General features: G+C 69.1%; 50 protein-coding genes and 1 riboswitch (2 of these 51 running past the window's edge). Of the genes, 30 read left to right on the forward strand and 20 right to left on the reverse strand.

Going from position 1 to position 56358, the window contains the following annotated elements; genetic code table 11:
* The 6 genes from AC07RV_RS15270 to dnaA form a co-directional block, all read right to left on the reverse strand.
* Positions 1-157, reverse strand: the 5' end (the start) of a protein-coding gene (locus AC07RV_RS15270; protein WP_296788345.1) for a metallophosphoesterase. Its footprint begins 1091 nt before the window's first position; 157 of the gene's 1248 nt are visible here — the first part of the coding sequence; its start codon is at positions 155-157; its stop codon lies beyond the left edge, outside the window.
* Between the two features lie 119 nt (positions 158-276).
* Positions 277-765, reverse strand: coding sequence for a hypothetical protein (locus AC07RV_RS15275; protein ID WP_093343599.1), 489 nt, complete (start codon positions 763-765; stop codon positions 277-279).
* A gap of 127 nt (positions 766-892) precedes the next feature.
* Positions 893-1414 carry a hypothetical protein gene (locus AC07RV_RS15280; RefSeq protein WP_093344147.1) on the reverse strand — a complete coding sequence of 174 codons (522 nt, stop codon included), beginning with the start codon at positions 1412-1414 and terminating at the stop codon, positions 893-895.
* A 347-nt stretch (positions 1415-1761) separates the two neighbouring features.
* Positions 1762-4383, reverse strand: a complete 2622-nt coding sequence (gyrB, locus tag AC07RV_RS15285; RefSeq protein WP_093343598.1) for a DNA topoisomerase (ATP-hydrolyzing) subunit B — start codon at positions 4381-4383, stop codon at positions 1762-1764.
* 141 nt (positions 4384-4524) lie between these two features.
* Positions 4525-5631: a DNA polymerase III subunit beta gene (dnaN, locus tag AC07RV_RS15290; protein WP_093343596.1), complete on the reverse strand. Its 1107-nt coding sequence runs from the start codon at positions 5629-5631 to the stop codon at positions 4525-4527.
* 121 nt (positions 5632-5752) lie between these two features.
* Entirely contained in the window at positions 5753-7132 is a 1380-nt protein-coding gene (gene dnaA / locus AC07RV_RS15295; RefSeq protein WP_093343595.1) for a chromosomal replication initiator protein DnaA, read from the reverse strand.
* 375 nt (positions 7133-7507) lie between these two features.
* Between dnaA and rpmH the strand changes: the two genes are divergently transcribed.
* From rpmH to AC07RV_RS15330, 7 genes are all read left to right on the forward strand, one after another.
* Positions 7508-7642 (forward strand): 50S ribosomal protein L34, encoded by a 135-nt coding sequence (gene rpmH / locus AC07RV_RS15300; RefSeq protein ID WP_007834827.1) that lies wholly within the window; start codon positions 7508-7510, stop codon positions 7640-7642.
* Positions 7643-7728: 86 nt separating this feature from the next.
* A complete protein-coding gene (locus AC07RV_RS15305; RefSeq protein WP_093343593.1) occupies positions 7729-8151 on the forward strand; it encodes a ribonuclease P protein component in 423 nt (140 codons plus the stop codon).
* Entirely contained in the window at positions 8148-8435 is a 288-nt protein-coding gene (gene yidD, locus AC07RV_RS15310; protein WP_093343592.1) for a membrane protein insertion efficiency factor YidD, read from the forward strand. The genes AC07RV_RS15305 and yidD overlap by 4 nt, the downstream gene beginning before the upstream one ends.
* Entirely contained in the window at positions 8432-10120 is a 1689-nt protein-coding gene (gene yidC / locus AC07RV_RS15315) for a membrane protein insertase YidC (protein WP_296775589.1), read from the forward strand. Before yidD ends, yidC begins: the two co-directional genes overlap by 4 nt.
* Positions 10121-10196: 76 nt before the next feature.
* The gene (mnmE, locus tag AC07RV_RS15320) at positions 10197-11615 is read left to right on the forward strand and encodes a tRNA uridine-5-carboxymethylaminomethyl(34) synthesis GTPase MnmE (protein WP_296775592.1); all 1419 of its coding nucleotides are present in this window, start codon (positions 10197-10199) and stop codon (positions 11613-11615) included.
* 106 nt (positions 11616-11721) lie between these two features.
* Complete coding sequence (locus AC07RV_RS15325; protein ID WP_296775593.1) at positions 11722-12183, forward strand: Crp/Fnr family transcriptional regulator; 462 nt, start codon at positions 11722-11724, stop codon at positions 12181-12183.
* Positions 12184-12259: 76 nt separating this feature from the next.
* The gene (locus AC07RV_RS15330) at positions 12260-13213 is read left to right on the forward strand and encodes a zinc-ribbon domain-containing protein (protein WP_296775595.1); all 954 of its coding nucleotides are present in this window, start codon (positions 12260-12262) and stop codon (positions 13211-13213) included.
* 12 nt (positions 13214-13225) lie between these two features.
* On the opposite strand, the gene AC07RV_RS15335 is transcribed toward AC07RV_RS15330, so the two are convergent.
* Entirely contained in the window at positions 13226-15211 is a 1986-nt protein-coding gene (locus AC07RV_RS15335; RefSeq protein ID WP_296775597.1) for a monovalent cation:proton antiporter family protein, read from the reverse strand.
* Between the two features lie 166 nt (positions 15212-15377).
* Here AC07RV_RS15335 and AC07RV_RS15340 point away from each other — a divergent pair, with 166 nt between their 5' ends.
* From AC07RV_RS15340 to AC07RV_RS15355, 4 genes are read left to right on the forward strand one after another with little or no spacing between them, the layout of a single operon-like run.
* Complete coding sequence (locus AC07RV_RS15340) at positions 15378-16379, forward strand: KpsF/GutQ family sugar-phosphate isomerase (protein ID WP_296775602.1); 1002 nt, start codon at positions 15378-15380, stop codon at positions 16377-16379.
* Positions 16379-16927 (forward strand): KdsC family phosphatase, encoded by a 549-nt coding sequence (locus AC07RV_RS15345; protein WP_093343582.1) that lies wholly within the window; start codon positions 16379-16381, stop codon positions 16925-16927. The genes AC07RV_RS15340 and AC07RV_RS15345 overlap by 1 nt, the downstream gene beginning before the upstream one ends.
* Positions 16924-17571: an LPS export ABC transporter periplasmic protein LptC gene (gene lptC, locus AC07RV_RS15350; protein WP_093343580.1), complete on the forward strand. Its 648-nt coding sequence runs from the start codon at positions 16924-16926 to the stop codon at positions 17569-17571. The genes AC07RV_RS15345 and lptC overlap by 4 nt, the downstream gene beginning before the upstream one ends.
* A 10-nt stretch (positions 17572-17581) precedes the next feature.
* Positions 17582-18370, forward strand: coding sequence for an SDR family oxidoreductase (locus tag AC07RV_RS15355; protein ID WP_093343579.1), 789 nt, complete (start codon positions 17582-17584; stop codon positions 18368-18370).
* 71 nt (positions 18371-18441) lie between these two features.
* Here the strand turns inward: AC07RV_RS15355 and rbp are convergent, their stop codons facing one another.
* Positions 18442-18975: an RNA-binding regulator gene (gene rbp, locus AC07RV_RS15360; RefSeq protein WP_093343577.1), complete on the reverse strand. Its 534-nt coding sequence runs from the start codon at positions 18973-18975 to the stop codon at positions 18442-18444.
* 266 nt (positions 18976-19241) lie between these two features.
* Positions 19242-19349: riboswitch (yybP-ykoY riboswitch) on the forward strand.
* Positions 19350-19439: 90 nt separating this feature from the next.
* Between rbp and AC07RV_RS15365 the strand changes: the two genes are divergently transcribed.
* The 4 genes from AC07RV_RS15365 (at position 19440) to AC07RV_RS15380 (ending at position 22508) form a co-directional block, all read left to right on the forward strand.
* On the forward strand, positions 19440-20003 hold the full coding sequence (locus AC07RV_RS15365) for a TMEM165/GDT1 family protein (protein ID WP_057597363.1): 564 nt from the start codon (positions 19440-19442) through the stop codon (positions 20001-20003).
* 156 nt (positions 20004-20159) lie between these two features.
* Positions 20160-21320, forward strand: a complete 1161-nt coding sequence (gene metX / locus AC07RV_RS15370) for a homoserine O-succinyltransferase MetX (RefSeq protein WP_296775606.1) — start codon at positions 20160-20162, stop codon at positions 21318-21320.
* Complete coding sequence (gene metW / locus AC07RV_RS15375) at positions 21317-21904, forward strand: methionine biosynthesis protein MetW (RefSeq protein ID WP_057597361.1); 588 nt, start codon at positions 21317-21319, stop codon at positions 21902-21904. The genes metX and metW overlap by 4 nt, the downstream gene beginning before the upstream one ends.
* A gap of 16 nt (positions 21905-21920) precedes the next feature.
* A complete protein-coding gene (locus AC07RV_RS15380) occupies positions 21921-22508 on the forward strand; it encodes an IMPACT family protein (protein ID WP_296775609.1) in 588 nt (195 codons plus the stop codon).
* Here AC07RV_RS15380 and AC07RV_RS15385 read toward each other — a convergent pair.
* On the reverse strand, positions 22453-23406 hold the full coding sequence (locus AC07RV_RS15385) for an ion transporter (RefSeq protein WP_296775612.1): 954 nt from the start codon (positions 23404-23406) through the stop codon (positions 22453-22455). The two genes, AC07RV_RS15380 and AC07RV_RS15385, sit on opposite strands and share 56 nt — an antisense overlap.
* Positions 23407-23671: 265 nt before the next feature.
* On the opposite strand from AC07RV_RS15385, the gene AC07RV_RS15390 reads away from it, so the two are divergent.
* Positions 23672-24193, forward strand: coding sequence for a bactofilin family protein (locus tag AC07RV_RS15390; RefSeq protein WP_256222563.1), 522 nt, complete (start codon positions 23672-23674; stop codon positions 24191-24193).
* A 31-nt stretch (positions 24194-24224) separates the two neighbouring features.
* On the opposite strand, the gene AC07RV_RS15395 is transcribed toward AC07RV_RS15390, so the two are convergent.
* A complete protein-coding gene (locus tag AC07RV_RS15395) occupies positions 24225-25127 on the reverse strand; it encodes a DUF72 domain-containing protein (protein ID WP_296775614.1) in 903 nt (300 codons plus the stop codon).
* A 95-nt stretch (positions 25128-25222) separates the two neighbouring features.
* Here AC07RV_RS15395 and AC07RV_RS15400 point away from each other — a divergent pair, with 95 nt between their 5' ends.
* Both AC07RV_RS15400 and AC07RV_RS15405 read left to right on the forward strand, forming a co-directional pair.
* Positions 25223-26734: a M20 family metallopeptidase gene (locus AC07RV_RS15400; protein WP_296775616.1), complete on the forward strand. Its 1512-nt coding sequence runs from the start codon at positions 25223-25225 to the stop codon at positions 26732-26734.
* The gene (locus tag AC07RV_RS15405) at positions 26731-27594 is read left to right on the forward strand and encodes an alpha/beta hydrolase (protein WP_296775619.1); all 864 of its coding nucleotides are present in this window, start codon (positions 26731-26733) and stop codon (positions 27592-27594) included. The genes AC07RV_RS15400 and AC07RV_RS15405 overlap by 4 nt, the downstream gene beginning before the upstream one ends.
* Positions 27595-27604: 10 nt before the next feature.
* On the opposite strand, the gene AC07RV_RS15410 is transcribed toward AC07RV_RS15405, so the two are convergent.
* The 6 genes from AC07RV_RS15410 to AC07RV_RS15435 form a co-directional block, all read right to left on the reverse strand.
* Entirely contained in the window at positions 27605-30541 is a 2937-nt protein-coding gene (locus AC07RV_RS15410; protein ID WP_296775622.1) for a DUF4132 domain-containing protein, read from the reverse strand.
* A 54-nt stretch (positions 30542-30595) separates the two neighbouring features.
* Complete coding sequence (locus tag AC07RV_RS15415; RefSeq protein WP_296775624.1) at positions 30596-31765, reverse strand: MFS transporter; 1170 nt, start codon at positions 31763-31765, stop codon at positions 30596-30598.
* A 132-nt stretch (positions 31766-31897) separates the two neighbouring features.
* Entirely contained in the window at positions 31898-32359 is a 462-nt protein-coding gene (locus AC07RV_RS15420; protein ID WP_093343565.1) for a YidB family protein, read from the reverse strand.
* Positions 32360-32458: 99 nt separating this feature from the next.
* Positions 32459-33826: a M20/M25/M40 family metallo-hydrolase gene (locus tag AC07RV_RS15425; RefSeq protein WP_492714075.1), complete on the reverse strand. Its 1368-nt coding sequence runs from the start codon at positions 33824-33826 to the stop codon at positions 32459-32461.
* 109 nt (positions 33827-33935) lie between these two features.
* On the reverse strand, positions 33936-34670 hold the full coding sequence (locus AC07RV_RS15430; RefSeq protein WP_296774713.1) for a 16S rRNA (uracil(1498)-N(3))-methyltransferase: 735 nt from the start codon (positions 34668-34670) through the stop codon (positions 33936-33938).
* Between the two features lie 87 nt (positions 34671-34757).
* Complete coding sequence (locus AC07RV_RS15435; protein WP_296774715.1) at positions 34758-35876, reverse strand: aminoglycoside phosphotransferase family protein; 1119 nt, start codon at positions 35874-35876, stop codon at positions 34758-34760.
* Between the two features lie 235 nt (positions 35877-36111).
* On the opposite strand from AC07RV_RS15435, the gene AC07RV_RS15440 reads away from it, so the two are divergent.
* From AC07RV_RS15440 to rsmA, 3 genes are read left to right on the forward strand one after another with little or no spacing between them, the layout of a single operon-like run.
* Positions 36112-38727 carry an LPS-assembly protein LptD gene (locus tag AC07RV_RS15440; protein ID WP_208513835.1) on the forward strand — a complete coding sequence of 872 codons (2616 nt, stop codon included), beginning with the start codon at positions 36112-36114 and terminating at the stop codon, positions 38725-38727.
* Between the two features lie 21 nt (positions 38728-38748).
* Positions 38749-40161, forward strand: a complete 1413-nt coding sequence (locus tag AC07RV_RS15445; protein WP_093343557.1) for a peptidylprolyl isomerase — start codon at positions 38749-38751, stop codon at positions 40159-40161.
* 10 nt (positions 40162-40171) lie between these two features.
* Positions 40172-40939, forward strand: coding sequence for a 16S rRNA (adenine(1518)-N(6)/adenine(1519)-N(6))-dimethyltransferase RsmA (gene rsmA, locus AC07RV_RS15450; RefSeq protein WP_296774718.1), 768 nt, complete (start codon positions 40172-40174; stop codon positions 40937-40939).
* Positions 40940-41047: 108 nt separating this feature from the next.
* Here the strand turns inward: rsmA and AC07RV_RS15455 are convergent, their stop codons facing one another.
* From AC07RV_RS15455 to AC07RV_RS15470, 4 genes are all read right to left on the reverse strand, one after another.
* Positions 41048-41305: a hypothetical protein gene (locus tag AC07RV_RS15455; RefSeq protein WP_143129161.1), complete on the reverse strand. Its 258-nt coding sequence runs from the start codon at positions 41303-41305 to the stop codon at positions 41048-41050.
* Positions 41284-41709 carry a barstar family protein gene (locus AC07RV_RS15460; RefSeq protein ID WP_093344142.1) on the reverse strand — a complete coding sequence of 142 codons (426 nt, stop codon included), beginning with the start codon at positions 41707-41709 and terminating at the stop codon, positions 41284-41286. The genes AC07RV_RS15455 and AC07RV_RS15460 overlap by 22 nt, the downstream gene beginning before the upstream one ends.
* 50 nt (positions 41710-41759) lie before the next feature.
* Complete coding sequence (locus AC07RV_RS15465) at positions 41760-42176, reverse strand: guanyl-specific ribonuclease (RefSeq protein ID WP_296775086.1); 417 nt, start codon at positions 42174-42176, stop codon at positions 41760-41762.
* A gap of 201 nt (positions 42177-42377) precedes the next feature.
* Entirely contained in the window at positions 42378-44726 is a 2349-nt protein-coding gene (locus AC07RV_RS15470; protein WP_093343554.1) for an NADP-dependent malic enzyme, read from the reverse strand.
* A gap of 180 nt (positions 44727-44906) precedes the next feature.
* On the opposite strand from AC07RV_RS15470, the gene AC07RV_RS15475 reads away from it, so the two are divergent.
* The 9 genes from AC07RV_RS15475 to AC07RV_RS15515 all read left to right on the forward strand — a co-directional run.
* A complete protein-coding gene (locus tag AC07RV_RS15475; RefSeq protein WP_296774719.1) occupies positions 44907-45956 on the forward strand; it encodes an SPFH domain-containing protein in 1050 nt (349 codons plus the stop codon).
* A 103-nt stretch (positions 45957-46059) separates the two neighbouring features.
* Positions 46060-47553, forward strand: coding sequence for a DUF4178 domain-containing protein (locus AC07RV_RS15480; protein WP_296774721.1), 1494 nt, complete (start codon positions 46060-46062; stop codon positions 47551-47553).
* A gap of 57 nt (positions 47554-47610) precedes the next feature.
* On the forward strand, positions 47611-47829 hold the full coding sequence (locus AC07RV_RS15485) for a DUF350 domain-containing protein (protein WP_019653703.1): 219 nt from the start codon (positions 47611-47613) through the stop codon (positions 47827-47829).
* Positions 47826-49391: a polyamine aminopropyltransferase gene (locus AC07RV_RS15490; protein WP_444814398.1), complete on the forward strand. Its 1566-nt coding sequence runs from the start codon at positions 47826-47828 to the stop codon at positions 49389-49391. The genes AC07RV_RS15485 and AC07RV_RS15490 overlap by 4 nt, the downstream gene beginning before the upstream one ends.
* Positions 49392-49410: 19 nt before the next feature.
* Positions 49411-51042 carry an FAD-dependent oxidoreductase gene (locus tag AC07RV_RS15495; RefSeq protein WP_296774723.1) on the forward strand — a complete coding sequence of 544 codons (1632 nt, stop codon included), beginning with the start codon at positions 49411-49413 and terminating at the stop codon, positions 51040-51042.
* Entirely contained in the window at positions 51039-52157 is a 1119-nt protein-coding gene (locus AC07RV_RS15500) for a saccharopine dehydrogenase family protein (protein ID WP_296774724.1), read from the forward strand. Before AC07RV_RS15495 ends, AC07RV_RS15500 begins: the two co-directional genes overlap by 4 nt.
* Positions 52154-52531: a DoxX-like family protein gene (locus AC07RV_RS15505; protein WP_296774725.1), complete on the forward strand. Its 378-nt coding sequence runs from the start codon at positions 52154-52156 to the stop codon at positions 52529-52531. Before AC07RV_RS15500 ends, AC07RV_RS15505 begins: the two co-directional genes overlap by 4 nt.
* Positions 52528-53004: a DUF2269 family protein gene (locus AC07RV_RS15510; RefSeq protein WP_208513843.1), complete on the forward strand. Its 477-nt coding sequence runs from the start codon at positions 52528-52530 to the stop codon at positions 53002-53004. The genes AC07RV_RS15505 and AC07RV_RS15510 overlap by 4 nt, the downstream gene beginning before the upstream one ends.
* Before the next feature lie 115 nt (positions 53005-53119).
* Positions 53120-56358, forward strand: partial view of an alpha-2-macroglobulin gene (locus AC07RV_RS15515; RefSeq protein WP_296774726.1) — the 5' portion only. 2785 nt of this gene lie beyond the right edge of the window; the window shows 3239 of its 6024 coding nt (coding positions 1-3239); the start codon lies at positions 53120-53122; its stop codon lies beyond the right edge, outside the window.

Genomic DNA, 56358 nt, shown 5'->3' on the forward strand with positions numbered 1-56358 from the left:
GCCAGGCCGGCGTGAGCCCCGCGGCCGCGGGCAGCAGACGCAGGGCGATGTAGGCATGCAGGAGCGCGGTCAACACGCTCAGGGGACGGATCGGCATCGGGGCAATGGGTTCGGGCACTGCCCGGGACACGTCATCTGCAAGGCGCATGCCGTGCATTCAAGTCGCCGCCACGCTATTTTTTCAGTAGCGCAGCATGCCGGGATGACGGGTGCCGGGGTGCGGACGGCGACGTGAGCGCCTGCACCCGGCATCCGTGCCGCCGTGCCTTCGTGCGCTTACTGCACCGCGCGCGTGCCGGCGGCGGCCATGTCGGTGCCCGCCGGCCAGAGGAAGGTGGCCTTGGTGGGCGTGCCGAACACCACCTGCAGCGGCTGCTTGAGCGTCTGGCCGCGCAGCGTGGCCTCGACCTGGTAGCTGCCGGGCTCGAGGCGCGCCACCATGAACGGTCCGCCCGCCACCACGTTGTCGAGCAGCGCCACGCCGCGGCCATCGCGCACCGTCACGTGCACGTCGGCCGCGAAGTCCGCGCCCTGGTGGTCCTTGATCGCGAATTCGAAGCTCGCCGGCCAGCGCGGCAGGACCGTTTCCATCAGCTTCGCCTCGTCGCTGCCGATGCCGCCGCTCATGTATTCGATGCCGTGCGACATGCGGATCGGCGGGTTGAACGCGGCTTGCGCGGAGGTGGCGAGCGCGCCGAACGCGAGGGCGCCGCACAGCAGGGCGGCGGCCAGCGGCCGCGCGCGCGGTGAAATCCGGGGGGTCATGATCAGTCCTTTCTTTCCATGCTCTCGTGGCGGAAAACCACGGCGCCACTGTGCGGCGCACGGCTTAGACAGGACTTAACGAAACGGCGCGGCGGGTGGCCGCCGGCCGTGGAGGCGGCTCGGCGCCTCAGCGCGCGGCGCTGGTCTGCGCCATCGCCTGCGTTTCGGGCTGCGGCGGCAGCACCGAGGCCATGTCGAAGTTCGACGGCCACATGAAGGTCGCCTTCGACGGGATGCCCGCGAACACCACCAGCGGCTGCGTCAGCGTGAGGCCGCCGAGCGTGACGTTGACGTCGTAGGCGCCCGGGTCGAGCCGCGCGAGCATGTACGGGCCCTGCGACAGCGCTTCCATGATCGCTCGGCCGGTGTAGCGCTCGCGCACCTCGACCTTGGCGCGGGCCGGGAAGCTCGCGCGCTGCGCGGGGCTGCCGTTGATGCCCAGTTCGATCGTGGCGGCCCAGCGCGGCGCGACCATCTGCATGAATGCAGCTTCGTCCTTGTTGGTGCCGCCGCACATGTATTCGACGCCCTGGGCGGTCTGGATGGGCGGATTCGGGGCAGCGTGGGCCGGAAGGGTCGCGCCGAGGATGGCGGCCGTGCCGCACGTTGCAAGGACGGCCAGGGACCGGCGGAAACGCATGGATTTCATTGCTTCGATGTCCTCGATCAGGGTGACGCGGAATTCGTCGAGGATTTTGCTTAGCAAGACTCGGGCTAGATATAGCGTTTACGAGGAACGATCCTCGCCGAGGCTTTGAACGCTATTGTTTTAATAGCTGGTGACGGGCTTGTGACAAGCGTTTACAGCCTGTGTGGCGATCTACCCTCAGACAAACCCTTGGGTCCCGCCGCGAGCGGCCTGCGTTGCGTGCGCGCACTCCGCCGCGAGGCGGCATGGGAATGGTGCGAAGGGGCCGGGCGCGGCGATCGGGCGCCCCATGAAAAACGCCGCCGGGTGCGAACCACGGCGGCGTGACGGTGAGGGCGGAAATCGACTCAGACGTCGATGTTCGCCGCCCGCAGCGCGTTCTGCTCGATGAACTCGCGGCGCGGCTCCACCTCGTCGCCCATCAGCATCGTGAACACGCGGTCGGCTTCGATCGCGTCGTCGATCTGCACGCGCAGCAGGCGCCGCACGGTCGGGTCCATGGTGGTCTCCCACAGCTGCTCGGGGTTCATCTCGCCCAGGCCCTTGTAGCGCTGGCGCGCGGTGGCGCGCTCGGCCTCGCCGATCAGCCACAGCATGGCCTGGCGGAAATCGAACACCTTCTCTTCCTTGGCGCGCTCGCCCTCGCCGCGGCGCACCACGGCGCCCTCGGGGCTCAGCAGGTTGCGGAAGGTGTCGGCGGCGCCGGACAGCGCGGCGTAGTCGGCGCCGTGCACGAAGTCCTGCGTGATCACGCTGCTCTTGATGTTGCCGTGGTGGCGGCGGCTGATGCGCAGCAGCGGCTTGTCGGTGCGGGCGTCGAACTCGTTGCTGACCTCGGCCGGCACGCCGGTGGTGTTGAGCTCGCGCAGCTTGGCCTGCAGTGCCACGGCCGAGGCCTCGGCCGCGGGCGTGGTGTCGAGGTCGAGCGCCACGCCGTCGGCGATGGCGCGCAGGGCCTCGGCGTCCATGAAGTTGCGCAGCCGGTGGATCACGGCCTCGGCCACCTGGTGCTTGCGCGCCAGCTCTGCCAGCGTGTCGCCGCTGAGCGTGTGGGAGGTGGCGCCGCCGGTCTCGATGCTGGCGTCCTTCAGCGCGACCTTGAGCAGGAAGGCGTCGAGCGCATTGCCGTCCTTCAGGTACTGCTCTTCCTTGCCGACCTTGACCTTGTACAGCGGCGGCTGCGCGATGTAGATGTGGCCGCGCTCGACCAGCTCGGGCATCTGGCGGTAGAAGAAGGTCAGCAGCAGCGTGCGGATGTGGGCGCCGTCCACGTCGGCGTCGGTCATGATGATGATGCGGTGGTAGCGCAGCTTGGCGACGTTGAAGTCGTCGGCGCCGCCGCCCGCGGTGGTCGCGCCGGCACGGCCGATGCCGGTGCCCAGGGCGGTGATCATCGTGAGGATTTCGTTGCTGGTCAGCAGCTTCTCGTAGCGCGCCTTCTCGACGTTCAGGATCTTGCCGCGCAGCGGCAGGATGGCCTGGAACTTCCGGTCGCGGCCCTGCTTGGCGGAACCGCCGGCGGAGTCGCCCTCCACCAGGTAGACCTCGCACAGCGCCGGGTCCTTCTCCTGGCAGTCGGCCAGCTTGCCCGGCAGGCCCATGCCGTCGAGCACGCCCTTGCGGCGCGTCATCTCGCGCGCCTTGCGCGCGGCTTCGCGGGCACGGGCAGCCTCGACGATCTTGCCGCAGATGATCTTGGCGTCGTTCGGGCGTTCCTGCAGGTAGTCGGTCAGCAGGCGGCCGACGATGTCCTCCACCGGCGCGCGCACTTCGCTGGACACCAGCTTGTCCTTGGTCTGGCTCGAGAACTTGGGCTCGGGCACCTTCACGCTCAGCACGCAGCACAGGCCTTCGCGCATGTCGTCACCGGTGACCTCGACCTTGGCCTTCTTTGCGAACTCGTTCTCTTCGATGTACTTGTTGATGACGCGGGTCATCGCGGCGCGCAGGCCCGTGAGGTGGGTGCCGCCGTCGCGCTGCGGGATGTTGTTGGTGAAGCAGAGCACCTGCTCGTTGTAGCCGCTGTTCCACTGCATCGCGACCTCGACGCCGATGTGCGTGCCGGGGATGCCGCCGTAGGTGTCGGCCGGCTTCTCGCCCTCGGCGTAGAACGAGTTCGGGTGCAGGACGGTCTTGCCCTTGTTGATGAACTCGACGAAGCCGCGCACGCCGCCGGCGCCCGAGAAGTCGTCTTCCTTGCCGCTGCGCTCGTCCTTCAGGCGGATGCGCACGCCGTTGTTCAGGAAGCTCAGCTCGCGCAGGCGCTTGGAGAGGATCTCGTAGTGGAAATCGTTGTTCTCCTTGAAGATTTCCGTGTCGGGCAGGAAATGGACCTCGGTGCCGCGCTTGTCGGTGTCGCCGATGATCTTCATCGGCGAGACCTCGAAGCCGTTCACGGTTTCGAGCAGGCGGTTCTGCACGAAGCCGCGGCTGAACTCGAGCTCGTGGATCTTGCCTTCGCGCCGTACCACCAGGCGCAGCATCACGCTCAGCGCGTTCACGCAACTCACGCCCACGCCGTGCAGGCCGCCCGAGACCTTGTAGCTGTTCTGGTTGAACTTGCCGCCCGCGTGCAGCTCGGTCAGCGCGATCTCGGCGGCCGAGCGCTTGGGCTCGTGCTTGTCGTCCATCTTCACGCCGGTCGGGATGCCGCGGCCGTTGTCGGTCACCGAGATCGAGTTGTCGGAATGGATGGTGACGACGATGTCGTCGCAGTGGCCGGCGAGCGCTTCGTCGATGGAGTTGTCGACGACTTCGAACACCAGGTGGTGCAGGCCGGTGCCGTCGGAGGTGTCGCCGATGTACATGCCGGGGCGCTTGCGAACGGCCTCGAGGCCTTCGAGGATCGTGATCGAGCCTTCGCCATAGGAGGTGTCGGGCGTGACTTCGATCGGCACCGCGTTGTCGATCTCGGGTGTGTAGACCGGTTCGGTGTGCGGCACTTCCGGCTTGTTCTCTTCTGCGCTCATTCGGATATTCCTCTATCTCTCACGGATTCACGGGGTCCACGGACTCGCGGGCACCCGGTTTTTCAGGCCTCTTGAAAGCGCAAACCCGCGGGGGCGAACCGCGGGTTGTGTGCGCCAGGGCGCTGCGACGATGCGGGGTGACTAGATCCGCATCGGCATCACGACGTACTTGAAGGACGCGTTGTCGGGGATGGTCAACAGCGCGGAGCTGTTGGAATCGGCCAGGTCCAGCTTCACCATGTCCTGGCCCATGTTGGCCAGCGCGTCGATCAGGTAGGTGACGTTGAAGCCGATCTCGATGGCGTCGCCGCCGTAGTCGATGTCGAGCTCGTCCTGCGCTTCTTCCTGTTCGGCGTTGTTCGAGGCGATGCGCAAGGTGCCCGGCTCGATGTTCAGGCGCACGCCCTTGAACTTCTCGCTGGTCAGGATCGCGGTGCGCTGCAGGCTGGCCAAGAGCGGCGCGCGGCCCAGCGTGACCGAGTTCTTGTGGTTCTTCGGGATCACGCGGTTGTAGTCGGGGAACTTGCCCTCGACCAGCTTGGTGACGAACTCCATGCCGCCGAAGCTGAACTTGGCCTGGTTGTTGGCGAACTGCATCTCGATCGCGCCTTCGGCGTCGGACAGCAGGCGCTGCATCTCGAGCACGGTCTTGCGCGGCAGGATCACTTCCTGGCGCGGCACTTCCACGTCGAGCGTGGCCGAGGAGAACGCCAGGCGGTGGCCGTCGGTGGCAACCAGGCTCAGCTGCTTGCCTTCGGCGACGAACAGGATGCCGTTGAGGTAGTAGCGGATGTCGTGCACGGCCATCGCGAACGAGACCTGCGAGAGCAGGTCCTTCAGCGTCTTCTGCGGCACGCTGAACACCGGGCCGAAGTTGGCGGCTTCCTGCACCAGCGGGAAGTCTTCCGCGGGCAGCGACTGCAGTGTGAAGCGGCTCTTGCCGCCCTTGAGCACCAGCTTGCTCGCGCTCGACTCGAGGCTCACGGTCTGGTCGGACGGCATGGTGCGCAGGATGTCGATCAGCTTGCGCGCGCCGATGGTGGTGGTGAAGTTGCCTTCGTCGCCGCCGAGCTCGGCGGTGGTGCGGATCTGGATCTCGAGGTCGCTGGTGGTCAGCTGGATCTGGCCACCGGTCTTGCGGATCAGCACGTTGGCGAGGATCGGCAGGGTATGTCGCCGTTCCACGATGCCCGCCACCGACTGCAGCGCGGCGAGGACTTTGTCTTGTGTTGCCTTCAGGACGATCATGTCTTCTACCTCTTCTCTTATCTCTTTGAATCAGCTTGGTCGATCAGGGCCCCACCGCCCCGCACAGACCGCCATTCTCCGCTGTCGCGGCGTCCGGCCTGGTTGACTTTGGTTTTCAGTTTCAACCCTTGAGCGTCTGCTCGAGCACGTGAAGCTGCTGGTTGAGCTCGGTGAGCTGCTGGCGCTCGCCCGAAATCTTGCGCACCGCGTGCAGCACGGTCGTGTGGTCGCGTCCGCCGAACAGCTCCCCGATCTCGGGCAGGCTCTTCTGCGTCAGCTCCTTGGCCAGGTACATCGCGATCTGCCGCGGCCGCGCGATCGAGGCCGGGCGCTTCTTGCTGTACATGTCGGCGACCTTGATCTTGTAGTAGTCGGCCACCGTCTTCTGGATGTTTTCCACCGAGATCTGCCGGTTCTGGATCGACAGCAGGTCGCGCAGCGCCTCGCGCGCCAGGGCGATCGAGATCTCCTTCTGGTTGAAGCGCGAATAGGCCAGGATCTTGCGCAGCGCGCCCTCGAGCTCGCGCACGTTGGAGCGCACGTTCTTGGCCACGAAGAAGGCGACTTCCTCGGGCATCTCGGCGCCCTCGACGCGGGCCTTGTTGATCAGGATCGCCACGCGCATCTCGAGCTCGGGCGGCTCGATCGCCACCGTGAGGCCCGAATCGAAGCGTGAGACCAGCCGCTCGTGGATGTCCGCGAGACCCTTGGGATAGGTGTCGCTGGTCATCACGATGTGCGACTTCTTGGCCAGCAGGGCTTCGAAGGCGTTGAAGAATTCTTCCTGCGTGCGGTCCTTGTTGGCGAAGAACTGCACGTCGTCGATCAGCAGCAGATCGAGCGAGTGGTAACGCTCCTTGAACTCGTCGAAGGTCTTGCGCTGATAGGCCTTGACCACATCCGAGACGAACTGCTCGGCGTGGATGTAGAGAACTTTGGAATCGACCCGGTCGGCCAGCAGCCGGTTGCCCACCGCGTGCATCAGGTGGGTCTTGCCCAGCCCCACGCCGCCGTAGATGAAAAGCGGGTTGTACAGATGGCCCGGCATGCCGGCCACGTGCATCGCCGCGGCGCGCGCCATGCGGTTGGCCGTGCCCTCGACCAGGGTGTCGAAGGTGAGGCCCGAATTGAGGCGGTTCTTGAAGCCGGCGGCCGGCGGTTCCTCGCCCGGGCCGGCCACGTCGCGCGGCACGTCGGTTTCGGTCATGACCGCCACGGGTGCAGCACGCACGGGGATTTCCCGAGGAGCAAGCGCTAACTCGACAACCACGGGCTGGCCATAGATTTTCTCGGCCATGCCGGCGATCTTGCCGGCGTACTGGGCCCGGATCCAGTCGAGCTTGAAGCGGTTGGCGACGAACACCGTCATGCGCGAGAGGTCGTCGGCGACCTCGGCGGTGAGGGGCTTGATCCAGGTGTTGAACTGTTGCTCGGACAGCTCCTGCGCGAGCTGATCGACGCAGGCCTGCCAGAGGCTTTCGCCGACGCCGTCAGTCGACATGGGTGCTCGGATTTTGGATGGTTCCCTCTGCCATTTTTTGCTTGTTTGTATTGTGGATATTCTCTGCTGGAAGGCGCCGCGCATTCTAACTTGTCAAAACCTTATCCACATACCCCGGGCGGCCGGCGAAAGGCCCGCAAAGTCGCTCGAAGATTGTTGTGCGGCCGAATGTTTGCGATAATTTCGGGTTTCCCTGAAAACCTCTTTGCGTCTTTCGGGGTCCGACCGAAATCACCGGCCCAGCCAACAACGAAGCCGGAACCAACCGCACCCAGCGCCTTTCGCGCATTCCTCGCCCGTCGAGCCCATGGATTCCCCATGGCCCGGTGACCGCGCGGAAATGCCGAAGAAACAGGGGAATCAGGAAATCTCATCATGAAACGCACCTACCAAGCATCCAAAGTCCGCCGCGCCCGTACCCACGGCTTCCTGGTCCGCATGAAGACCCGTGGCGGCCGTGCCGTCATCAACGCACGCCGCGCCAAGGGCCGCAAGCGCCTGGCCGTCTGACGCCCGACCCACGGCAGTTGCCAGCAGCAGGAACGCCGGGGCCAGCTTCGACGGCTCGCGCCAGCGGCGTGTCCAGTCCGGCTCCCATGCAGCGGCTCAAGACCCGCGCGCAATTCCAGGCCGTTCTCGCAGGTGCCACCGTGGCCCGCACTGCCCATTTCGCATTGCATCGCTGCGCGCTCGATTCCGAATCGAGCGCGCAGCTTTTTGCGTCCGACGACGTCTGGCTGGGTGCCATGGTGCCCAAGCGCTGGGCGCGCCGCGCGGTCACGCGCAATGCGATCAAGCGCCAGATCTACAGCGTGAGCGCCCTGCCCCACGCGGGATTGCCGCGCGCGGCGCACGTGGTTCGCCTGAAAGCCGCCTTCGACCGCAAGGAATTCGTGAGTGCCTCGTCCGAGCGGCTCAAGCGAGCCGTGCGGGCCGAACTCGAACTGTTGCTGGAGCGCGCCGCGCGCCCGGCACCGGCGCGCGCGCCTGCCGCGCCACCCGCACGGTCTTCTCCATGAAACGCCTGCTGATCGGCCTCGTCAAAGGCTATCGCCTGCTGCTGAGCCCCTGGCTCGGGCAGTCGTGCCGTTTCGAGCCGACCTGTTCGGTCTATTCGATCGAGGCGCTCGAGGTGCACGGCGCACTCAAGGGCAGCTACCTCACGCTGCACCGCATCGCGCGCTGCCAGCCCTGGTGCCAGGGCGGGCACGATCCGGTCCCACCGAAATCACAGCGTCGCACGAACCGGTCAGGCTCGCTGTTTTCGTCTCTTCTCTCCTCCGACAAGAAGTCTTCGTCATGAACGATATCCGCCGCACGATCCTGTGGGTGATTTTTGGGTTCTCGCTGGTGCTGCTGTGGGACCAATGGCAGGTCTTCAACGGCAACAAGCCGACCTTCCTGCCCTCGACCAAGCCCGCCGTCACGGCGCCCGCGCCCACCACCGGCGCCGCCGGCAGCAGCGTGCCGAGCGCCAGTGCCGCACCGGGCGCCAGCGCCGGTGCCGTGCCCACGCAGGCCGCGGCCGCCGCGCCGAAGGAACAGGTCACGGTCACCACCGACCTGTTCAAGGCGACCATCGACAGCGAAGGCGGCACGGTCAACTACCTCGAGCTGCTCAAGTACGACGAGAACGATCGCACCAAGCACGTGGTGCTGTTCGAGAACGGCTCGCCCGCCACGCGCTACCTCGCGCAGACCGGCCTGCTGAACCAGGTCGACACCGGCGAGCGCTTCCCGAACCACCTGACGCCGATGGCGCCCAAGGCTGGTCCGCGCGAAATGGCCGCCGGCCAGAACACCCTCGAGGTCGGCTTCGAGAGCGCCCCCGTCGGCGGCCTCAAGTACGTCAAGACCTATGTGTTCCACCGCGGCGACTACGCCATCGGCGTGCGCCATGAGGTCGTGAACGTGAGCGACCAGCCGCGCGACGCGCAGCTCTACATGCAGCTGCTGCGCCACGGTACCGTGGCCGCCAGCACCATGTTCGGCACCAACACCTTCACCGGTCCGGCCGCCTACACGAACGAGAAGAAGTTCCACAAGCTCGACTTCAAGGACATCACCAAGGGCAAGGTCGAGCCCCCGCCGGCCGCCAACGACGGCTGGATCGCGATGGTCCAGCATTACTTCGTGTCGGCCTGGCTGCTGCGCGGCGACCCGGCCAGCGAAGGCCTGAAGCGCGAATTCCGCGTGAAGGACCTGGGCGACAACCTCTACACCATCGCCATGGTGGCCACGCTGCCGAAGATCGCCCCGGGCGCGACCCAGGTGGTCAACAGCACGCTGTTCGCCGGCCCCGAGGAAGAGAAGAAGCTCGAAGCCATCGCGCCGGGACTCGACCTGGTCAAGGACTACGGCATCTTCGCGATCATCTCGAAGCCGCTGTACTGGCTGCTCAACCAGCTGCACGGCCTGATCGGCAACTGGGGCTGGTCGATCGTGGCGCTGGTGGTGCTGCTGAAGGCCGCCTTCTACTGGCTCAACGCCAAGGCCTACGCGAGCATGGCCAAGATGAAGGCCATCAACCCGAAGATCATGGAAATGCGCGAGCGGCTGAAGGACAAGCCGCAGGAAATGCAGCAGGAGATGATGCGGATCTACAAGACCGAGAAGGTCAATCCGATGGGCGGCTGCTTCCCGATCGTGATCCAGATCCCGGTGTTCATCGCGCTGTACTGGGTGCTGCTGTCGTCGGTCGAGATGCGCCACGCGCCCTGGATCGGCTGGATCACCGACCTGTCGGCACCCGACCCCTGGTACATCCTGCCGATCGTGATGACGGCCACCTCGCTGCTGCAGACCTGGCTGAACCCGACGCCGCCCGATCCGATGCAGGCCAAGCTGATGTGGATCATGCCGCTGGCCTTCAGCGTGATGTTCATTTTCTTCCCGGCCGGCCTGGTGCTGTACTGGATCACGAACAACATCCTGTCGATCGCCCAGCAGTGGGTGATCAACAAGCGGCTCGGCGTGCTCGGCAAGTAGGCCGGCGCAGCGTCACCGTTTTCCCCGAGGGGCCGCGCGAGCGGCCCTTTGTCGTTTTTGCTGAAAGAATCCGCCCATGCTCGCCCGCGCCTCCGATCCCATCGTCGCCATCGCCACCGCTTCCGGCCGCGGCGCGGTCGGCATCGTGCGGGTGTCGGGCGCGCGGCTCGCGCCGCTGATCGAGGCGCTGTGCGCGCGGCCGCTCAAGCCGCGCGAGGCCACCTACCTGCCCTTTCGCGATGCCGCGGGCGAGGCGGTCGACCACGGGCTGGCGATCCATTTCCCCGCGCCCCATTCGTTCACGGGCGAGGACGTGCTCGAGCTCCAGGCCCATGGCGGCGCGGTCGTGCTGCAGCTGCTGCTGGCGCGCTGCCTCGAGGCCGCGGCCGAGCCCGATGCCGTCACCGGCCGCCCGCGGCTGCCGGGCCTGCGCGTGGCCGAGCCCGGCGAGTTCAGCCAGCGTGCCTTCCTCAACGGCAAGATCGACCTGGCCCAGGCCGAGGCCATCGCCGACCTGATCGACGCCAGCACCGAGGCCGCGGCGCGCAGCGCCGGGCGCTCGCTGTCGGGCGCCTTCTCGCGCGAGATCCACACGCTGCGCGATGCGCTGATCCACCTGCGCATGCTGGTCGAGGCCACGCTCGACTTTCCCGAGGAGGAGATCGACTTCCTGCAGAAGGCCGATGCCGCGGGCCAGCTGGCGCGGCTGCAGGCGCAACTTGCGGCCGTGCAGCAGCGCGCGCGCCAGGGCGCCCTGCTGCGCGAGGGCATCAAGGTGGTGATCGCGGGCCAGCCCAATGCCGGCAAGAGCTCGCTGCTCAACGCGCTGGCCGGTGCCGAGCTCGCGATCGTGAGCGCCGTGGCCGGCACCACGCGCGACGTGGTGTCGCAGACCATCCAGATCCACGGCGTGCCGCTGCACGTGGCCGACACCGCCGGCCTGCGCGAGAGCAGCGACGAGGTCGAGCAGATCGGCGTGGCGCGCGCCTGGGGCCAGATCGAGAGCGCCGACGCGGTGCTGTTCCTGCACGACCTGACGCGCGCCGCCGCGCCCGACTACGCCGCGGCCGACGCCGAGATCCTGCGCGGCCTGCGCGAGAAGCTGCCTGCGGGCGTGCCGGTGCTCGACGTCTGGAACAAGCTGGACGCGGCCGGCGCGGCCGGCTCGGCGCCCGCGCCGGCCGAAGGCATCGCGCTGTCGGCCAAGACCGGCGCCGGCATCGAGGCGCTGCGCGAGCAGCTCTTGGCCATGGCCGGCTGGCAGGCCGTGCCCGAGGGCGTGTACCTGGCGCGCGCGCGCCATGTGCAGGCGCTGGGCCAGGTCGAGATGCACCTGGCGCTGGCGGCCGAGCACCTGGCGGCCCATGCCCAGTCGCTCGACCTGCTGGCCGAGGAACTGCGGCTGGCGCAGAACGCGCTCAACGAGATCACCGGCGAGTTCGGCGCCGACGACCTGCTGGGTGTCATCTTTTCGCGTTTCTGTATCGGCAAATAGCGACACTCGGCGCGGCCGGCGCCGTCATTGCGTAAACATTTGTAGCCGAAATGTGGGCCGTTCGCGGATACTCCGGCTGAACTGCCCGGGGGCAAGTGAGAGCAGCATGTCCATCCAGAACCTGAGCCGCGCGATCGCGGACAACACCAGCAACGATGCCTTTGCGCTGATCCTCAATGTTCAGCAGTGGGACACGCTGGCCGGGTATCTGCAGCCGCAGGACGTCAGCGTCGGCGACGTGCTGATCGCCCAGGGCGCGCAGGACCGTTCGGTTTTCTTCCTCGAGAGCGGCGCGATCAGCGTGCACCGCGTGAGCAGCAAGGAGCAGATGCGCCTGGCGGTGCTCACCGCGGGCTCGGTGGTCGGCGAAGGCTCGTTCTTCTCGCGCCAGCCGCACGCGGCCAACGTGGTGGTCACCGGTGCCGGACGGGTCTGGCGCCTCACGACCACCCGCTTCTCGGAAATGTCGAACCGCCAGCCGAACCTCGCGCTCGAGCTCACGATGGCGCTCGGCGCGGTCATCGCCAAGCGCATGGCGCACCGCTCCAAGCGGGTCGCGGTGACCTGAGGCGCCGCCACCAGACGACGAGCCCCATGCGGCCCCTGCCAGCCAGCATGCCTTTCCTCGATTGCCTCACTTCGCCATGGCCTTGATCTGTCCCGTCTGCAGCGCGGAGAACCGCGAGGGCGCGAACTTCTGCATGCGCTGCGGCGAGCGGCTGACGCCGGCTTCCGCGCCGCCGGTTCCGCCCGCGCCCACGCCCAATCCGAGCACGCGCTTCGAGCGCGAGTGGGCCGCGACCGCGCCCGCGCAGCTGCGCGCTCCGACCATTCCCGGCGAGCTCTACGACGCGGCCGCCGTCACGCCCGGCGGCGGCAAGGGCCAGCCGCGGGACGGCGATGCCGACCGGACCGTGCTGGTCGGCAGCGGCAAGCCGAAGCGCGCGCCGAAGCCGGAAGCCTCGTCCGACGAATCCGCCGAGGCCCGGCGTGCCCGCCGCCGCGAGCGCGCGCAGGCCCAGGCAGCCCAGCCGGCGGTTGGCCGCAGCGGTATGTGGCTCTGGGTCGGCCTGCTGGTGCTGGGCGTGGCGATGATCGCGGCGGGCTGGTATGGCTTCGGCAGCCGCGGTGCCGCGCCTGCGGCGCCCACGCCGGCTGTCGTGGCGCCCGCGCCGCAACCGGTGCCGGCACCGCCGCCCGCGCCCGTCGAGCCGGCTCCTGCTCCGGCGGCGGAAGCGCCCCCGGCCCCAGTGGCACTCGCCGCGCCGGCCGTGGAGGAATCCCCCGCGCCCGTAACCAAGCCCACCGCGGCCGCCCCGCCGAAGGCCGCGCGCAAGGCGGCGACGCCCGCAGCAGCGCCGGCTGCTGCCGAAGCACCCGCGGCAGCGCCACCACCCGCGGCGGCTCCCGCGCCAGCACCGGTGGCCGCGCCGGCCGATCCGCAATCGCAGTGCGGCGACCGCAACTTCATCGCCAAGGCCCAGTGCATGGCCGCGCAATGCGCCAAGGCCGAGTTCCGCGGCCACGCGCAGTGCGAGGCGGTGCGGCGCCAGCAGCAGCTCGACGAAGAGAAGCGCAACCCGACGCTGGTCAACTGAACCCGGGCAGGCTCAGCCCTTCTGCAGCCGCTCGATCGCCATCGCCAGCGCGGCCGGCTTGCCCGACAGCACCAGCGTGTCGCCGTCCGACAGCACGGTGTCCTCGGCCGGCACGCGCGGCTGGCCGTCCTGGCGCCGCAGGCTCGCCACCCGCACCCCCAGGCCCTGCAGCGACAGCCGCTCCAGCGTCTGGCCGATGGCGCGCGCGCCCGGCGTGAGCGTGAAGGTGTTGAGGCGTTCGTGGTCGAGCTCGTCGGCGTTGTCGTCGTCGGCGCCGTGGAAGTAGCCGCGCAGCAGGTTGTAGCGCGCGTCGCGCTGGTCCTGCACCACGCGGATCACGCGCCGCATCGGCACGCCGACCAGCGCCAGCGCATGGCTGGCGAGCATCAGCGAGCCCTCGATGGCCTCGGGCACCACCTCGGTCGCACCGGCGGCCTGCAGCTTCTCGAGGTCGTGGTCGTCCTGGGTGCGCACGATCACCGGCACCTGCGGCGCATGGGCGCGCGTGTTGGCCAGCACCTTCATCGCGCCGGGCACGTCGAGGTAGGTCACGACCACCGCGCTGGCGCGCGCCAGGCCCGCGGCCATCAGCGCCTGCAGCCGCGCCGCATCGCCGAACACCACCGAGTCGCCGGCCGCAGCGGCCTGGCGCACGCGGTCGGGATCGAGGTCGAGCGCCATGTAGGGGATGCCCTCGCGCTCGAGGATGCGCGCCAGGTTCTGGCCGCAGCGGCCGTAGCCGCAGATGATCACGTGGCGCGCCGTGTTGATCGTCTTGCGCGCGATGCTCGTCATCTGCAGCGACTGCTGCAGCCAGTCGCTGGCCACCAGCTTGCGCACGATCGCGTTGCTGTACATCACGATGAAGGGCGTGGCCAGCATCGACAGCACCATCGAGGCCAGCACCGGGTTGGCCAGCCACGGCGGCAGCAGGCTGCGCTCCTGCGCCAGCGTCAGCAGCACGAAGCCGAACTCGCCGGCCTGCGCCAGGTAGAGGCCGGTGCGCAGCGACACGCCCGAGGTCGCGCCCAGGCTGCGCGCGAGCAGCGTCACCAGGCCGAGCTTGAACAGCAGCGGCACCAGCAGCAGCACCGCCACCAGCACCCAGCGCTCGACCACGATGTGCCAGTCGAGCGACATGCCCACGGTGATGAAGAACAGCCCCAGCAGCACGTCGTGGAACGGGCGGATGTCGGTCTCGACCTGGTGCTTGTATTCGGTCTCCGAGACCAGCATGCCCGCGATGAAGGCGCCCAGCGCCAGGCTCAGGCCCGCGAGCTCGGTGAGCCAGGCCAGGCCCAGCGTGACCAGCAGCACGTTGAGGATGAACAGCTCCTCGCTGCGCCGCCGCGCCACGAGCGTGAGCCACCAGCGCATCACGCGCGGCCCGCCATAGAGCAGCACGCCGATCAGCAGGCAGGCCTTGAGCAGCGCGAAGCCCAGCGCCTTGGCCAGCGCCTCGGGCGGCGCGCCCAGCGCGGGGATCAGCACCAGCAGCGGCACCACCGCCAAGTCCTGGAACAGCAGCACGCCCATCACGCGCTTGCCGTGCTCGCTCTCGAGCTCGAGCCGCTCGGCCATCAGCTTGACCACGATCGCGGTGCTGCTCATGGTGAGCGCGCCCGACAGCGCGAGCGCGGTCTGCCAGCCCAGGCGCCAGTCGGGCGGCAGGAAGGAGGCGATCAGCAGCGCGCCCACGGTGGCGATCGCCATCGTCAGCAGCACCTGCAGCAGCCCGAGCCCGAACACGTGCTTGCGCATCGCGCGCAGCTTGGGCAGGCTGAATTCGAGCCCGATCACGAACATCAGGAACACCACGCCGAATTCGCCCAGGTGCCGGATGCCTTCGGAGTTCTGCGCCAGTGCCAGCGCATGCGGGCCGATCAGCACGCCGGCCGTCAGGTAGCCGAGCATCGGCGGCAGCTTGAGGAAGCGGCATGCCACCACGCCGATCACCGCGGCCACCAGATACAAGAGCGTGAGATCGAACGAAGACATGGTGGGCGATGCTAGAGCAAGAGCCGTGCGCGCGTGGCGAGGGGCTTACCGGGGGCCGAAGCGCCGCGGGCCCCGCGCGGCGCGGCTTTCGGGACCATTCCGGGTCGCGGCGTAGGGGCTCGCCGGGAACCGCGGGGCGGCGGGGCGCGGCCCGTAAAATCCGCCGATGCCCTCCAGCCCCCCCTCGCCCCCCGTGGTCGATCCCGCCGCGATGCTCGCGCGGGCGCGCGCCACCTTCGACATCGAAGCCGAAGCCGTGCTCGGCCTCAAGGCGCGCGTGGGCGACAGCTTCGTCGATGCCGTGCGCAAGATCCTCGAGGTGCGCGGCCGCGTGGTCGTGATGGGCATGGGCAAGAGCGGCCACGTCGGCCGCAAGATCGCCGCCACCCTGGCATCGACCGGCACGCCGGCGATGTTCGTGCACCCGGCCGAGGCCAGCCACGGCGACCTCGGCATGATCAAGGCGGTCGACCTCGTGCTCGCCATCTCCAACAGCGGCGAGGTCGAGGAGCTCACGGTGATCCTGCCGGTGGTCAAGCGCCAGGGCGTGCCGCTGATCGCGATCACGGGCCGCGCCGATTCCACGCTCGCCCGGCACGCCGACATCGTGCTCGACGCCGGCGTTGCCAAGGAAGCCTGCCCGTTGAACCTCGCCCCCACCGCGAGCACCACCGCCCAGATGGCGATGGGCGACGCGCTGGCCGTGGCGCTGCTCGATGCGCGCGGCTTCGGTTCCGAGGACTTCGCGCGCTCGCATCCGGGCGGGGCGCTGGGGCGCAAGTTGCTCACGCATGTGAGCGACGTGATGCGCTCGGGCGACGACGTTCCGCGCGTGCCGCCTTCGGCAACGATCAGCGAGCTGATGCGCGCCATGAGCAACAAGGGCTTCGGTGCCGCGGCGGTCGTCGATCCCGCCGGCCGTGCGCTGGGCATCTTCACCGACGGCGATCTGCGACGCCTGATCGAGGCGGGCGCCGATCTGCGCTTGCCCACCGCGCAGGAAATCATGCACCGCGACCCTCGGACCGTCCGCGTCGATGCGCTGGCCGTCGAGGCCGCCGAATTGATGGAGGAATGCGGCATCACCCGGTTGTTCGTGCTCGATGCGTCGGGGGTGATCGTCGGTGCGCTGAACACCAACGACCTGATGCGCGCGAAGGTCATCTGATGCCCTTCGAATTCCAGCCAGAGACATTGCTCGCCGCGCAGGACATCCGCATCGCCTTCTTCGACATCGATGGCGTGCTGACCGACGGCGGCGTCTACTTCACCGAGCACGGCGAGACCCTCAAGCGCTTCAGCATCCTCGACGGCTACGGCCTGAAGCTGCTGCGCAAGGCCGGCATCCTGCCCGCGGTGATCACCGGTCGCGATTCCAAGCCGCTGCGCGTGCGGCTCGAGGCGCTCGGCATCGAGCACGTGCGCTACGGCACCGAGGACAAGCTGCCGGCCGCCGAGGCCATGCTGCAGTCGCTGGGCTTCGGCTGGCCGCAGGCCGCGGCCATCGGCGACGACTGGCCCGACCTGCCGGTGCTGGGACGCGTGGGCTTCGCGGCGGCGCCTGCCAATGCCCACGTCGAGGTGCGCGATGCCGTGCGCTACGTGACCCGCGCGCGCGGCGGCGAAGGCGCGGCGCGCGAATTCTGCGATCTGCTGGTCACGGCCAGCGGACAGTACCGGCGCCTGCTCGACGTCGCACGGAACACCGCCCTATGAAGCAGGCCTGGAACCTCCTGCGCGACGTCCTCGATCGCGTCACCATCTACCTGCCGATCATCCTGACGGCCGCGGTCGCGCTCGGCACCTACTGGCTGGTGCGCAATGCGCCCAAGCTGCTCGAGCCGACCGCCAAGGTCGCGCCCACCCACGAGCCCGACTACTTCATGCGCGGCTTCGTCATCAAGAACTTCCTGCCCAGCGGCGACCTGCGCAGCGAGCTGTTCGGCAAGGAAGGCCGGCACTACCCCGACACCGACACCATCGAGGTCGACGAGGTGCGCATGCGCTCGGTGTCGCCGCAGGGCTTCACCACCCACGCCACCGCCAACCGCGGGCTGTCGAACTCCGACGGCAGCGAGATCCAGCTGTTCGGCAACGCGGTCGTCATCCGCGACGCGGCCGTCGGCGCCAACGGCAAGACCTCGCCGCGCCTGGAGTTCCGCGGCGACTTCCTGCATGCCTTCCTCGACACCGAGCGCGTGCAGTCGAACAAGCCCGTCACGCTGATTCGCGGCACCGACCAGTTCACCGCCGACACGATGGACTACGACAACCTGACCGGCATCGCCAACCTCAACGGCCGCGTGCGCGGCACGATGGTGCCCTCGGCCAAGGCGGCCGGCGCCGCGGGCAAGCGCTGAGCGCCGCGCCATGACCACCGCGCCGTCGCCCCTCGTCTTCATCACCGGCGCCTCCAGCGGCATCGGCCAGGCGCTGGCCGCGCGCTTCTACGACGCCGGCTACCGGCTGGCGCTGGTCGCGCGCCGCACCGGCGAGATCGAAGCCTGGGCCAACGCGCGCGGGCTCGACCGCGGCCGCTACCTGATCTACAGCGCCGACGTCGCGCGCACCGACAGCATCGTGGCCGCCGGCGCCGCCTGCATCGAACGCCAGGGCGTGCCCGACGTGGTGATCGCCAATGCCGGCATCAGCGTGGGCATCGACACGGCGGAGCGCGAGGACCTCGACGTGCTGACGCAGACCTTCGCTACCAACAACGTCGGGCTGGCCGCCACCTTCCATCCTTTCGTGCGCGCGATGGTGCAGCGCGGCAGCGGGCGGCTGGTCGGCATCGCGAGCGTCGCGGCCATCCGCGGACTGCCGGGACACGGCGCCTACTGCGCGAGCAAGGCCGGCGTGGTCGCCTACTGCGAAAGCCTGCGCGGCGAGCTGCACGGCAGCGGCGTCAAGGTCGTGACCCTGCTGCCAGGCTACATCGACACCCCGCTCACGCAGGGCAACCGCTACGGCATGCCGTTCCTGATGAAGCCCGAGGCCTTCGCCGACCGCGCGCTGGGCGCGATCGAGAGCGGTGCCAGCTACCGCGTGATTCCCTGGCAGATGGGCGTGATCGCCAAGATCATGCGCATGCTGCCCAATGCGCTGCTCGACCGCGCCGTGCAGGGACGCGGGCGGAAGAAGCGGCGCGGCGAAGGCTGAACCCGAGGCCGTACCGGCTGCGGCAACGAAAAAGGCTCCCGAAGGAGCCTTTTGTCTTTTTGGGAAAGCGATCAGTAGCCGCTGTTGCCGCCGCCACCGTAGCCGCCGCGACCACCGCCGCCGCCGCCACGCGGGCCGGCGCCGTAGGGGCTGCGGAAACCGCCATCGCCACCACCGCCGCCGCCACCACTGCGGCCACCGCCGCCGTAGCCACCACCGCCGCCGCTGCGACCGCCGCCACCACCACCGCCGTAGCCGCCACCACCGCCGCCGCCGTAGCCACCGCCACCACCGCCGCCATAACCACCACCACCGCCGCCGTAGCCGCCGCCACCACCGCTGCGCGGGGGACGTGCTTCCATCGGGCGGGCTTCGTTGACGACCACGCTGCGGCCGCCCAGGGGTTGGCCGTTCATGCCGTTGATGGCGGCCTGTGCTTCCGCTTCACTGCCCATCTCGACGAAGCCGAAGCCCTTCGAGCGGCCGGTATCGCGTTCCATCATGACCTTGGCGCTGGTCACAGCACCGAACTGACCGAATGCCTGCTCCAGATCACCGTCGCGCACCGAGTAAGGCAGGTTGCCGACGTACAGTTTGTTGCCCATCAAGGGACTCCTATAAACACATCAAGAAAAGCGATGGAGTCCCGATTAGCATCACTCAAACGAGAGCCGCCGAGTCGCGCGAAACTGTCCGATCACCCAGTGCCTCCAACCCGAAATGAAAAGGGAGGCTCGTGCATTATGGGTGAAATACAAGAAATGCAAGCAGGAATTTGCTTCTTGCGGTAGCACAGTTTTGGGCTCTTGGAGTTAGCGCACGCTTACTAACCAGGCCCCGAACTGGGCCTATGACACTTAAGGGTTAGAATTCGCCCGTCATTGGGGAGTAGCCGCCTTCCGTCTACGAGAAGGGCCCGCGTCAACAGACTTGTCCTGCCCCACACAGGACATGGCGCGGGCAGTGAAGAACAACACCTGGCGAGACCATTGACCGTGCAACTTCGGGAAATTTGGCCGAAGGTGTTGCACGGTCAATTGCGTCCCTTCGGCCAAGGAACCGTTTTTTCATGGAAGCTTTTCTCGTCGCGACCGGCGTCGTCGCGCTCGCCGAAATGGGCGACAAGACCCAGTTGCTCGCCCTTCTGCTGGCAGCCCGTTTCAGAAAACCCTGGCCGATCGTGGCGGGCATCTTCGCCGCCACCGTCATCAACCACGCGCTCGCGGGCGCGGTCGGCAACTGGATCACCCACTGGCTCGGCCCCGACATCCTGCGCTGGATCCTCGGCGGCTCCTTCATCGCGATGGCGATCTGGATGCTGATCCCCGACAAGCTCGACGACGACGATGCCCCGCGCTCCTCGCACTTCGGCGTCTTCGGCACCACGGTGGTCGCCTTCTTCCTCGCCGAGATGGGCGACAAGACGCAGATCGCCACCGTGATGCTCGCGGCGCGCTTCACCGAGGCCTATTTCTGGGTCGTGGTCGGCACCACCTTCGGGATGATGCTGGCCAACGCGCCGGTGGTCTGGCTCGGCGATCGCATCGTCAAGCGGGTGCCGATCAAGCTCGTGCACTCGATCTCGGCCGTCATCTTCCTGGTGCTGGGCGTGGTCGCGCTGATCGGCTGGTAGCGCCGCCGTCCAAAGCCCGGGGCCCGCCGTCCCGGGCCCGCGGCGATATACTGCCGCTCGCGCCGATTTGCTCCAGCTTGCGGGCGCTTGATAAATACAGCTAAAGACGGATGCCGTGACCCGGCTCGTTTTTGGCGAGGCCGGGTTTTTCATTTCATGTCCTCGTTGGTCGTCACTCCCCAGTCGATGCAGTTCGCGGGCCCGCTGGCCCTGCGCAGCGGCGCGACCATCGGCAGCTACACGCTCGCCTACGAAACCTACGGCACGCTCAACGCGCAGCGCAGCAATGCGGTGCTCGTGTGCCACGCCCTCAACGCCTCGCACCACGTCGCGGGCGTCTACGAGGGCCAGGCCCGCTCCGCGGGCTGGTGGGACAACATGGTCGGGCCCGGCAAGCCGCTGGACACCGACCGCTTCTTCGTCATCGGCGTCAACAACCTCGGCTCCTGCTTCGGCTCCACCGGGCCGATGCACGTGAACCCCGCGACCGGCCGCGTCTACGGCGCCGACTTCCCGGTGGTCACGGTCGAGGACTGGGTCGACGCCCAGGCCGCGCTGCTCGACGCGCTCGGCATCCGCACGCTCGCGGCGGTGATGGGCGGCAGCCTCGGCGGCATGCAGGCGCTGTCGTGGACGCTGCAGTACCCCGAGCGCGTGCGCCACGCGGTGGTGGTCGCCAGCGCGCCCAACCTCACGGCCGAGAACATCGCCTTCAACGAGGTGGCGCGCCGCGCCATCGTGACCGACCCCGACTTCCACGGCGGCCACTTCTACGAGCACGGCGTGATCCCCAAGCGCGGCCTGCGCATCGCCCGCATGATCGGCCACATCACCTACCTCAGCGACGACGTCATGAACGCGAAGTTCGGGCGCCTGCTGCGCAACGCGGTCGAGGGCGAGGCGGCCCGCGACGACGCGGCCTACCGCTATTCCACGCAGGAGATCGAGTTCCAGATCGAGAGCTACCTGCGCTACCAGGGCGACAAGTTCAGCGAGTACTTCGACGCCAACACCTACCTGCTCATCACGCGCGCGCTCGACTACTTCGACCCCGCGCGCGAGCACGGCGGCAACCTCACGGCCGCGTTCGCGCGCGCCAGCGCCAAGTTCCTGCTCGTGAGCTTCAAGACCGACTGGCGCTTCTCGCCCGCGCGCAGCCGCGAGCTGGTGAAGGCGCTGCTCGACAACCGCCGCAACGTGAGCTACGCCGAGATCGACGCCCCGCACGGCCATGACGCCTTCCTGCTCGACGACGTGCGCTACATGGGCGTGGTGCGTTCCTACTTCGAGCGCGTGGCCCAGGAGATCGCATCGTGAGCGACAACGACATCCAGCGTCACATCGCCGCGCTCGTGCCCGAGGGCTCGCGCGTGCTCGACCTCGGCTGCGGCGACGGCGCCCTGCTCGCGCTGCTGCAGCGAGAACGCGGCTGCACCGGCTACGGCGTCGAGATCGCAGACGGCAACGTGCTGCAGTGCATCCGCCGCGGCGTCGACGTGATCCAGCTCAACCTCGACGAAGGCCTGGCGATGTTCGACGACGCCACCTTCGACGTGGTGCTGCAGATCGACACCCTGCAGCACCTGCGCAATGCCGAGGTGATGCTGCGCGAGACCGCGCGCGTGGGCCGCTTCGGCATCGTGGCCTTCCCCAATTTCGCGCACTGGCCCAACCGCATCAGCGTGGCGCGCGGCCGCATGCCGGTCACGCGGCGGCTGCCCTACCAGTGGTACGACACGCCCAACATCCGCGTGGGCACCTTCAAGGACTTCGAGGTGCTCGCGCGCAAGAACAACCTGCGCGTGCTCGATGCCTTCGGCCTGCAGGACGGTCGCGACGTGCGCTGGCTGCCCAACGCGCGCGCGAGCACCGCGGTGTTCAAGTTCGAGCACGGGGGCTGAAGTCGCCCCGCCGCCCATGGCGTTCACGCTCGCCCAGCCGGTCCACAGCGAACTGCTGATCAAGAAGAGCCGCTTCATCGGCTGCGTGCAGTCCGTGCCCGACCGCGAGGCGGCGCTGGCCGTCGTCGCCGCGCTGCGCGCCGAACACCCGGGCGCGGCCCACGTGTGCTGGGCGCTGATGGCCGGCGGCCAGTCGGCCGCCAACGACGATGGCGAGCCGGGCGGCACCGCGGGCCGGCCGATGCTCGAGGTGTTGCGCCACCAGCAGATCGAAGGCGCGCTCGCGACCGTGGTGCGCTACTTCGGCGGCGTGAAGCTCGGCGCGGGCGGGCTGGTGCGCGCCTACACCGACAGCATCGCGCAGGCGCTGACCGGCGCACGGCTGGTGCCGCTGGTGCGCCTGCGCACGCTGCGCTGCGAAGTGCCCTATGCGCTCGAGGGCCTGGTGCGGCGCGAGCTGGCCGCGGCCGGCGCGGTGCTCGAATCGGTGGCGCATGCCAGCACGGTGGCCTTCGTCTTCGCGCTGCCCGAGACCGCGGCCGAGGCCTTCATCGCGCGCCTCGACGATGCTGCCCAAGGGCGCGTCGCCTGGCCGCGGGCGTGAGCCGCTTGCGCGGCACGGCCGGCGCATCGGCCGCGTCGGGCGCCAGCGCCGTCATCGCGAGCACGCCGCGCGACGCCAGCGGCAAGGCCGCCGCGCCGCCCTCGTCGTCGAAGGGCCGTCGCGCCATCTCGGCCGTCACGATGCCGGTGGGCACCGCGAGCACGCCCCAGCCCAGCAGCATCATCACCGAGGCGATCGCGCGGCCCAGGTCGGTCTTGGGCACCAGGTCGCCGAAGCCCACGGTGGCCATGGTCGAGATCGCCCAGTACACCGCCACCGGGATGCTGGTGAAGCCGTGCTGCGGGCCCTCGACCACGTACATCAGTGTGCCCATCACCAGCACCACCAGCATCACGAAGCCGACGAACACGGTGATCTTGCGGCGGCTGGCCGCCACCGCCGAGACCAGCGCGCGGTACTCGGCCGAATAGCGCGAGAGCTTGAAGATGCGGAACACGCGCAAAAGCCGCAGGATGCGCACGTCGATCAGGTAGGCGAGCTCGGGCGTGAGGATGGCCAGGAAGGTCGGCAGCAGCGCCAGCAGGTCGATCACGCCGTAGAAGCTCAGCGCATAGCGCAGCGGCCGCTTCACGCAGGCCAGGCGGCCCAGGTACTCGAGCGTGAAGAGCGCCGTGAAGAACCATTCGAGCACGCTGAAGGTCGAGCCCCAGCGCTGGTGGATCGGCTGGACGCTGTCGAGGATCACCACTGCCACGCTGGTCACGATCACCGCGATCAGCACCAGGTCGAACAGCCGGCCCGCGCGCGATTCGGATTCGAAGATCACCGAGAACAGCGAGCGGCGCCAGCCGCGCTCGGGCTTGCCGAAGCGCGCGTCGCCGGCCGCGGCCTCGGCCGTGAGGGAAGCGATGGTGTCTCTCGAGAGGAAGGTCGTCATGGTGGCGGGTCGCTGGTGGGCTGCGGCGCATTGTCGATGCGCACGTGCATCGTTCGGGTCGGAGTCCGTCGCATACAGCGCGAACTGCGGGAACTTCCCGCGCTTCGCGCACCCGTGAAAGACATCGTCCTTTGTGGTTGGCACCGCCAGCGAATCGGGCGATGATGGCGCGCGACCGATTTATTCGGTTACGCCTCTTGCGCAATGAAGTGCAGGAGGCCTCCAGCGCATTCTTACGATAGTCCTTTTCATGAGGAGCTCTCTTTTGGCCACTTCTTCCTCCCCTTTCTTCGGCAAGCGCGAACGCGAAAACGATGCATTGACCTCCAGGCCCGCGCCGCTCGTGGGCTCGGGCACCAACCTCTCGGGCTCCCCCGTCAATCCCTCCTCGTTGACCGCCCAGGCCGGCCTCAATGCCGCCGCCGCCGCACCCGCCGTGAAGGAAGGCGGCAGCAAGCTCACCGTCGGCCCCAACATCAAGCTCAAGGGCGTCGAGATCACCGATTGCGACACGCTCGTGGTCGAAGGCCTGGTCGAGGCCACCATGGATTCGCGCCTGATGCAGATCGCCGAACAGGGCGAGTTCAAGGGCTCGGCCGAGATCGACATCGCCGAGATCCGCGGCGTGTTCGATGGCAACCTCACGGTGCGCGAGAAGCTCGTGATCCATTCGACCGGCAAGGTCACGGGCAAGATCCGCTACGGCAAGATCGTGATCGAGGAAGGCGGCCAGATCTCGGGCGAGATCAGCTTCGGCGCCAAGCCCGCGGTGCAAGCCGCGGCCTGATCGGCCGTTCCCGATCGCCACGTGGGCCGGGTCAGGCTTTCTTCGAAGCCGCCCCGGTCTTCGTTTTTTTGGCCGCCGTGCCCGCCGCCTTCTTCGCGGCAGCCGGCGGCTTCGGCGTTTTGGGCGCCTTCGGTGCCGCTGCCGGTTCTTCCACCGGTGCCGGCGCTTCCCAGCCCAGGCGCTTGAGCAATTCCGCCGCCGCTGCCGGTGCGCGCTCCTTCGCGCCGTTGATGAAGTAGACGAACACCTCGCGCGGCTTCGCGGTGGTTCCGGCCCAGCCCTGCGCGCGTTCGGCCCAGTCGTCGAGCGCTTTCGCCGCATAGCCGGTCTTCTGCTTCGCGTCGGCCATCATGAGCCGCGCATAGGCGAACTCGCCCTCGGGCTCCTCGAAGGACGGAAACTTGTCGGCGTCGGTGAAGACGGTCGACACCTTGTGCTTTTTCGCGAGCGCCTTGTAGGCCGGCACGATGAAGCTCTCGTGGCGCACGTCCATCACGTGGCGCAGCGGCGTGCTGCCCTCCTTCTTCGGCAGCAGCTCGAGGAAGGCCTCGAAGTCCTCGGCATCGAACTGCTTGGTCGGCATGAACTGCCAGACGATCGGCCCGAGCTTGGGGCCGAGCTCGGTCACGCCGCTGTCGATGAAGCGGCGGATCGATTCGCCCGCGGTCGAAAGCAGCTTGCGGTTGGTCGCGAAGCGCGAGGCCTTCATCGAGAACACGAAGCCCTCGGGCGTGTCGTCGCGCCACTTGCGGAAGTTGTCGGGCTTGAAGGTGCTGTAGTAGGTGCCGTTGATCTCGATCGCGCTGACGTGGCGGCTCGCGTAGTTCAGTTCCTTCGCGTGCGCGAGCCCCTTGGGGTAGAAGTTGTCGCGCCAGGGCTCGTAGGTCCAGCCGCCGATGCCCACCTTGATCCGAGTCGTCGATGCCTTGCTCACGTCGCCCTCCAGGTTGATCGACCGCACTCTACGCGCCCGCGGCCATGGGCGCAAAATGCGGCTTTTGTCTCGCCACCCCACCGCGGAGAACCCCGATGAACGCTCCCCTGCACCGCGAAATCCCCGCCGGCCTGCTCGACGCCGAGCGGGCCCTGTCCGACGTCACCGCCCAGTGGGACGGCGACATCGTGCGCCAGCTCACCGACTACATCGCCATTCCGGCCAAGTCGCCGGGCTTCGACAAGGAATGGTCGGCCCACGGCCACCTCGAAACCGTGCTGCGCAATGCCGCGGCCTGGGTCGAGGCGCAGAAGGTCGAGGGCCTGAAGCTGGAGATCGTGCGCCTCGAGGGCCGCACGCCGGTGCTGTTCTTCGAGGTGCCCGCCACCGGCACCGATATGCGCGAGACCGTGCTGATGTACGGCCACCTCGACAAGCAGCCCGAGTTCACCGGCTGGCGCAACGACCTCGGCCCCTGGACGCCGAAGTACGAGAACGGCCTGCTCTACGGCCGCGGCGGCGCCGACGATGGCTACGCGGTCTACGCCAGCATCGCGGCGCTGCAGGCCATCAAGCGTCAGGGCACGGCCCATCCGCGCATCGTCGGCCTGATCGAGACCTGCGAGGAGAGCGGCTCCTACGACCTGCTGCCCTACGTCGACGCGCTGCGTCCGCGCCTGGGCGAGGTCGAACTGGTGATCTGCCTCGACTCGGGCGCCGGCAACTACGACCAGCTGTGGCTCACCACCTCGCTGCGCGGCATGGCCAGCGGCACGCTCAAGGTCGAGGTGCTGACCGAGGGCATCCACTCGGGCGATGCCTCGGGGCTCGTGCCCTCGAGCTTCCGCATCATGCGCCAGGTGCTCGACCGCCTCGAGGACAGCGCCACCGGCCGGCTGCTGCCCGCGAGCTTCCATTGCGAGGTGCCGCCCGACCGGCTGGCGCAGGCCAAGGCCACGGCCGCGATCCTCGGCGAGGAGGTCTACAAGCGCTTCCCGTGGGCGCACTACGACTGCGGCGGCTCCACCATGTTCGCACTGCCGACCACCACCGACCCGGTCGAGGCGCTGCTCAACCGCACCTGGAAGCCCACGCTGTCGGTGACCGGCGCCGAGGGCTTCCCGGCGCTGAAGGACGCGGGCAACGTGCTGCGCCCCTACACCGCCTTCAAGCTCTCGCTGCGGCTGCCGCCGCTGGTCGACGCGGCCGAGGCGGTCGGCAGCCTCAAGGCCCTGCTCGAGGACAACGCGCCCTACCAGGCCCGCGTGACCTTCGAAAGCAACGGCGGCGCCACCGGCTGGAACGCGCCCACCATCACGCCGTGGTTCGAGGACGCGCTCAACAAGGCCTCGCGCGCCCACTTCGGCGCCTCCTGCGGCTACATCGGCCAGGGCGGCACGATCCCGCTGATGAACATGCTGAGCGCCGGCTTCCCGACCGCGCAGATGATGGTCTGCGGCGTGCTCGGCCCGAAGAGCAATGCCCACGGCCCGAACGAGTTCCTGCACGTGCCCTACGCCAAGAAGCTCACGGCCGCCGTGGCCGAGGTGATCGCGGCGCTGCCGGCCGCGCACCGCGCCGCGCAGGAAGCCCCGGCGGCCGCGTGAACCCGCGGGCCGCGTTGCCCGAGCCGCAGCGCGTGTCGCTCGCCGCGCCCGGCGGCGAAACGCTGGTGCTGCGCCGCCTGCCCGCGCCGGGCCCGGCGCGCGCCGTGGTCGTGCTGGTGCACGGCCTCGGCGAGCATGCCGGCCGCTACCACGCGCTGGCCGAGCGGCTGCATGGCTGGGGCTTCGCCGTCTGGGCCCATGACCACCATGGCCATGGCGCCTCGAGCGGCGCGCGCGGCGGCCTGCCGAGCGAGCTGCGGCTGGTCGACGACCTCGCGCTCGTGATCGACGATGCGCGCGCCGCCAACCCGGGCCTGCCGCTGGTGCTGCTGGGCCACAGCCTGGGCGGGCTGGTCGCGGCGAGCCTGGTGGCGCGCGGCGTGCGGCCGGTCGATGGACTGGTGCTCTCGTCGCCGGGGCTCGATCCGGGCCTGAGCGGCTTCCAGAAGCTGCTGCTCGCGGTGCTGCCGCGCATCGCCCCCAACCTGCGCGTGGGCAACGGGCTCGACGACAACTTCCTCTCGCACGACCGCGCCGTGGTCCAGGCCTACCGCGACGATCCGCTGACCCACGACCGCATCGGCAGCCGGCTCGCGCGCTTCCTGGCCTACGAAGGCGAGACCGTGCTGCGCGCGGCGCCGCGATGGCCGGTGCCCACGCTGCTGCTGTACGCGGGCGACGACCGGCTCGTGAAGCCGGCCGCGAGCCGGGCCTTCGCGCAGGCCGCCGCGGCCAGCGGGCAGGTCGAGGCGCATGGCTTCGAGACGCTCTATCACGAGCTCTTCAACGAACTCGAGGCACAGCCGGTGTTCGACGCGCTCGAGCGCTGGCTGGAGCGGCGCTTTCCCGCCGCGGCCTGAGCGCGGGCGTTCAGGGCGTCGGCGCCCACACCGCGCGCTGCAGGTCGCGCTCGACCTCGCTCCACGCGATCGGCGCCACGTCGCCGAGGCAGTGGCCCTCGGCGCCCTCGAGCGCCACGCCCGCCACCGTCTGCTGCGCTTTCGGATCGGCCGCGCCCTGCACGTACCAGCCCTCCTCGACCTGCAGCCAGATCGCCAGGCCTTCGCCCACCGGCTTGCCGAAGCGATGGACCATTCCGCCGTCGCCAATCTCGCGTTGCCAGCCGCGCGCTTCCAGGCCGAGCAGGCCGGCATTCGTCACCGTGCGGCCGGTCCACTGCGGCAGCGCGCGTTGCGTGCGCAGCGCCGGATCGAGCGTGAAGTGCGCCCGCGCGAGCTGCTCGAAGGGCTGCACGATCTCGTAGTCGGCCAGCACCGAGGCCCAGGCGGTCGCCAGCGCGGGGTCGCGCGCCGCGAACTCGAGCGGGTGCGCGATGCCGATGCGCGCGCCCTCGTCGTCGGGCAGCGCGAAGGGATCGTCGTGCGGATCGACCAGTTCGCCCTCGGCGCTCACGCGGAAGCTCGCCTCTAGCGAGCCGTTCCCGCCGAACAGCCCCCACACCAGCTGCCGAACGAACACGCGCATCACCGGATGCCGCACCAGGAAGGCCATGAACTCGCCGTGCGTCCAGCGCCGCTGCTCGCACATCGCGGCCTCGAGCCGGCGCAACTGCGTGGCCGCGACGGTCTTCGCCAGCTTGCGCAGTTCCTTGAGCTGCTCGGTCGCGGCGGCGGCCAGCGCCGCATCGTCGGCGGCATTGGGCTTGGGCAGCGCCTTCAGCGGCTTGCCCGCGTCGTCGCGCAGCAGCGGCTGCAGGCGGTCGTCCATCTGCAGCGCGAAGCGCCGCGGGCCGAAGTCGAGCGCCAGGCCCGCGCGCGCATCGAGCCCGAGCTCGGGCACCGTGCGGTCGGCCAGCTGCGCCAGGCTCAGGCCGCGCTGCGCCGCCACCTCGTCGAGCAGCGCCGAGGCCCGCGCGTTGAGGTCGGCGTAGCGCGTCTGGCGCGCGAGCTCGCCCAGGTGCATCAGCGCGGCGTCGCTGCCGATCTCGCCGAGCATCGCGAGCGCGTCGTAGGCGCGCACGCGGTCGAGCGCCGCGCGCCACTGGCGCAGCAGGCTCGCGAGCTGGCGCGCGGTCTCGTCGTCGCCGAGCCGGCCCTGCAGCGCGAACATCCAGCGCTCCTTGCTTGGCCGGCCATTACCGATCCACCAGGCCAGCAGCGCACGTGCGAAACGTGCCAGCGCCTCGGGCGCGACCGCGGCCTGCAGCGCCGCGAGCCCCGGATACGGCGTCTCGGGCTTGCCGAGTGCCATCGTCATCAGCACGTCGGGCAGCAGCGACAGGGGCAGCGCCCGCGTGGCGTCCTCGGCGAGCACCAGGCGCGGCAGGGTCGACAGCGGCAGCGACTTCGGCAGCACCGGCAGCGTCTCGGGCAGCAGATGTTCGGGCGCGATGGCGAGCAACTGCGACACGGCCTCGGCCGCGACCGGGCCATGGGCCGCGGCCTGCGCGCGGACCGCATCGGCATGGCCGGCTTCGTGCAGCCAGCGCAGCGCGGCCTGCGCCGCATCGCGTGCGATGCCCGGTGCACCGAGCGCGTCGGGCACCAAGCCACGCGCGGCGGCCTCGGGATAGCGGCCGAGCCAGGCACAGGCTTCCTGCCGCACCCAGCGGTTGCCGTGGAAGCCCTTGGCGATCCAGGGCGCGAGCCGGTCCCATTCGATCACCGCGGCCAGCTCGAACATGGCGCGCGAGCCTTGCTTCAGATAGGGCGGCAGGCCCGGCAGCGCGGCCGTGCCGAAGCGGTGCAGCAGCGGCCGCAGGTAGCTCGCGTCGCCCATGTAGTGGCTCGCGGGTGGCAGCCGCGCGAACACCGCCATCGCCAGCGGCTCGGGCAATTGCCAGAGCTGGTCGCCGCAGTTCCACGAGTCGCCGGGCGGTTGGCCGAAGTCGTCCGCCGACAGGCTGGCGCCGTGGTCGCGGAGCGCGTCCTCGATGCGCTCGGCCTTCAGGCCCAGCATCCACAGCGCCTTGCGCGGGCGGTCCCAGGCCCGGGCCTCGGGTGGCGGCTGCGTCGTGTGGTGCGGACGCGGGTACTCGGCCAGCTGGCGTTCGCCGCGCTGCTGCGCCTCGCGCACTTCATCGGCCAGCCACTGCGCGGGTTCGCCGCCGACCGGCGGATAGCGCCGCGGCACCGCGTGCTGCCAGTGCAGGCGCGCGGTCTGTTCGACGGCATCGAGCGCCAGCACTGGAATCGCGGGCAGCGCTTGCCTGTCCCTCCAGGGCGGTGCGCGCAGGAAGGCCGGCCACTGCGCGGGTTCGGCATCGGCCAGTCCGCCGCCGTCGTCGGCCTGCAGCCGCGCGAGCGCCTTGCGCTGGGGCTCGTCGCAGGCCGCTTCGAGCGGCGCCTGCCATTCGGGATGCGCGGCCAGCAGTTCGAGCACCAGCGCCGCGCCGGCCTGGTGGCGCGCCGGGTTGGCCGCCAGCAGTTCGCGCAGCACCAGCAGCGGCCAGCGCTCGGCCTGCTTCGCAAGCGCCGTCTTGCATTCGGGATGCCGGACCTGCCCCACGAGGAAGCGCACCGCGTCGGCATGGTGGATCGCGAGCAGGTCGGCCAGCGCTTCCTTGCGTGGCGCGGGCTCGAGGAACAGCGGCAGCGCGCCGGCGCCATGCAGCTCGAGCACGCGCAGCCTTTCCGGCCGCTGCTGCCAGGCGGGCTGCGGGTGGCGGCCGATGTGGTCGAGCTGCTCATGCAGCGGCTGGTTTTCGGACAGCGTGGCGCCGCACTGGCGGCAGGGCGTGTTGCGGAATTCGGCGAGCGCGCCGCGCATCGCCGCCGTCCAGCGGACCGTGCCATCGGGCAACGCGCCCGGATCGTCGCCCTGCTTCCCCTTGCGGCCAGCCGCCATCGCCTCTCCCTGTGGTTGATGCGGGCGGGATTGTCGGGGATGGCCGTGACCGCTTCAGGCCGTGGTGCGTGCGCGCCGGCGCGTGTGCGCGAGCCACAGCAGCGCGGCGCCGGTCAGCGCCACCGGCACCAGCGAACCGAGGTTCAGCAACTGCCAGCCCTGGGTCGTCACCAGCACGCCCGAGGCGAAGGAGGTCAGCGCCAGCGTCGCGAACACGCAGAAGTTGAGCGCGCCCTGGGCCCGGTCGCGCTCCTCGGCCGTGTAGGCGGTCAGCGACAGCGTGGTGCTGCCGGTGAAGAGGAAATTCCAGCCCACGCCGAGCAGGCACAGCGCGATCGCGAAATGCCGCAGCTCCACGCCCGACAGCGCGACCGCGATGCAGGCCAGGTTCAGCAGCAGCCCCGCGCCCATCACCGGCAGCGCGCCGAAGCGGCGGATCAGGTGGCCGGTGAAGAAGCCCGGCGCGAACATGCCAATCACATGCCATTCGAGCACCAGCGCCGCGTCCTCGAACGGCAGGCTGCAGATCTGCATCGCGATCGGCGTCGCGGCCATCAGCAGGTTCATCACGCCGTAGCCGAGCGCGCCCGCGGCGGCGGCCACGATGAACACCGGCTGCCGCGCGATCTCGGCCAGCGGCCGTCCGCCGCCCTGCGCGCGCGCCGGCGGCGCGGGGAACTCGATGAAGCGCATGAGCGCCATCGACAGCAGCGCCACCAGCGCGAGCGCGAGATAGGCGCCCGCGAAGGGCACGGCGAACATCTGGCGCGTGGCGGCCGCGAGGTTCGGGCCGGCCACCGCGCCGATCAGCCCGCCGGCCATCACCAGCGAGACCGCCTTCTCGCGCCAGTCGGGCGCGGCGAGCTCGGCCGCCGCGAAGCGGTAGAGCCCCGCGTTGGCGTTGTAGTAGCCCGCGACCACGGTCGCGAAGCACAGCAGCCAGAAGTCCTTCGAGAACGCCGCATAGGCGCACAGCAGCGCCGAGCCCAGCGCCACGGCCAGGCCGATCTGGAACGCGCCGCGCCGGCCGAACCGGCGCTGGCTGCGCACCACGAGCCCGGTGGCGAGCGCGCTGCCGACCACGTAGCCCATCACCGGCAGCGTCGCCATCCAGCCGCGCGGCGCGATCGCGAGGCCGACCAAGCCGTTGATCGCGATGAAGGTGACGTTGTTGGTCAGGAACAGGCCCTGGCAAATGGCGAGCAGCCAGAGGTTGCGATTCATGGGGGAGGAAGCGGCACGGGGGTTGCGGACGATGGGCGAGCCCGCGGTTCTACGCGAACGGGCCGGGCTGCGCCAGCGGGCCAAAAAAAAGCGCCCTCGCGGGCGCCGAATCCTTGATCCGCTTCTTGCAATTCAGGACTGCCGGCCTTGCAGCAGGCCGCTGAGCGAACCCAGCAGATCTTCATGGTTGCCGAGCCCCTGCTCGGGCACCTTGCCGTGCGGCGTGAGCTGATCGATCAGTGCCGGCAGCATGGTGGCGAGCATCGGCAGCAGGGTCTGCGCATTGATGCCGAGCTTCGAGGCGATGTTGGCGATGGTGTCGCCGCCCAGTGCGTCCTGCAGCTGGCCGCCCGAGACCGGCAGGTTCTCACCCTTGCCGACCCACGAGCCGATGACGTCGCCGAGGCCCGCCTGCTCGAATTTGGAAACCAGGCCGCCGAGGCCGCCTGCACCGCCGTTGTTGGCGAGCAGGCCGCCCAGCGCGCCGGCCAAGCCTCCCAGATCGCCCAAGCCGCCGAGTCCTCCGCTTTGGGGCTGCTGCTGTTGCGCAGCGCCTCCAAGCACCTGACCGAGTACCGAGTCGAGCAATCCCATGGCTTTTTCCTTGGTGTGTGACAGAACCGCGGGATTTTCCCAGGCGGTGGAATGTTGCCGAAATCTTGCTTGCTGACTTTCGGCTTACAACGTGACAAATTACTTGGTACGTGCCGCGCGTTTGGGCAGCAGGGCCGGACTCACGCCCGGAACGCCGACCAGGCCGAGCACGGTGACCAGCGAATTCTGCGCGCCTTTCCATCCATCTGTCACGTCGATCCACTCGTTGGTCGAATGGGATCCGCCCGACTTGCCGCCGCCGCCGATGATGATCGCGGGGATGCCCAGCGAGATCGGCACGTTCGCATCGGTGCTGCCGCCGCGCAGCAGCGTCTTGTGGCCGAAGGCGCTGTTCGAGCGCACCGCTGCCTCCACGATCACCGAGTCGGTCGGCGTGCGGCCGCCGGGCCGGTCGCCGATCAGCTTGGTGCTCACGCTCAGCGTGTTCACGTTCCAGCGCTTGTTCTCCTCGGCCACGGCTTCGTCGAGCGTGGCCAGGATCTTCTTCTCGGCCTCGAGCAGCGAGGCCATGTCGTCCGAGCGGATGTCGATCGCCATGCGCGCATCGGGCGCGATGGTGTTGACCGAGGTGCCGCCGCCGACCGTGCCGACCGTGAAGGTGGTCTTGGGGAAGCTGGGCGTGCGCACCTCGGCGATCTTGGCGATGGCGCGGCCCATGCCGTGGATCGCGCTGGGCACCTGGCCGAAGGCGCCGAAGCTGTGGCCGCCCGGGCCCTTGAAGTTCACCTCGTAGCGATGGCTCGCGGTGCCCAGCACCAGCACGTGGCCGTCGGGCGAAGGCTCGAGGCCGACCATGCCGTCGATGTCGAGGTGGTCGCGGAAGATCGCCTTCATGCCGCGCAGGTTGCCCAGTTCTTCCTCGCCGACGTTGGCGACGAACAGCAGGTCGCCCTGCGTCTGGACCTTGTTCTCGTTGAGCACCTTGAGCCAGGACAGCAGCACGGACAGCCCGCGCGTGTCGTCGGCGATGCCGGGCGCATAGAGCTTGCCGTCGCGTTCCTTGACCTTCACGTCGGTGCCGGCCGGGAACACGGTGTCGAGATGGGCCGAGACCAGCAGCTTCGGGCCGTGGCCCGTGCCCTTGCGCAGGCCGACCACGTTGCCTTCGGCGTCGATGCGCGCATCCGGCAGGCCGAGGGCCTTCATGCGCGCGAGGAAGGCCTCGGCGCGCTTCTGTTCCTTGAACGGCGGCGCTTCGATCTCGGTCATCGTCTTCAGCTCTTCCACCGTGCGCTCGTGGTCGGCCTTCACCGCCTCGAGCAGCTTCTGGATCGCGGGCGCCGCCATCAGCTGCGTGTAGGCCCGGTCGACCTCGGGGCTCACCTGCGCCGGCGTAGGTGCCACCGGCGCGCTCTGCGCCCTGGCGAGCTGAACGGTGCCGAAAGCCGCCAGTGCGACGGCGAAGGTCAGCGGGGCGAGCCGGGGCGCGCGAAGCGGTCGATGCATGGGCGAAGGATCCTTTGGAAACGATGCAATGGAACGTGACGCTCCATTGTTCCGAAAGGCCCGCGCTCGCGCGTCGCGGAAAACACCCAGGAGGATGCGGGCCGCCGGCTCAGGCGAGCCGCACCAGCGCCGCGAGCGCGGCGGTCTCGGCGCGCAGCACGCGCGGGCCCAGCGTCACGGGCGCGAAGCCGCGCGCGATGGCCTCGGCCTCCTCGGTGCCGCTCAGGCCGCCCTCGGGGCCGCTGAGCACCTGCACCGCGGCCGGGTCGCCACCGGCTTGCGCGAGCGCGTCGCCGAGCGCGCGCGTGCCCTCGGCCAGGCTCAGCACGAGGCGCAGTGCCGGGCCGTGCCCGCCATCGTCCGGCGCCGCATCGAGCCAGCCGGAAAACGGCCGCACCGGATGGATCATCGGCACCCGGTTGCGCCCGCACTGCTCGCAGGCCGCGATCGCGATGGCCTCCCAGTGCGCGCGTTTCTTCTCGGCGCGCTCGCCGGCCAGCCGCAGCACGCCGTGCGCCGTGACCAGCGGCTGGATGCTCGCCACGCCGAGCTCGGTGGCCTTCTCGACCAGCCAGTCCATGCGTTCGTTGGCCGGCATGCCGACCGCCAGGTGCACGGCGCGCGCGGCCTCGCTCTCGCGCGCCGTGTGCGCACCGACGACCACGCTGACCTCGCTGCGGCCCATGCGATCGACCGTGGCCGCGTACTCGCCGCCGCTGCCGTCGAACAGCGTGATGGCATCGCCGGGTTGCAGCCGCAGCACCTGCACGTGGCGCGCGGCACCGGGCGGCAACGCCAGCGTGGCGCCGGCATGCAGTGGAACGGAGCAGTGAAAACGCGGCATTGCTATGAGATTCGTAGCTGCATTCCCATGTTGCATGGGCGATACAGCGTCTCTTTCTTCAGATTTCGTTCAGCGCTTCTTCAGCGATCAGACCCGGCCGTAGGCGAAGCCGGTGGTCGCGGTCGTGCCCTCGACCTCGTCGATCACCCGCAGCAGCGGCGTGAGTTCGCTGTAGCGGCTGGCGGTGGCGCGGATGTAGGCGATGAAACGCGGCGTGTCGGCGAGGTAGCGCGGCTTGCCGTCGCGCAGCGTGAGCCGCGCGAAGATGCCCGCGACCTTGAGGTGGCGCTGCAGGCCCATCCACTCGACCGCGCGGTAGAAGGCGCCGAAGTCCTCGTCGACCGGCAGGCCGGCCTTGCGGGCCTTCTGCCAGTAGCGCACGGTGATGTCGAGCACGAACTCCTCGTCCCAGCTCAGGAAGGCATCGCGCATCAGGCAGGCGATGTCGTAGGTGATCGGGCCGTAGACGGCGTCCTGGAAATCGAGCACGCCCAGCGGCGTCTTCGCGCGCTCGGCAAGCGTGTCGCCCGGCGCCACCATGAGGTTGCGCGGCATGAAGTCGCGGTGCACGTAGACGCTGGCCGCGGCGAGGTTGCTGTCGACGATCAGCTTGAAGCTGCGCTCCAGCCGTTCCTTCAGCTTGCCCTCGATGGCGACGCCGCGGTGGCGGCCCAGGTACCACTCGGGAAACAGCGACAGCTCGCGCTCGAGCAGCGCCCGGTCGTAGGGCGGCAGCACGCCGGGCTTCGAGGAGAGCTGCCAGCGGATCAGCGCGTCGATCGCCTGGTCGTAGAGCGGGCGGCTGGTGTCGGGCTGCTCGGGGTCGAGCACCTCGAGCATGGTCTGGCGGCCCAGATCGTCGAGCAGCAGGAAGCCGTGGGGCTGGTCCCATTCGAGCACCCGCGGCGCATGCACGCCGGCCTCGGCCATGAGCTGCGCCACCTGGACGAAGGGCGCGCTGTTTTCCTTGTCGGGCGGCGCGTCCATCACGATGCGCGTGCCCTCGGGGCCGGTGCCGTCGACGCGGAAGTAGCGGCGGAAGCTCGCGTCGGCGGAGGCGAGCCGCACGGTGTCGGGCAACAGGCGATGCGTCGTCGCGATGCCGGCAAGCCAACCCCGGAACGCTTCGGCCCGTTGCGGATCAGTCCAGGAAATGGCCCCATGGAGGGCTGGGGCCGTGGAGGCCGGGGGCGGGGGTGCTGTCATGGATAATCGATTCTACAAACCGCCTGGCACGGCAACCTCTGCGATCGGCGCCCGATCGGACCGGTTCGCCGCCGGCTCCTGCAACCGGCCGGCCTGCCGCGCCGCCTCCCCCGACGTTTCCTTTGTCCGAACCGATGCCTACGAATCCATGCCCCGACGCCTGGCACCTTGTGCGCTCGCTGCCTTCCTCGGGAGGACGCCGGGCTCTTCTCGGAACGGATCGGCGGGAGGCCTGATGAGCCGACGAGTCGACGTGCGCCGTTCCGGCCCGCCGCTGCCGCTGGCCCTCCTGACGCTGGCGCTGCTGCACGCGCATGGCGCGTCGGCGCAGGGAACGGGCCTGGACGGCCCGCTCACGCTCAAGCGCACGCCCCAGCTCGCCGAAACCATTCCGCCGCTGCTGCGCAGCCAGCTGCCCAGCCTCGTGAGCGGCGACCGCATCTCGGGCCGGCCCGACCTCGAGACCGTGGTGGAAGGCAATGCCAGCCTGCGGCGCGGCGAAACTTCCATCACCGCCGACCGCCTCGAGTACTACCAGCCCGACGACCGCGCGCGTGCCACGGGCAACGTGCGCGTCAACCAGGCCGGCAACGTCTACGAGGGTCCCGAGCTCGAGCTCAAGCTCGAGACCTTCGAGGGCTTCTTCAACAACGTGCGCTACTCCTTCCTTGCCAATGGCGGGCACGGCGACGCGCAGCGCATCGACTTCGTCGACACCAACGTGTCGGTCGCGCGCCAGGCCACCTACACCACCTGCCGCCGCGAGGACTTCCCCGGCTGGATGCCCGCGTGGATCCTGACCGCCGCCTCGCTCACCACCGACACCGAGGAGAACGTGGGCGTCGCCAAGGACGCGCGGATGAGCTTCATGGGCATCACCACGCCGGCGCTGCCCAGCCTGAGCTTCCCGCTGTCGAACGAGCGCAAGAGCGGCCTGCTGCCGCCCACCATCGGCATCGACAACACCAACGGCATCGAGTATTCGCAGCCGTACTACTGGAACATCGCGCCGAACCGCGACGCCACCATCACGCCGACGCTGATGTCCAAGCGCGGCATCAACCTGGGTTCGGAATTCCGCTATCTCGAAAAGGAATACAACGGCACGATCCGGCTCGACCTGATGGGCAGCGACCGGCTGCTGGGCCAGCGCTTCAACGAAGCCCGTGCCTCGCAGCTGCAGCAGCTGGCCAACGGCCAGATCCAGGCCAAGGACCTCGACCTGCGGCCGCAGCCGAGCTCCAAGCGCTGGGGCATCTGGGCCAACCACCACCAGAATTTCGATGCCAAGGCGCTCGGCCTCGATTCGCTCTCGGCCACCATCAACATCAACCGCGTCAGCGACGACGACTACTGGCGCGACTTCACCCGCACGCCCACGCTGTCGCAGCGCCTGCTGCCCAATGACGCCTCGCTCAACTGGAGCAAGGGCGACTGGAGCGGCGTGGTGCGCGCGCTGCGCTACCAGACGCTGCAGTACAGCCTGGCGCCGATCGTGCCGTCGTACGACCGGATGCCGCAGATCACGGCCAACTACAACAAGTACGACTGGGGCGGCTTCGACTTCTCCTTCACCACGGACTACACGCGCTTTCGCGTGAACCGCATCGCCGCCGGCCAGCCCGGCTACGACGCGATCCAGCAGTCGCAGCCCGACGGCGACCGGCTGTATGCCGTGGCGGCGCTGAGCCGGCCCTTCATCACGCCGAGCACCTTCGTCATTCCGAAGGTGCAGCTGCACGCCACCTCGTACAGCTACTACGTGCCGCAGGCCGACATCCCGAAGCTCACGCTCAACGGCGTGCAGTACGTGAACGGCATTCCGTACGACCCGAGCTCGCCGGTGTTCTGGCCCACCTCGTCGAACCGCACGGTGCCGACCTTCAGCCTCGACAGCGGCCTGATCTTCGAGCGCGACGCGAGCTTCTTCGGCCGCGCCTTCCGCCAGACGCTGGAGCCGCGCGCCTACTACGTCTACACGCCCTACCGCGACCAGAGCAAGCTGCCGAACTACGACACGGCCGCCAACGACTTCAGCTTCGCGACCATCTACACCGAGAACGCGTTCTCGGGCAACGACCGCATCTCCGACACCAACACGCTCACCATGGGCGTGACCTCGCGGCTGATCGATCCCGACACCGGTGCCGAGGCCGCGCGCTTCGGCGTCGCGCAGCGCCTGCGCTTCGCCGACCAGCGCGTCACGCTGCCGGGCGCGAATCCGGTCACGGACCGCGCGAGCGACCTGCTGCTGGGCGGCCAGATCAACTGGACGCCCAAGTGGAGCCTGGACACGGTCATCCAGTACAACCCCGACACCCGCAAGTCCACGCGCAGCGCCATCAGCGCGCGCTACAACCCGGCGCCCTATCACAACGTGAACATCGCGCTGCGCTACCAGGCGCCCAGCGATGCCTACCTCGCGGCCAAGGCGCTGAACCCGAACACCACCACCGTCAACGACGGCAGCAAGTCGATCGACGTCGGCTGGCAATGGCCGCTCAACGACTTCTGGGGCGACAAGGGCAAGGACCTCGGCCCCGGCAAGGGCCAGGGCGGCGGACGCTGGTACGCGGTGGGTCGTCTGAACTACGATCTGCAGGACCGCAAGCTCACCGACGGCGTCCTCGGCGTCGAGTACGACGGCTGCTGCTGGATCGGGCGCGTGGTGCTGCAGCGCGTCAGCACCGGCCAGGTGACGGCCAACACCCGCATCATGTTCCAGCTCGAATTCGTCGGTTTCGCCGCCATCGGCTCGAGCCCGATGCAGGCGCTGCGCACCAACATCCAACGCTACCAGCCCCTGCGCACACCGGTCGAAGGGCCGAGCCGCTTCACCAATTACGACTGAGACGAGAGACCGAGCAACGCCATGAAACACATCCGTTCCATTCTCAGCCTGGCCTGCCTCGCCGCGCTGGCCGCAACTGCCGGCGCCCAGCAGGGTTTCCGCTCCGGCGGCGGCATCACCGACATCATGCGCGCCGGTCCGCGCCTGGCACCGCCGGCCGCCCGGCCCGCCGCGCCGGCCGCACCGGTGCAGCGCTCGGCCGAGTTCATCGTCGCGCTGGTCAATTCCGAACCGATCACCAACACCGAGGTGCTGACCCGCGTGCAGCGGCTGATCCAGGAGAACCCCGACGCCGAGCGCGTGCCGCGCCCCGAACTCGGGCGCATGGTGCTCGAGCGGCTGATCTCCGAGCGCGCGCAATTGCAGCTCGCGAAGGAAACCGGCATCAAGGTCGACGAGATCGCCATCGACCAGGCCGAACAGACCGTCGCGCGCCAGAACCAGCTGACCCTGCCCGAGCTGCGCCAGCGCGTGGCCGCCGAAGGCATCAGCCTGCAGGCCTTCCGCAACGACCTGCGCGACCAGCTCCTGCTCACGCGCCTGCGCGGCCGCGAGGTCGATTCGAAGGTCAAGGTCAGCGACGCCGAAGCCGACCAGTTCCTGCAGGACCAGCGCAACAGCGGTGGCAAGGGCGATCCGTCCATGCTGAACCTCAACCTCGCGCAATTGCTGGTGGCCGTGCCCGAGAACGCCACCGACGCGCAGGTGGCGCAGGCGCAGCAGAAGGCCCAGGGCCTGGCGCAGCGCGCGCGCGCCGGCGAGGACTTCTCCAAGCTGGTGCAGAGCAACTCCGACGCCCCCGATCGCGCCAATGGCGGCGCGCTCGGCATGCGCACCGCCGACCGCTATCCGCCGCTGTTCGTCGAGGCCGTCCAGTCCACGGCCGTGGGCGGCATCGTCGGGCCGGTGCGCTCGTCCGCCGGCTTCCACGTCGTCAAGGTGATCGCCAAGGAACAGGTCGGCTCGGCCGACGCGGTGGTCACGCAGACCCATGCGCGCCACATCCTGCTGCAGAACGACCCCAAGCGCACCACCGAGCAGGCGGTGGCGCAGCTGGCCGAATTCAAGCGGCGCATCGAGGCCAGCGGCGGCAGCGTCGACTTCGCCAGCCTGGCGCGCGACAACTCGCAGGACGGCAGCGCCAAGGACGGCGGCGACCTCGGCTGGGCTCGCCCGGGCATGTACGTGCCCGAGTTCGAGGAAGCCATGAACCGCCTCGCGCCGGGCCAGATCAGCGATCCCGTGGTGTCGCGCTTCGGCGTCCACCTGATCCAGGTGCTCGAGCGCCGCAACGTCAAGCCGAGCCAGGACGAGCAGCGCGAAGCCGCCCGTGCCGTGCTGCGCGACCAGCGCACCGAGGAAGCCTTCAACACCTGGGCGCAGGAAGTGCGCGCGCGCGCCTACGTCGAGTTCCGCGAGCCCCCGCAGTCCTGATCGACACACGATGGCGCACATTCCCAGGAAGCGCTTCGGCCAGCACTTCCTGTCCGACGGCGGCATCATCGACGCGATCGTGCGCGAGATCGCGCCGCAGCCCGGCGACCCCATGGTCGAGATCGGTCCCGGCCTCGCGGCGCTCACGCAGCCGCTGGTCGAGCGGCTCGGCCGGCTCACCGTGATCGAGCTCGACCGCGACCTCGCCAAGCGGCTGCGCAGCCATCCGCAGCTCGAGGTGGTGGAGTCCGACGTGCTCAAGGTCGACTTCGCGGCGTTGGCGGCGAAGGTGCCGACCACCGCGCTGCGCGTGGTCGGCAACCTGCCCTACAACATCTCCACGCCGATCCTCTTTCACCTGCTGGGCTATGCCCACCTGGTGGCCGACCAGCACTTCATGCTGCAAAAGGAAGTGATCGACCGCATGGTGGCGCGGCCCGCCACCTCGGACTACAGCCGCCTGAGCGTGATGCTGCAGTGGCGCTACGAGATGGAGAACGTGCTGTTCGTGCCGCCCGAGAGCTTCGATCCGCCGCCGCGCGTCGACAGCGCCGTGGTGCGCATGGTGCCGCTGGCCGCGCCGCCGGCGGTCGATGCGAAGCGGCTCGAGGAGATCGTGCAGGTCGCGTTCAGCCAGCGCCGCAAGCTGCTGCGCCACACGCTCGGCAAATGGCTCGACGAGCATGGCTTCGCCGGCGAATTCGACACGCAGCGGCGCGCCGAGGAAGTGCCGGTCGACCAGTACGTGGCGCTGGCGCAGACGCCGGGGCTCGGCTGAAGCGACCGAGCCGTTGCGCGGGCCGCGAGAGAAACGAAAAAACCCGTCGATGACGGGTTTTTTCTTGCGGTGCCGGGACGCGCCCGGCGAGCGCTTCTTTCTTCTTGATTACGCCGCGGCGAGCCAGTAACCCGCGTTGAACGGGCTGCTCATGCGCAAGGCCAGCGGCGAGACGTCGACCAGTTTGTCGGTCGGCATTTTTTCGCCGGTGGGTTCGTCGGTCGCGGTGGCCGTCACCGCGGGGGGGACGGTCGCCGGGTCGATCTGGATGCCATCGAGGGTTGCCGCGCTGGTCGGCTGGGCCTCGTTCGCCCGTTCTGCTTGGCTGGTTTGTGCAGAACGGGCTACAGAAAAGAATAGAAGCACCGGAAGGGCACCTTGCGGTCGCCCCAGTAGTCCGACGCGTCGCGGAAGATGTCGAGCAGCTGCTCGCGCGCTTCCTTGTCGAACTTGCCGTTGGCCGGGATCTGTTCGAGAACGATCACGAAACCGGGCTGCGGGCCCGATTTATGCAACGGATCGGTCATGCAGTCGTACAGCGCGTCGAAGTTCTTGCCGAAGTGCGCCGGAAAGGTGAACTGCTGGGCGATCAGGTCGAGCACGTCCTGCTTGGTCTGTGCGTTGCCGAGGTTGGCATACAGGAAGTGCTGGCCCGCCGCGTTGGCGGCGTCCTGCAGGTCGCTCACGCGGAACGCGCGAATCGATTGCACGATGTTCGGGCGTACGGCACGAAGGGATAAAGTCATCTCCGCTGGTCTTTCCATAGTCATCATCATTTCTTCGGGGCGCTTCGGTGCGCCGCTCAAGTCGTTGTCGTCGCTCATGGCGTGATCCGTCTGAAACTCGCGTAGTGGTCCGCCGTGTACCAGCAGGCCTCGGGTGCCGTTCGCTTCTCGCCGCCGCACACGATGCGCCGGGCACCGCGATCGCGCGATCCGGGCGTGCTCACCGTGTACTCGCGATAGTGGCCGCGCTGGGCCGAGGGCAGGAGCCGCTCGCGATTGCCGAACACCGAGCCGTCCTTGTCGTACCGGAAGGGACCGCCGTTCAGGATGGCTTCGTAGGTACGCTGGCCTTGCACCGGCAGCTCGGCCAGCGCAATCGTTTCCTGGGCGGTGGAATTCCCGGCGCCGAACCATCCGCGGGCCTCGGCCCCCGTCGTCGCCAGCGCTGCCAGCATGAAGCCGGTGAGCGCAAACTTAGCGACAGAGGACGTGATCGAGGCGCAAGACGCCATCGCCATAAAGAGGCACCACAAGAAAAGAGCGGGGGGTTCGGATCAGCGATCAACCTTGGGGTTAACCCGCAAATCCAAGCCCGCGAGTGTGCACCACGCTGGCGAAAATAGCAAGCGACTGCCCAAAGTTTGAGCAGCATCGAGGGCTTGACAGGGACGCCATAAGTTGGCGTCCACTCTCGAAGAAATGCTTGCTAAAGCTTAACGTTCTGCGTTGGCGTCGGCCACCGTGAGCGCCGACATGTTCACGATGCGCCGCACGGTGGCGCTCGCCGTGAGAATGTGCACAGGTTTGGCCGCTCCGAGCAGCACCGGGCCGATCGCGATGTTGCCGCCGGCCGCCGTCTTGAGCAGGTTGTAGGAAATGTTGGCCGCGTCGATGTTCGGGAAAACCAGCAGGTTGGCATCGCCGGCCAGCGCGCTGTGCGGCATGACCACCGCGCGCTGCTTGCTGTCGAGCGCCACGTCGCCGTGCATTTCGCCATCGACCTCGAGCCAGGGCGCCTGCACGCGCAGCAGGTCGAGCGTCTTGCGCATCTTCAGCGCGCTCGGCTCGTTGCTGGTGCCGAAGTTCGAGTGCGACAGCAGCGCCGCCTTGGGCTTGAGGCCGAAGCGCATCATCTCCTCGGCCGCCATGGTCGTGATCTCGGCCAGTTCCTCGGGCGTCGGGTCGTAGTTGACGTGGGTGTCGACCAGGAACACCTGGCGGTCGGGCAGCAGCAGGCCGTTCATGCAGGCATACACCGGCACGTCCTGCGGGGTGCTGGCGCAGCCGCCGGGGCGCTTGCCGATCACCTGGTCGATGTAGTGCAGGTGGATCAGCGTGGTGCCCCAGGTGCCGCAGATCATGCCGTCGACCTCGCCCTTGTGCAGCAGCATCGCGCCGATCAGCGTGAGGCGGCGGCGCATCTCGATCTTGGCGACCTGCACCGTGATGCCCTTGCGCTCGGTCATGCGGTGGTAGGTCTGCCAGAAGTCGCGGTAGCGGTGGTCCTGCTCGACGTTGACCACGTCGTAGTCGAGCTCTTCCTTCAGGCGCAGGCCGAACTTCTCGATGCGCTGGGCGATGATGGCCGGGCGGCCGATCAGCGTCGGGCGCGCGATGCCCTCGTCGACCACGATCTGCGCGGCGCGCAGCACGCGTTCTTCCTCGCCCTCGCAGTAGGCCACGCGCTTCTTCGGCGCGCGCTTGGCGGCGTCGAAGATCGGCTTCATGGTGGTGCCCGAGGCGTAGACGAAGCTCTGCAGCTTGTCGCGGTAGGCGTCCATGTCCTTGATCGGACGCAGCGCCACGCCGCTTTCCTCGGCCGCCTTGGCCACGGCCGGCGCGATCTTCATCATCAGGCGCGGGTCGAAGGGCTTCGGGATCAGGTATTCGGGGCCGAACGACAGCTTCTCGCCGACGTAGGCGGCCGCCACGCGCTCGCTCTGCTCGGCCTGCGCCAGCTCGGCGATGGCGTGCACCGCGGCGATCTCCATCTCGTCGGTGATCGTGGTCGCGCCCGAGTCGAGCGCGCCGCGGAAGATGTACGGGAAGCACAGGACGTTGTTGACCTGGTTCGGGTAGTCGGTGCGGCCGGTGGCCATGATGATGTCGTCGCGCACCGTGCGCGCGTCTTCGGGCGTGATTTCCGGATTCGGGTTGGCCAGCGCGAAGATCACCGGGCGCGTCGCCATCTTGGCGACCATCGCGGGCTTGAGCACGCCGCCGGCCGACAGGCCGAGGAACACGTCGGCGCCCTCGATCACCTCGGCCAGCGTGCGCGCCGTGGTGTTCTGCATGTACTGGCGCTTGTCGTCGTCCATCAGCTCGGTGCGGCCTTCGTAGACCACGCCGGCCAGGTCGGTCACAAACACGTTCTCGCGCTTCAGGCCGACCTTGAGCAGCAGGTTCAGGCAGGCCAGCGCCGCGGCGCCCGCGCCCGAGGTCACGAGCTTCACGTCGGCGATGTCCTTGCCGGCCACCTTCAGGCCGTTGAGCATGGCCGCCGCCACGGTGATCGCCGTGCCGTGCTGGTCGTCGTGGAAGACCGGGATCTTCATGCGCTTGCGCAGCTCGCGCTCGACGTAGAAGCAGTCGGGCGCCTTGATGTCCTCGAGATTGATCGCGCCGAAGGTGGGCTCGAGCGCGGCGATCACCTCGACCAGCTTCGCAGGGTCCTTCTCGTCGATCTCGATGTCGAACACGTCGACGCCGGCGAACTTCTTGAACAGGACGCCCTTGCCTTCCATCACCGGCTTGGAAGCCAGCGGGCCGATGTCGCCGAGCCCCAGCACCGCGGTGCCGTTGGTGATGACCGCCACGAGGTTGCCGCGCGCGGTGTACTTGAAGGCGTTGGCCGGGTCCTTGACGATTTCCTCGCAGGGCGCGGCCACGCCGGGCGAGTAGGCCAGCGACAGGTCGCGCTGGTTGACCATCTGCTTGGTCGCGGCGATCGAGATCTTTCCGGGGACCGGGAACTCGTGGTACTCGAGGGCGGCACGTCGAAGTTCGGCGCGTTTGTCTTCGGGCGAGGGAGTCGAGGATGACGAAGGGGTCGTGTCAGACATGTGCCGTTGCTCCTGAGGCGCTTCTTCTGGGGGCGCCGATTGTAGACCTCGGACGATGACGGACTATGACGCCTGGCCAGGGTGCAGCCATGACCAAAATGACCAAAAGCACGGGTCCGCGGTCAAGTCGCTGTGGCAATATGCCAAGTCCGCACAAAAACCCTCTAGAGGAGCGCAGCCATGGCCCTGATGGATTTCATCAAGAAACAGTTCATCGACATCATCCAGTGGACCGAGTCCGGCGATGGCACGCTGGCCTGGCGCTTCCCGATGGCGGAAATGGAAATCCAGAACGGCGCCTCGCTGACGGTGCGCGAGTCGCAGGTCGCGGTGTTCGTCAACGAAGGCCAGGTGGCCGACGTGTTCGGCCCCGGCATGTACAAGCTCAGCACGCAGACGCTGCCGGTGCTGACCTACCTGAAGAACTGGGACAAGCTCTTCGAGTCCCCGTTCAAGAGCGACGTCTACTTCTTCAGCACGCGCCAGCAGGTCGACCAGAAGTGGGGCACGCCGCAGCCCATCACCATCCGCGACAAGGACTTCGGCGCCGTGCGCCTGCGCGCCTTCGGCAACTACTCGTTCCGCATCGGCGACGCCAAGCTGTTCCACACCGAGATCTCGGGCACGCGCGACATCTACACCGTGGCCGACCTCGACGGCCAACTGCGCGGCCTGGTGCTGCAGAACATCAGCAACGCCATCGCCTCCAGCGGCGTGCCCTTCCTCGACCTCGCGGCCAATCAGATCCAGTTCGCGCAGGCGCTGGCGGCCCAGCTGGTGCCCGAGTTCGCCAAGATCGGCATCAAGCTCGAGAACATCACGGTCCAGAACGTCTCGCTGCCCGAGGAACTGCAGAAGATCCTCGACCAGAAGATCGGCATGGGCATGGTCGGCAACGACATGGGCAAGTTCATGCAGTACCAGACGGCGCAGGCGATCCCCAAGTTCGCCGAGGGTGCCGCCAACGGAGGCGGCATCGCGGGCGACGCGATGGGCCTGGGCGCCGGCGTGGCGCTCGGCCAGGTGCTGGCGCAGAACCTCGCGCAGGGCCTGAGCCCGAACGCTGCGGCCCAGGCGGCCGCGACCCAGCAGCAGCCGGCGGTGGCGGTGGTGAACCCCAACGACGTGATGACGACGCTCGAGAAGCTCGGCGAACTCAAGACCAAGGGCATCCTGACCCAGGAAGAGTTCGACGCCAAGAAGGCCGAACTGCTCAAGAAGCTGGTCTGACCCGGCGCTATGTTCTGTATAGCGCCTGACGCCCGCTCGACGGGCGTGAGAGGCATGATCGGCTGGAAGAATGCTGCGGGCCTCGCGCCCGCGCGTGCGCGCCATGGCTGAGGAAGCCGGCGGCACCCAGCGCTACTACCGCGCGCCCTGCCCCGGCTGCGGCGCGCCGGTCGAGTTCCGATCGGCCCAGTCGACCCATGCGGTCTGCCCCTACTGCCAGAGCACCGTCGTGCGCCAGGGCGACACGCTCGCGCGCACCGGCAAGATGGCCGAGCTGTTCGACGACTTCAGCCCGCTGCAGCTGTTCGCCGCGGGCCGGATCCAGGACAAGCCCTTCACCATCGTCGGCCGGCTCCAGTACAAGTACGCCGGCGGCCGCTGGACCGAGTGGATCGCGGCCCTCGATGGCGACCGCACCGGCGTGCTCAGCGAGGACAACGGCGCCTACGTCTTCTCCCTGCCGTTCGAACTGCAGCGCACGGCGCCGGCCGCGGCCGACCTGCGCGTGGGCGCCACCAGCGCCTTCAACGGCCAGAGCTACACCGTCGCCTCGAACGAGGAGGTGACGCTGGTCTCGGCGCAGGGCGAACTGCCGCACCTGCCCGAGCTCGGCCGGCCGTTCCAGGTGGTCGAGCTGCGCAACGACAAGGGCCTGGTGCTGAGCCTGGACTACGGCTCGCAGCCGCCCACGGCCTCGCTGGGCCGTTCGGTCGATCTCGAATCGCTGCAGCTCACCGGACTGCGCGAGGATTCGGCCAAGGACGAGAAGGGGCGCAGCTTCAACTGCCCCAACTGCGGCTCGCCGGTCACGCTCAACCTGGCTGACAGCAAGAGCGTCACCTGCCGCTCGTGCAACAGCATCATCGACCTCACGCAGGGCATCGGCGGCGAGCTCAAGCATGCGGCGCAGAACGAGCCGGTGCGCCCGCTGATCGCGCTGGGCAGCATGGGCCAGCTGCAGGGCGCCCAATGGCAGGTGGTGGGTTTCCAGCACCGCATGGGCAGCGAGCCCGGCGACGACGAGCAGTTCGGCTGGGACGAGTACCTGCTCTACAACAAGAAGCGCGGCTTCAGCTTCCTGGTCGACGCCGAGGACGGCTGGAGCATGGTGCGCCCCACCACCGGCGCGCCGGTGATGGCCGAGAACGGCAGCACCGCCACCTACCTCGGCAAGCGCTACCAGCAGCAGTACGCCTACAACGCCGAGACCACCTACGTGGCCGGCGAGTTCTACTGGCAGGTCGAGCGCGGGCAGAAGACCTTCAACCGCGACTTCGCGGTCGGCGGCGCCCTGCTGTCGATGGAGCGCTCGGTCAACGAGCTCACCTGGTCCTCGGGCAGCAAGATCGACAGCGGCGCGGTCGCCACGGCCTTCAAGCTCGATGCCAAGAAGGACCTGTTCGAGCGCTCCGACGCGTCGCCGGTCAGCGCGGCCTCGGGGCTGGGTTGCGGCACGATCGTGGTGATCGCGATCGTGATCATCGTGCTGCTCATCATCCTGAGCACCTGCAGCAGCAGCAGCGGCGGTTCGGGCGGCGGCTACCGCAGCTCGGGCGGCTCCTACGGCGGCTCCTCGAGCGGCGGTGGCCACAAATGACGAAGATCGCGCTGCCGATTCATCGACTGATAGATACAGATACGACTGGAGGTCCCCATGGGATTTGAATGGCTGAAACCTGGCGTGGTCCTCGGATCGCTCGTGTACGCGCTGATCGGCGTGGTGATCTTCTGGCTCTGCTTCCTGATCATCGACAAGATCACGCCCTATGACCTCTGGGGCGAGATCGTCGAGAAGCAGAACGTGGCGCTGGGCCTGGTCGTCGCCGCGATGAGCCTGGGCATCAGCATCATCGTCGCCGCCGCCATCCATTGAGCGAGGAGCAGGCCCTGTCCGCGCGCCCGGCCGATGCGCGCGGGCCGCAGCCCGTCGAGATCGCGCTGCTCGCCAGCGTCTTCGTGGTGGCCGCCTGCGGGCTGGTCTACGAACTCAGCGCGGCGGCGCTCAGCTCCTACCTGCTGGGCGACTCGGTGCTGCAGTTCAGCACCATCATCGGCACCTACCTGTTCGCGATGGGCGTGGGCTCGTGGCTGTCGCGCTATTTCGACCGCCAGCTGCCGGCCCACTTCCTGCGCATCGAGCTGATGGTGGCGCTGATCGGCGGCGCGCTGCCGGCCGTGCTGTTCCTGGCCAACGCCTACGCGCCTGGAGCGTTCCGGTTGCTGCTGTACGGACTGGTGATCGTGGTGGGCACGCTGGTCGGGCTCGAGATCCCGCTGGTGATGCGCATCCTGCGGCGCAACGTCGCGCTCAAGAACCTGGTGTCGCAGGTGCTGACCTTCGACTACCTCGGCGCGCTCGCGGTGTCGGTGGCCTTCCCGCTGATCCTGGTGCCGCAGCTCGGCATGATCCGCACCGGCCTGCTGTTCGGCTTCATGAACGCGGCGGTGGCGGTGTGGGCGCTCTGGCTGTTCCGCCACGAGCTGCGGCGCGTCGGCGCGCATGCGCTGGCCTGCTTCCTGTCGCTCGCGGCGCTGCTGGGCGGCTTCATCGGCGCCGACCACATCACCACGCTGGCCGAGGACAAGTTCTACCAGGACCGCATCGTCTTCAGCGCCACCTCGCCCTACCAGCGCATCGTGGTCACGCGCGGGCTGCTCGGGCACCGGCTGTTCCTCAACGGCAACCTGCAGTTCGCCGAGCGCGACGAATACCGCTACCACGAGGCGCTGGTGCACCCCGTGATGGCCGCGCACGGCGCGCCCAAGAAGGTGGCGGTGCTCGGCGGCGGTGACGGCATGGCGGTGCGCGAGGTGCTCAAGTACCCCTCGGTGGAGTCGGTCACGCTGGTCGAGCTCGATCCGAACATGACGAAGCTGTTCACCGAGCACGAGACGCTGGCCGCGCTCAACGGCCATTCGCTGTCGTCGCCGAAGCTCAAGATCGTCAACACCGATGCTTTCCAGTGGCTGCAGCAGCGCGGTGACGACGACCTGTTCGACGTGATCGTGGTCGACTTTCCAGATCCCACCAACTTCGCGATCGGCAAGCTCTACACCAACAGCTTCTACGCGCTGCTCGACAAGCGTCTCGCGGCCAGCGGCTACGCGGTGATCCAGACCACTTCGCCGCTGGTGGCGCGCAAGAGCTTCTGGACCGTGGCGCAGACGGTGGAGTCGGTGGGCCTGACCGCGACGCCCTATCACGTGCACGTGCCGAGCTTCGGTGAATGGGGCTTCATCATCGCGAGCCACCGCCCCTACCGGAAGCCAGACGCGCTGCCCGCGGGCCTGCGCTTCCTGTCCGCGCCCACGCTGCCGCTGATGTTCGACTTCCCGCTCGACATGGCGCGCGTGCCGGCCGAGGTCAACCGGCTTTCCAACCAGGTCCTCGTCACCACCTACGAACAGGAGTGGGGCAAGGTCATGGCACATTGAGCGCGCGGGCGATGCGGCCATGAGGCGGCGCAGCTTCCTCGGCACGGTCGGCGCCGCCGGTGCGCTCGCGCTCGCCGGCTGCGATGCGCCGCCGCCCATCGAAGGCGGCTTCACCGGCATCGACATGGCGCGCGGCCACGCGATGCGCGACGGCACGCTGAAGTCGCGCGCGCCCGCGAGCACCCGCAGGACCCGCGTGCTGATCGCCGGCGGCGGCGTCGCCGGGCTCGCGGCGGCGCGCGCGCTGCGCCTCGCGGGCATCGACGACTTCGCACTGCTCGAGCTCGAGGACAGCGCGGGCGGCAATGCGCGCGGCGGCATGGTCAACGGCATCGCCTGCCCGCTCGGCGCGCACTACTTGCCGGTGCCCGGCGACGATGCGCGCGAGGTGCAGGACCTGCTCGAGGAACTGGGCCTGCGCCGGCGCGTGGCCGGCCGCTGGGAATACGACGAGCGCACGCTGTGCCACAGCCCGCAGGAGCGGCTGTTCTTCCACGGCGAGTGGCAGGACGGCCTGCTGCCGGTGCATGGCGTGGGCGCCGACACGCAGGCGCAGTACCGCCGCTTCGCGCAGCGCATCGACGCGCTCCAGCATGCGGCCCACTTCGCCATTCCCACGCTCAAGGTCGCGGTCACGCCCGAGCTGCTGGCGCTCGATGCGCAGGCCTTCTCGGCCTGGCTCGACCGCGAGGGCTTCAGCGACGACCACTTGCGCTGGTACCTCGACTACTGCTGCCGCGACGACTACGGCGCGGGCATCGAGCAGGTCTCGGCCTGGGCCGGCATCCACTACTTCGCGAGCCGGCACGGCTTCCACGCACCCGGCGATCCGTCGGGCAGCGCCAACGACACCAACCCCGAGCGCGACGGCGTGCTGACCTGGCCCGAGGGCAACGGCTGGCTCACGAAGCAGCTGGCAGTGCCGCTGGGCGAACGGCTGCGCACGGGCCAGGTGGTCGTGCGCATCGCCGAGGTGCGCGGCGGCGTCGAGGTCGATGCCTGGGATGCCGCCTCGCAATCGCTGGTGCGCTGGCAGGCCGCGCATTGCATCGTCGCGCTGCCGGTGTTCGTCGCCGCGCGCGTGGTCGAGAACGCGCCCGCGGTGCTCGCGCATGCCGCGGCGCACGTGCGCCATGCGCCCTGGCTGGTGGCCAACGTGCATCTGCGCGGCCCGCTGGTCGATCGCCCCGGTGCCGCGCCGAGCTGGGACAACGTGGTCTACGGCACGCGCGGCCTCGGCTATGTCGATGCGCGCCACCAGACGCTCGACCCCACGCCGCGCGGCACCGTGCTCAGTTGGTACCGACCGCTGGGCCCGAGCCGCTACGACGCGGGCGACGGCCGCCGTCTGCTGCTCGAGCGGCCCTGGACCGGCTGGCGCGACGACCTGCTGGCCGAGCTCTCGGTGCCGCACCCCGACCTGCCCGCGCTGGCCACGCGCATCGAGATCACGCGCTACGGGCATGCCATGGCCATTCCGCGGCCCGGACTGCTGGCGCAGATCGGTTCGCAGCGCACCGCGCCCGACGATGCCCACCGCGGCAGCGTGATCGCGGGCCGGCTGTCGTTCGCGCATGCCGACTGGTCGGGCTATTCAATCTTCGAGGAAGCCTTCACGCGCGGGCATGTGGCCGGAGCGAGCCTCGCATGAAGACGCTGGTGCTCGGCGGCTACGGCAACTTCGGCGCGCGCATCAGCCGCGCGCTGGCCGCCGATACGGCCATCGAGCTGCTGGTGGGCGGGCGCGATCTCGAACGGGCGACGGCCTTCACGCAAGCGCTGGCGGGCGGGGCGCGTGCCGTTCGCGTCGATGCGCAGTCGCCGGATTTCGTGCAGAGCTTGCGCGAGCTCGGCGTCGAGCTCGTCATCCACACGGCCGGTCCGTTCCAGAACCAGGACTATCGCGTGCCGCAGGCGGTGGCCGCCGCCGGCGCGCACTACATCGATCTGGCCGACGGACGTCGCTTCGTCTGCGACTTTCCCGCGGCGCTCGACGGCGCCTTCCGCAACGCGGGCCGCACGGCCGTCACGGGCGCGAGCACCGTGCCGGCGCTTTCCTCGGCCGTGGTCGACCACCTCGCGGCCGGCTGGCAGGGCATCCGCGGCATCGACATCTGCATCGCACCGGCCCAGGGCGCGCCGCGCGGCGAGGCCACGCTCGCGGGCGTGCTCGCCTACTGCGGCGCGCCGATCCGCGTCTGGCAGCACGGTCGCTGGACCGAGCAGCCCGGCTGGGCCCGGCCCTCGACCGTGCGCTTCGCGCGCATGCGTCCGCGCCGCGGCGCGCTGTGCGACATCCCCGACCTCGAACTCTTCCCGGCGCGCCATGCCGGCGTGCAGTCGGTGATGTTTCGCGCCGCGCTCGAGGTGGGCCTCACGCAGCAGGCCTTCGCCTTCCTGGCGGCCCTGCGCCGCATCGGCCTGCTGCCCGCGCCGCAGAAGCTGGCGCCGCTGCTGCATGCCACGGGCGGCCTGTTCGATGCGTTCGGCAGCGCGCTCGGCGGCATGGTGGTGCGCGTCGAAGGCATCGACGCGCGAGGCGCCGCGGCGCAACGCGCCTGGCACATCGCGGCCGACGACAACCATGGGCCCGAGATTCCCTGCATGGCCGCCATCCTGCTGGCGCGCCGGCTCGCGCGCGGCGATGCGCTGCCCGTCGGCGCGCAGGCCTGCATGGGCCTGCTCGCGCTGCCCGAGTTCGAACCCGAGTTCGCGCGCTGGGGCATGGTGACGGACGTGGTCGACGAGACGCCGCGAATGCCATGACCCGCCCGGCCGACGACGACCGCCTGCTGCGCCTGAGCCTCGTCGCGGTCTGGCTGGTGACGGCCGTCGTCAGCATCGTCGAACTCGACGGCCAGAGCCGCCGGGTGCTGGCCGAGGCCGGTATCGCCTCGCCGCCCTGGCTGGTGCAACTGCTGATCGTCGGCGGCGCGGCGGCCGACCTCGTCGTCGGCCTCGCGCTGTGGTGGCGGCCGGGCCGCGCCAGTTACCTCGCGGCGCTCGGCCTGCTGTTGCTCATGACGGCGGTCGCCACCGGCCTGCAGCCGGCGCTGTGGCTGCATCCACTGGGCCCGCTGCTCAAGAACCTGCCGATCGCCGCGCTGCTGTGGCACCTGTACCGACGCGCCACGCCATGAACACCTACCTGGTCCTCAAGTGGCTGCACATCGTCTCCAGCGTGCTGATGGTCGGCACCGGGCTGGGCTCGGCCTTCTACATGTTCTTCGCCAACCGCAGCGGCAGCGTTGCGGCGCAGGCGGTGGTGAGCCGGCTGGTGGTGCGCGCCGACTGGTGGTTCACCACGCCCACCGTGATCCTGCAGCCGGCCACCGGCTTCGCGCTCGCCCACATGGCAGGCTGGCCGCTGTCCACGCCGTGGCTTGCGCTGTCGCTGGGGCTGTTCGTGTTCGCGGGCGCCTGCTGGCTGCCCGTGGTGTGGCTGCAGATCCGCATGGCCGCGATCGCCGGGCAGGCGCAGCGCGACGGCCTGCCGTTGCCGCCGCTGTATGCACGCTACCAGCGCTGGTGGGAGTGGCTCGGCTACCCTGCCTTCGTGGCCATGGTCGTGGTCTTCTGGCTCATGGTGAACAAGCCCGCGCTCTCGCCCTGAGCCGGGCCGGGGCGCGGGCCTGTGCGGTTTTCACACAGACTTCACACACGCCGCCATGGGTTCACAGACCGCGGACAGACTGCCAGACGCCGACAAAAACACCGGGGGAGCCTCCATGCTTCAAGTTGCCAATCGAAAACTCGCGTCGCTCAGCGACGTGCTCTTCACCGGGCTGGGCCGCGCGCTCGGCTTCCTGCGCCCGCTCGCGCGCGGGCTCATCGGTTCCTGGCGACCCCCGGGCTGGCTGCGCATCGCGGGCGCGCTGCTGCTGCTCGGACTGCAATGGCTGCAGCAGCGGCTTGCCTGGGTGCTGCTGCTGGTGTTGCTGGCGTTCGCGGGCTGGATGGCCAGCCCGCAGCTCCTGAAGTGGTGGCATGGCCTCACGCCCGATCGCGTCGAGCCCGTGGTGGCGACCGCGCAGATCGTGCCGCCGCCGCGCACGCAGATCGAGCTCGACAAGGGGCCCAATCCGGTCGTCATCAATTTCTCGGCCTCAGTCGCGCCGATCGCGCGTGTCGGCCAGGAGGCGACGGGTGTCGGCATCGAGCCGGCCATCGCGGGCCGCTGGACCTGGACCGATGCCAAGAAGCTGGAGTTCCTGCCCGCGCAGGACTGGCCGGTGGGCCAGGCCTACAAGGTGCAGCTCTCGAAGGAGGCGCTGGCACCGCACATCGAGATCGAACAGCGCAAGTACGACTTCAGCTCGGCCGAGTTCAGCGCCCGCATCGCGAGCGCCGAGTTCTACCAGGACCCGGTGCAGGCCAACGTGCGGCGCGCGCTGTTCCAGGTGCGCTTCTCGCATCCCGTGAACACCGCCGAGTTCGAGAAGCGGCTGGTGCTGACCTACGACCAGGCCTGCAGCAGCTCGTTCTTCAGCGTCGGCAAATGCGCGAGCGAGAAATTCACGGTCAGCTACGACAAGCTGCGCCTCACGGCCACGGTCCAGTCCGAGCCCCTGCCCATTCCCGAGAAGACCCGCCCCGTGCTGCTGAGCCTCACTGCCGGCGCGGTGGCGCAGAAGGGCGGCCCGGGCCAGCGCAACGACGTCTCGCGCGCGGTCGACATCCCCGGCCTCTTCAGCCTCGACATCGCCAGCGTCGAACCCACCATCGTCACGGGCGAGAACGGCGAGCCCGAGCACGTGATGCATGTCAGCGCCTCGATGCCGGTGCACGAGCGCGAGATGGCGCGCCTGGTGCAGGCCTGGCTGCTGCCGGTCACCGAAGATCCCAAGGGCGACCCGGAAGACAGGTTCGACTGGTCTGCCGATCCCGCGAAGATCACCGACGCGGTGCTGCGCCGCGCGAAGAAGATCGGCCTGCAGCCCATCGCCAGCGAGCGCGAGGTGACCGAGACGGTCAGCTTCCGCCTGCCGCAGGCCGAAGGCGGGCGCTACCTGCTGGTGCGCGTGGCCAAGGGCCTGAAGACGCCCGGCGGCTACCAGCTCGGCACGGCCTTCCAGAGCGTGCAGCTGCTCAAGACCTTCGCGCCCGAACTCACGATCATGAGCCAGGGTTCGCTGCTCGCGCTGTCGGGCGAGCGCAAGCTGCCGATCCTGGTGCGCGACCTGCCGGGCGTGCGCGTCGAGATCGGGCGCCTGCTGCCGCAGCAGCTGCAGCACCTGGTGACGCAGAGTAACGGCGATTTCTCGCATCCCAAGTTCTACGGCGGCCTCGGCACCGACAACCTGGTCGATCGCTTCGAGAAGCAGATCCCGCTGGCCATTCCGCCCGGCAAGGCGCACTACGAGACGGTCGATTTCGCCGAGTACCTGCGCAGCGACATCAGCGACCGGCGCGGCGTGTTCCTGCTCAAGGTGCAGGGCTTCGATCCCAAGGCGAAGAAGAAGCCCGAGGGCGAAGCGGACGCCACCGAGGCGTCGTCCGAGGACGAGGAGCAGCAGTCCTCGGGCGAGGACGAGGGCAACCCCGAGAGCGGCAACCCCGAGGACCAGAAGGACGAGCGGCTGGTGCTTGTCACCGACCTGGGCATCGTCGCCAAGAAGTCGCTCGACGGCACGCGCGACGTGTTCGTGCAGAGCATCGCCAACGGCCAGCCCGTGGGCGGCGCGCTGGTCGAGGTGTGGGGCCGCAACGGCATGATCGTGGCGTCGCAGGCCACCGATGCCACGGGCCGCGCGAAGCTGCCCAACCTCGCGGGCTTCCAGCGCGAGAAGCAGCCGGTGGTGCTGGTGGTGCGCAAGGACGGCGACCTGAGCTTCCTGCCCTTCAACAAGACCGACCGCACGCTCGACATCTCGCGCTTCGACGTCGGCGGCCTGCGCGCGGCCGGCGTGCCGAACCAGATGACGGCCTACGTCTTCAGCGACCGCGGCATCTACCGCCCGGGCGACACCATGCACATCGCGATGATGGTGAAGGCCGGCAACTGGGGCACCTCGCTGCGCGACCTGCCGCTCGAAGCCGAGATCATCGATGCGCGCGGCCTGAGCGTGCGGCGCGAGAAGCTGCGCCTCGGCCCCGGCGGCGCGGCCGAGATCGCGCACGCCACGCAGGACACCTCGCCCACCGGCAACTACACCGTCAACCTCTACCTGCCGCGCGAGTCCTCGCCCGGCGCGCCCGAGGTGCAGGGGCTGCTGCTGGGCAGCACCACGGTGAAGGTGCAGGAGTTCCTGCCCGACCGCACCAAGGTCACGGCCAGGCTCAGCAGCGAGATCGCCGAAGGCTGGGTGAAACCCAAGGACATGAAGGCGCTGATCGACGTGCAGAACCTGTTCGGCACGCCCGCGCCCGACCGCAAGGTTGAGGGCACGCTCACGCTGAGCCCGGCCTTCCCGGTGTTCCGCGCCTTCGCCGACTACGCCTTCTTCGATCCGCAGCGCGCGGCCGAGAAGCAGGTGGACGACCTCGGCAGCGTGCAGACCAGCGCCGAGGGCAAGGCCGAGTTCGACCTGCGGCTGTCGCGCTTCGAGGCCGCCACCTACCAGGTGCACGTGCTGGCCAAGGCCTTCGAACCCGAGGGCGGGCGCAGCGTGTCGGCCGAGGCGCGCACGCTGGTGAGCGACCTGCCCTACCTGGTGGGCGTCAAGGTCGACGGCGACACCGGCTACGTGAGCAAGGGCGCGGCGCGCAACGCGCACGTGATCGCGATCGACCCGCAGGCGAAGAAGACCGCGGTGGCCGACCTGGTGCTGCAGCGCGTGGAGCGCAAGGTGCTGTCGGTGCTGATCAAGCAGGACAACGGCCTGTACCGCTACGAATCGCGCCGCAAGGAGATCGTGCTCGACGAGAAGCCGCTGGCCATCGCCGCGGCCGGCAACAACGTGGCGCTCGACACCGGCACGCCCGGCAACTTCGCCTACGTGGTGCGCAATGCCGGCGGGCTCGAGCT

The sequence above is a fragment of the Variovorax sp. GW821-FHT09B01 genome (assembly GCF_059418345.1).

What these genes read in the sequence shown, in the direction of transcription:
- AC07RV_RS15275 (WP_093343599.1), bottom strand. Translation starts at nt 765, where the DNA reads ATGACCCCCCGGATTTCACCGCGCGCGCGGCCGCTGGCCGCCGCCCTG.
- AC07RV_RS15280 (WP_093344147.1), bottom strand. Translation starts at nt 1,414, where the DNA reads ATGAAATCCATGCGTTTCCGCCGGTCCCTGGCCGTCCTTGCAACGTGC.
- gyrB (WP_093343598.1), bottom strand. Translation starts at nt 4,383, where the DNA reads ATGAGCGCAGAAGAGAACAAGCCGGAAGTGCCGCACACCGAACCGGTC.
- dnaN (WP_093343596.1), bottom strand. Translation starts at nt 5,631, where the DNA reads ATGATCGTCCTGAAGGCAACACAAGACAAAGTCCTCGCCGCGCTGCAG.
- dnaA (WP_093343595.1), bottom strand. Translation starts at nt 7,132, where the DNA reads ATGTCGACTGACGGCGTCGGCGAAAGCCTCTGGCAGGCCTGCGTCGAT.
- rpmH (WP_007834827.1), top strand. Translation starts at nt 7,508, where the DNA reads ATGAAACGCACCTACCAAGCATCCAAAGTCCGCCGCGCCCGTACCCAC.
- AC07RV_RS15305 (WP_093343593.1), top strand. Translation starts at nt 7,729, where the DNA reads ATGCAGCGGCTCAAGACCCGCGCGCAATTCCAGGCCGTTCTCGCAGGT.
- yidD (WP_093343592.1), top strand. Translation starts at nt 8,148, where the DNA reads ATGAAACGCCTGCTGATCGGCCTCGTCAAAGGCTATCGCCTGCTGCTG.
- yidC (WP_296775589.1), top strand. Translation starts at nt 8,432, where the DNA reads ATGAACGATATCCGCCGCACGATCCTGTGGGTGATTTTTGGGTTCTCG.
- mnmE (WP_296775592.1), top strand. Translation starts at nt 10,197, where the DNA reads ATGCTCGCCCGCGCCTCCGATCCCATCGTCGCCATCGCCACCGCTTCC.
- AC07RV_RS15325 (WP_296775593.1), top strand. Translation starts at nt 11,722, where the DNA reads ATGTCCATCCAGAACCTGAGCCGCGCGATCGCGGACAACACCAGCAAC.
- AC07RV_RS15330 (WP_296775595.1), top strand. Translation starts at nt 12,260, where the DNA reads ATGGCCTTGATCTGTCCCGTCTGCAGCGCGGAGAACCGCGAGGGCGCG.
- AC07RV_RS15335 (WP_296775597.1), bottom strand. Translation starts at nt 15,211, where the DNA reads ATGTCTTCGTTCGATCTCACGCTCTTGTATCTGGTGGCCGCGGTGATC.
- AC07RV_RS15340 (WP_296775602.1), top strand. Translation starts at nt 15,378, where the DNA reads ATGCCCTCCAGCCCCCCCTCGCCCCCCGTGGTCGATCCCGCCGCGATG.
- AC07RV_RS15345 (WP_093343582.1), top strand. Translation starts at nt 16,379, where the DNA reads ATGCCCTTCGAATTCCAGCCAGAGACATTGCTCGCCGCGCAGGACATC.
- lptC (WP_093343580.1), top strand. Translation starts at nt 16,924, where the DNA reads ATGAAGCAGGCCTGGAACCTCCTGCGCGACGTCCTCGATCGCGTCACC.
- AC07RV_RS15355 (WP_093343579.1), top strand. Translation starts at nt 17,582, where the DNA reads ATGACCACCGCGCCGTCGCCCCTCGTCTTCATCACCGGCGCCTCCAGC.
- rbp (WP_093343577.1), bottom strand. Translation starts at nt 18,975, where the DNA reads ATGGGCAACAAACTGTACGTCGGCAACCTGCCTTACTCGGTGCGCGAC.
- AC07RV_RS15365 (WP_057597363.1), top strand. Translation starts at nt 19,440, where the DNA reads ATGGAAGCTTTTCTCGTCGCGACCGGCGTCGTCGCGCTCGCCGAAATG.
- metX (WP_296775606.1), top strand. Translation starts at nt 20,160, where the DNA reads ATGTCCTCGTTGGTCGTCACTCCCCAGTCGATGCAGTTCGCGGGCCCG.
- AC07RV_RS15380 (WP_296775609.1), top strand. Translation starts at nt 21,921, where the DNA reads ATGGCGTTCACGCTCGCCCAGCCGGTCCACAGCGAACTGCTGATCAAG.
- AC07RV_RS15385 (WP_296775612.1), bottom strand. Translation starts at nt 23,406, where the DNA reads ATGACGACCTTCCTCTCGAGAGACACCATCGCTTCCCTCACGGCCGAG.
- AC07RV_RS15400 (WP_296775616.1), top strand. Translation starts at nt 25,223, where the DNA reads ATGAACGCTCCCCTGCACCGCGAAATCCCCGCCGGCCTGCTCGACGCC.
- AC07RV_RS15410 (WP_296775622.1), bottom strand. Translation starts at nt 30,541, where the DNA reads ATGGCGGCTGGCCGCAAGGGGAAGCAGGGCGACGATCCGGGCGCGTTG.
- AC07RV_RS15415 (WP_296775624.1), bottom strand. Translation starts at nt 31,765, where the DNA reads ATGAATCGCAACCTCTGGCTGCTCGCCATTTGCCAGGGCCTGTTCCTG.
- AC07RV_RS15420 (WP_093343565.1), bottom strand. Translation starts at nt 32,359, where the DNA reads ATGGGATTGCTCGACTCGGTACTCGGTCAGGTGCTTGGAGGCGCTGCG.
- AC07RV_RS15425 (WP_492714075.1), bottom strand. Translation starts at nt 33,826, where the DNA reads ATGCATCGACCGCTTCGCGCGCCCCGGCTCGCCCCGCTGACCTTCGCC.
- AC07RV_RS15430 (WP_296774713.1), bottom strand. Translation starts at nt 34,670, where the DNA reads ATGCCGCGTTTTCACTGCTCCGTTCCACTGCATGCCGGCGCCACGCTG.
- AC07RV_RS15435 (WP_296774715.1), bottom strand. Translation starts at nt 35,876, where the DNA reads ATGACAGCACCCCCGCCCCCGGCCTCCACGGCCCCAGCCCTCCATGGG.
- AC07RV_RS15440 (WP_208513835.1), top strand. Translation starts at nt 36,112, where the DNA reads ATGAGCCGACGAGTCGACGTGCGCCGTTCCGGCCCGCCGCTGCCGCTG.
- AC07RV_RS15445 (WP_093343557.1), top strand. Translation starts at nt 38,749, where the DNA reads ATGAAACACATCCGTTCCATTCTCAGCCTGGCCTGCCTCGCCGCGCTG.
- rsmA (WP_296774718.1), top strand. Translation starts at nt 40,172, where the DNA reads ATGGCGCACATTCCCAGGAAGCGCTTCGGCCAGCACTTCCTGTCCGAC.
- AC07RV_RS15460 (WP_093344142.1), bottom strand. Translation starts at nt 41,709, where the DNA reads ATGACTATGGAAAGACCAGCGGAGATGACTTTATCCCTTCGTGCCGTA.
- AC07RV_RS15465 (WP_296775086.1), bottom strand. Translation starts at nt 42,176, where the DNA reads ATGGCGTCTTGCGCCTCGATCACGTCCTCTGTCGCTAAGTTTGCGCTC.
- AC07RV_RS15470 (WP_093343554.1), bottom strand. Translation starts at nt 44,726, where the DNA reads ATGTCTGACACGACCCCTTCGTCATCCTCGACTCCCTCGCCCGAAGAC.
- AC07RV_RS15475 (WP_296774719.1), top strand. Translation starts at nt 44,907, where the DNA reads ATGGCCCTGATGGATTTCATCAAGAAACAGTTCATCGACATCATCCAG.
- AC07RV_RS15480 (WP_296774721.1), top strand. Translation starts at nt 46,060, where the DNA reads ATGGCTGAGGAAGCCGGCGGCACCCAGCGCTACTACCGCGCGCCCTGC.
- AC07RV_RS15485 (WP_019653703.1), top strand. Translation starts at nt 47,611, where the DNA reads ATGGGATTTGAATGGCTGAAACCTGGCGTGGTCCTCGGATCGCTCGTG.
- AC07RV_RS15495 (WP_296774723.1), top strand. Translation starts at nt 49,411, where the DNA reads ATGAGGCGGCGCAGCTTCCTCGGCACGGTCGGCGCCGCCGGTGCGCTC.
- AC07RV_RS15500 (WP_296774724.1), top strand. Translation starts at nt 51,039, where the DNA reads ATGAAGACGCTGGTGCTCGGCGGCTACGGCAACTTCGGCGCGCGCATC.
- AC07RV_RS15505 (WP_296774725.1), top strand. Translation starts at nt 52,154, where the DNA reads ATGACCCGCCCGGCCGACGACGACCGCCTGCTGCGCCTGAGCCTCGTC.
- AC07RV_RS15510 (WP_208513843.1), top strand. Translation starts at nt 52,528, where the DNA reads ATGAACACCTACCTGGTCCTCAAGTGGCTGCACATCGTCTCCAGCGTG.